The organism is Aggregatibacter sp. oral taxon 458 str. W10330 (genome assembly GCF_000466335.1).
Classification (GTDB): Bacteria; Pseudomonadota; Gammaproteobacteria; order Enterobacterales; family Pasteurellaceae; genus Aggregatibacter.
Genome location: NZ_KE952604.1, coordinates 75,071 through 122,695, shown reverse-complemented (window position 1 = coordinate 122,695; position 47,625 = coordinate 75,071). Strand labels below are relative to the sequence as shown.

Sequence of the window (47,625 nt, the reverse complement as noted above, 5' to 3'; positions counted from 1 at the left end):
TCTGCCGTTATCGTTTTTCACTTTATCTGCGGACGAAAATCCGCCCAACGTAATTATGTTCCAAGACAACCCATTACTCGCACAGCTCAAACAACAAATTCATGACAGCAAAGAACGTGTGGAAGGCACGGTGAAAGGTACGGACAAGGCTTACGGCTTTTTGGAATGCGACAAGAAAAGCTATTTCATTTCTCCTATTGCCATGAAAAAAGTCATGCACGGCGACAAAATTAGTGCCACTATCGAAAAACAAGGCGATAAAGAACAAGCCGAACCGGAGGCCTTAATCGAACCGATGCTTACCCGTTTTATCGCGAAAGTGCGGTTCAATAAAGACAAGAAATTGCAGGTGCTTGTTGATCATCCTAACATCAATCAGCCCATTGGCGCTGGGCAAAGCAAAGCCGTCAAAGAAGAATTACAGGAAGGCGATTGGGTTGTGGCAACCTTAAAAACCCACCCGTTGCGCGACGATCGTTTTTTCTATGCGCAAATCACTCAATTTATTTGCCACGCCAATGATGAACTGGCACCTTGGTGGGTGACCCTTGCGCGTCACGAACAACCGCGTGAACCGGTGCAAGGACAAGATCACTATGAAATGCAGGATCAAGAAACGCGCGAAAATCTGACCGCACTTCACTTCGTCACCATCGACTCTGAAACCACGCAAGATATGGATGACGCCTTGTATATTGAGCCTATTGCCTCAAACGGCGAACAAACCGGCTGGCAACTTGTGGTGGCTATTGCCGATCCAACGGCTTATATCGCCCCACATTCACAAATCGAAAAAGACGCTAAACAACGTTGTTTCACCAATTATTTGCCCGGTTTCAATATTCCAATGTTGCCACGGGAACTGTCTGACGAGCTATGCTCCCTCAAACCGAACGAAATCCGCCCGGCATTAGTGTGTTATATTCAAACAGATTTAGCCGGCAACATCACCGCGCCTTCACGATTTGTATTGGCAGAAGTGCAATCTAAAGCCAAATTAGCCTATAACAACGTTTCCGATTACTTAGAAGGCAAAGACAATGCTTGGCAGCCGGAAAATCCGGAAACAGCACAGCAAATTCACTGGCTGCACCAATTTACCCTAACCAGAACGCAATGGCGTAAAACCCACGCGCTGCTCTTTAAAGAAAAACCGGATTATTCTTTCGTGCTGGCAGAAAACGGCAAAGTGCAAGAAATTAAAGCGGAATACCGTCGTATTGCCAACCAAATTGTGGAAGAAGCCATGATTATTGCCAATATCTGCGCTGCCCAATTTTTACATGAAAACCTGCAATGCGGCATCTTCAATACGCACAGCGGATTCGATAAAAAGTTCTTGGAAAATGCCCACCATTTCTTGTTAGCCAATTTAGCCAATGAGGAAAACAAAGCGGAATTGCAAAGCCGTTATGCGCTTGAAAATCTGGCAACCTTAAACGGCTATTGCCAAATGCGCCATGATATTGAACCGATTGAAGGGGATTATTTGGAATTCCGTTTGCGCCGTTTTCTCACTTTCGCAGAATTTAAAGCGGAATTGGCACCGCACTTTGGCCTAGGCTTAAATGGCTACGCCACGTGGACGTCGCCAATCCGTAAATATTCCGATATGGTGAACCATCGTTTAATCAAAGCCCATTTAGCGGGCCGAGATTTTGCGAAACCGGAAGAAAGCGTACTCGCCCGTTTACAAGAAGCACGCCGCCAAAATCGCTTGGTGGAACGTGATATTGCCGATTGGTTATATTGTCGCTATTTGGCGGATAAAGTCGCTGAAAAACCGGAATTTGACGCGGAAGTGCAAGACGTCACCCGTGGCGGCTTACGAGTCATGCTGTTAGAAAATGGTGCTTCCATGTTTATTCCAGCCTCAACCTTACACGACAATAAAGAGGAGATCGTGATTAATCCTGATGAAATCGCTTTTTATGTGAAAGATCAGCGGTTATACAAAATCGGCGACCCAATTCGCGTACAACTCACTGAAGTGCGGGAAACGACCCGAAGTATTGTGGGAACCGTCGTCAAATAGGAATAAAAAAGCCACACGTCAATATTACGCGTGGCTTTTTTATGAAAGGGATAAATTAAAGAATCTCTAACAATTCCACTTCAAAGACTAATGGACTAAATGGCGGGATGGCTGCGCCTGCGCCACGTTCGCCATAGGCTAATTCGTGTGGGATTGCCAAACGCCATTTGGAACCGACCGGCATCATGGAAAGCGCTTCGATCCACCCTTTGATCACGCCATTAACCGGGAATTCTGCCGGTTGACCGCGAGCGACGGAACTGTCGAATACAGTACCGTCCGGTAATGTGCCGGTGTAGTGAACGCGTACTTTATCGGTTGTAGATGGCACGTTGCCGTTGCCTTCAACTAACACTTCATATTGCAAGCCGGAATCGGTGACTTTCACGCCGTCTTTTTGTTTGTTCGCCTCTAAGAAAGCTTTACCTGCGGCTTCAATTTCTTTGAATTGTGCTTGTTGGGCTTCTGCAGCTTGTTGTTGCAATTGTTGCAACGCTTGGCTGATTTCGTTGAAATCTAATGCCGGCGCATGTTGATTTAACACATCGTAAATCCCTTTTGCTACCGCTTCCACTTTCACCGCTAATTGGCTATCCAATAATTGTTGACCGATTTGCAAACCGATACCGTAACTGCCTTTGGCTTCGGTATCGTCTAATGTCACTTGATTGAAAAATTCTGCTGTCATGTTGTTTTCCTTTCTGTTGATAAAACTATTTCATCGTGGCTAAGATTTCGCCCATTCTTACCGAAACGTCCACCTCTAAATGTTCTGCTAAGGTCACGGAATTCACCGGGAATAAGTTAATGACGGTTGAGCCCAATTGGAATGCGCCCATCTCTTGGCCTTTGGTTAATTTGATGGCGCTGTCTCCTTGATATGTCCAGACTTTGACTTCACCGGTGCGTGGCGGATTAATGACGCCTGCCCAAACCGTGCTCATGCTGGCAGTAATGGTCGCCCCTACGAGGATTTGTACCATTGGGCCGAATGCTGTATCAAAAACACAAATAACGCGTTCATTGCGAGCGAATAAATTTGGCACGTGTTCCGCTAAGAACGGATTGACCGAGAATAAATCGCCCGGCACATAAATCATTTTGCGCAAGGTCGCATCACACGGCATGTGGACGCGGTGATAATCACGCGGAGATAAATAGATCGTCGCAAATTCGCCGTTTTTAAAGGTGTTAACTAATTCTTCATCGCCGGCTAATAAATCAGATAGGCTGAAAAAATGCCCTTTGGCTTGCAATAAACGTTCATCGTCAATATGCCCGATTTGGCTCACACGACCGTCGGCCGGTAAGCAAAGTGCGGTCGGATTTTCATTGATTTTTCGCGCGTCGTCTTTTAACTCACGAATAAAAAATTGGTTGAAACTCTCATAATCGCTAAAGTTCTCTTTTTTTGCTTCGCTCATGTCCACGTTGTATTTCTTCGCGAAAGCCTTGATCACGAAATGTGTTACCGCACCCCATTTTTGTTGGGCAAACCAACCGGCTAATTGAGTTAAATACAGTTGCGGCATAATGTATTGAAAAGCAACTTTCGCACGTTGCCAATAAGTGAATTTCGTCATAATGTCTATTTCTTGTACAATGTTAAATGAATAAGGGCGTGATTATATCAACTTTTCTTCGCCTTCCAACTTTAATTTATCCAAACGCACAAATAACGACAGTGCCATTCTCCAATGCGTTTAATCGCAATTCTACTTATTGAAACAAAAAAGTGCGGTGAAATATGAGAGGATTTTTGTTTGATAAACCGCCCTAAAATTTCACCGCACTTTGTCCATAAAAAAACCTGCTTAATTTCAATCAAGCAGGTTTTTCTTTAATTAATCGCGCAAATTAGTTTGCACAAGTTTGGCAAGCGGCTTGGAACATCCAAACTAATTTTTCTTGTGCTTTAATGTAATCACTCATTTGTGAAACGGTGCCTTCATCGCCGGCATCTGCCGCCAAAGCAAGAATTTCACGTTGTTGAGCCAGTAACACTTTAAAGCCTTCTAGTGTGCCTCTTAAGCAAGCAACTGCAGAGCTCACAGCAATATCTTCCTTAATACGAGAATGGCTTAAATATTGGCTAAACGCATTGTTTGGGGTGTAGCCCAAGGTTAAAATACGTTCTGCCACTTCGTCCACTTTTTCCACTAAATCGGTGTAAATTTCTTCAAATTTTGCGTGTAATTCAAAGAAATTCACATCTTTAATGTTCCAGTGATAACCACGCACATTGGTGTAGAAAACTTGATAAGTGGCTAATAATTCATTTAATTTTGCAGCTAATTCTTCAGATTTTGCGGTATCTAAACCAATAAATGTTTTTGACATAATATGTTCTCCTCTACTTTGTTAATTTATAAAAAATGAACGATGCAATGCTTAACCTCGTTCGTTTTTGTTGGCGTAAGTATAGAAAAAAGCACATAATGGCGCTAATTGTTACATCGAATAGAATTGATAGATAATAAAGATGGAATTATTAATAATCATTTCTAAAAACTATCAAAAAGGAACATAAATGACAGACGCAAGCAAGCCAACCGCACCCACGTCTAAAAAGACCCGCAAAAAAGCCGTAGGCATTTTCTTTTTTCTTCTTATTCTCATGACGATCCTCGCCGGATTATATTGGTTCTATTTTATTAAGAATTATCAAACCACTGAAGACGCTTATGTGAGCGGCAACCAAGTAATGATTTCCTCGCAAATTGCCGGAAACGTACGACAAATTAATGCAGAAAACATGGATTTTGTGCATGCGGGAGATGTGTTACTTGAATTGGATGACACGGATTACCAACTGAGTTTCAGCCAAGCACAAAATACCTTGGCAAGTGCAGTACGCCAAATTTCGCAACTCGGCTACACCGTGAAACAACTGGAAGCAACTGTTCAAGCCAACCAAACGGCGTTGACCAAAGCACAAGGTGATTTAGCGCGCCGTGAACAGTTAGGGAAAAGCGGAGCGATTGATAAAGAATCGCTACAACACGCCAGAGAAGCGGTAATGACAGCGGAGGCCAATTTAAAAGCGGTTAAAAACCAGCTTGCTGCCAATAAATCCTTATTAATGAATGTGCCGCTAAAAGAGCAGCCGGAAATTCAAAAAGCCATCAGTTCGGTCAAACAGGCGTGGCTCAATTTGCAACGTACCAAAATCACCAGCCCGGTCGATGGCTATGTAGCACGCCGAAGCATACAAGTGGGACAAAAAGTTGCCGTGGGTAGCGCGCTGATGGCAATTATTTCCAACGAACAAATGTGGGTTGATGCCAATTTCAAAGAAACACAATTAAAAGATATGCGAATCGGACAGCCGGTGAAATTATCCTTTGATTTATACGGTCATGATGTGAAATTTGATGGCAAAGTAGAAGGCATCGAAATGGGAACCGGCAGCGCATTTTCTTTGCTCCCCGCTCAAAATGCCACCGGTAACTGGATCAAAGTGGTGCAACGCGTGCCGGTTCGTATTAGCCTAGATGCACAACAAATCGCTAACTACCCGTTGCGTATGGGCTTATCTACCTTGGTTGAAGTGAATATTTCAGATACCCGTGGTGAAATGTTATCGCAACAAAAACGTACTGAGCCGCTCTATTCCACCAATACGTTGAATTATGATCAAAGTGCGGTGGAAAATCTCATCGAAAAAATTATTCGCGATAACACAAACTAAGGCTTGCCCATCATGCAAAAACCTATTGAAGGTGCTGCCCTTGGCATCATTACGTTAGCGCTGTCTCTTGCCACGTTCATGCAAGTATTGGATTCCACCATTGCAAACGTGGCGATCCCCACGATTTCGGGCGATCTCGGCGCATCGTTCAGCCAAGGCACTTGGGTGATTACCTCTTTCGGCGTCGCCAATGCGATTTCTATTCCGATTACCGGCTGGCTTGCCAAACGTTTTGGGGAAGTAAAATTATTCCTCATTTCCACCGCACTTTTTGTTTTAGCCTCTTGGTTATGCGGCATTTCCCATAGCTTGGAAATGTTGATTCTGTGCCGTATTTTCCAAGGATTAGCGGCAGGCCCGATTATTCCGCTGTCTCAGAGTTTGCTACTCAATAACTATCCTCCGGAAAAACGGGGCATGGCATTGGCATTTTGGGCAATGACCATAGTAGTTGCACCGATTTTCGGTCCCATTCTCGGCGGTTGGATCAGTGATAATTTACATTGGGGGTGGATCTTCTTTATTAATGTGCCGGTTGGACTGTTTATTATCAGTACCAGTTGGAAAATATTAATGCCACGAGAAAGTAAAATTCAGCACCAACCTATTGATACGGTGGGACTAGTCTTATTGGTGTTAGGCGTAGGCTGCTTGCAATTAATGCTGGATCAAGGGCGTGAGCAAGATTGGTTCAACTCCACTGAAATCATTATCCTTGCCGTCATTTCCGCCGTAACCTTAACCGCACTTGTCATTTGGGAACTGACGGACGACAACCCGGTAGTAGATATTTCCCTATTCAAGCAACGCAATTTCACTGTGGGCTGTTTATCCACCAGCTTGGCATTTTTAATTTACCTCGGCTCCGTCGTATTAATTCCCTTGTTGTTGCAACAGGTTTTTGGCTACACCGCCACTTGGGCTGGTTTAGCATCCGCCCCCGTAGGACTGTTCCCGATTTTGTTATCCCCTCTTATCGGTAAGTTTGGACATAAAATCGATATGCGTATTTTGGTCACCGTCAGCTTTGTGGTCTATGCCATTACCTTTTATTGGCGTGCCGTTACCTTTGAACCGGGTATGAGTTTTGCCGATGTAGCACTGCCGCAAATGGTACAAGGCTTAGCCGTCGCCTGTTTCTTCATGCCGCTCACCACCATTACGCTGTCTGATTTACCGGCGCACAAAATGGCATCTGCCTCAAGCTTGTTTAACTTTTTACGTACCCTTGCCGGCTCCATCGGTACTTCCCTTACGACATTCTTGTGGTATAACCGTGAAGCCGTTCACCACTCACAGCTGACCGAAGCCATTACGCCGTATAACCCTGCTGCACAACAGTATTACCAGATGATGGAGCGTTTCGGCATGGGCGAAGAACAAACTTCTTCCCTGCTTGCCCGCAACATCACATCGCAAGGTTTTATCCTCGGTGCCAACGAGATTTTCTGGTTATCCGCCATACTATTTTTGGCATTATTTATTTTGGTCTGGTTTGCCAAACCGCCTTTTGGAAGCCGACACTAAAGTGCGGTTATTTTTGAGACCAGTCTTTTGCCCAATTCACCGCTGTTTCAATGGCTTTTCGAGCTTGTGGGCTATTTCGCCAACAGGTTGACCCCGTGATTTCGGCACCTCTTTGAAGAATAAAATCAGGGCTCGTCACCGCCAGTATTTTGACATCATCTAATCCCATTTCTTCTAAACGCTTTAAGATCGTTGCGCCGATACCTTTTTCAGCTAAAAGGCTGCGCTTTTCTGATTCACTCAATGGCATACGATTTCCTCATAAGATAAAAAATGCGGTAAAAATCTACCGCACTTTGTTCAACTTTATGCTTCCGCCTTCGGTTTAATCACCGCATAAATTACACCGGTGACGACAGAACCTATGGCGATAGCCGCAAGATACATCAACGGCTCAGAAACAAACGGTACCACAAATAAACCACCGTGTGGCGCTTGCAAGGTAATGCCTAAACTCATGGAAATCGCCCCCGCAGTGGCACCACCAAGGATGCTACTGATAATCACGCGCAGCGGATCTGCCGCCACAAATGGCAATGCCCCTTCGGAGATAAAACAGAAGCCAAGTACGAAAGAGGCTTTACCCGCATCACGTTGATTGGAGGTGAATTTACTGCGCGCTAACCAAGTGGCGATAGCCATGCCGATTGGTGGCACCATGCCTGCTGCCATTGCCGCTGCCATTGGGGTGTAAACCTGAGAGGCGATCATGCCCACAGAGAAGGTATAAGCCGCTTTGTTTACCGGCCCCCCCATGTCGATACACATCATGGTGCCGATAATCACGCCAAGCACCATGGCATTCACATCGCCCATGGATTTTAGCCACTCACTCAACGCCGTCATGATTTTTGCGACAGGCGGGTTAATGAGATAAATCATGGCTAAGCCGACAATGAAAGACCCCAATAACGGCAAAATTAAGATCGGTTTAAGGGACATTAGGCTTGGTGGTAATTTAATCACATCATTAAGCCCTTTCACCACATAACCTGCAAGGAAGCCGGCGATAATTCCGCCTAAAATCCCCGCGCCTGCGGTCGTCGCCAACATCCCGCCGATTAACCCCACGGCAAGCCCCGGACGGTCGGCGATAGAGAACGCCACATAACCGGCGAACACCGCGATCATTAAGTGGAATGCCGCGCCGCCCCCAATATCCATTAAGGCTTTCGGCAAGCCACCTGCGATGTTTTCGTCTTTGAACGCTTCAATACCGAACATGAAGGAAATGGCGATAAGCAAACCGCCCGCCACTACCAACGGCAACATATGTGATACGCCAGTCATCAAGTGCTTATAGACGCCTTTCTTCTCGCCGCGCTCTTCGGCTTTCGCCGCGGACGTTGCGCCGCCTTCGTAAATTTTGGCTTCTTTAAAGGCTTTATCGAATTCTTGCGCGGTTTTCTTCAACGCAAGTCCGGTGGAGGTGCGATACATTAATTTACCTTTGAATTTGTCCAACGGCACGTCAATATCCGCTGCCACAAACACCAAATCCGCTGCCGCCACTTCTTCCGCCGTGATTTCATTACCCGCACCCACTTGTCCGCGGGTTTCCACTTTCACTTGCCAGCCTTGTTGTTTGGCGTAGGTTTCGATGGCTTCGGCAGACATGAACGTATGCGCTACGCCTGTCGGGCAAGCGGTCACCGCCACAATATTTTTCATTTTACTGTTAGAAACGACCGCACTTTCAGCAGGCGGAGCATAATCCTGCGCCTGTTGAATGGCCTGGTCTAACAGGTTTTCGGGTGCATTGAAATGCTCGTCAATTTTTGCCAAAAACACTTTTTTGCCATTGAATTGAGCATTATTGGGTAACACATTCCCCAAAACGATGATCAAATCCGCCGCCTCGGCACTGTCCACGATTTGATGTTGTGCTTGCGCGGCTTTGCTTAGCATTTCACGCAATAGAAAGGCTTTGGCGTTACCCAAATTCGCAGATGGGGTGAAATAAATATGCATAAGATTATCCCTCAATGACAGTAATGTTGACATTGTTTAAAATTGGTTCAAGCAAAGTGCGGTCAGAAATGCCAACATTACTTTGCGACACGGCAAAAGCGGACACCGCACTGGCAAAAGCAAGAGTGTCTTTTTGTGGAAGACCGTTAATTAAGCCATAAATCAAACCCGCCACCATAGAATCGCCTGCGCCCACGGTACTCACCACATGTTCACATCTCGGTGGTTGTGCCTGCATAATTGCCTCATCACTCAACCATAAAGAACCATTCGCACCCATGGAAATAATCACATGAGCAATGCCCTGTGCTTTTAATTTCTTGGTGGCAGACACAATTTCTTCCAGTGAATTTAAGGTATAACCCACCCAGGCCTCTAATTCGCGATGATTCGGTTTCACCAGCCAAGGTTTTGCGTTCAACCCCGCAGTTAGCGCTGCATTGCTGCTGTCTAAAACGACTTTTATTCCCGCCTGATGGAGTTGTTTTAGCCAATCGGCGAACAAGTCCGGCGTCACGCCACGCGGTAAACTGCCGCACACAGCGACGATGTCAAAAGATTGACAATAGGCGAGAGAATCCGCCACAAATTGTTGCCATGCGCTGTCACTGATTTCATAGCCTAAAAAGTTTAAATCGGTAACATCCGCGTCGGTTTCGGTAATTTTCACGTTGATTCGGGTTCTGCCTGGCACGCGCTGGAATTTGTCTTGTAATCCCAGTTTGTCGAAAAGCGTAACAAAGTCCCCTTGGTTATCTTCGCCAAGAAAACCGCCCACCGTGACATCAACGCCTAAATCTTTTAATACTTTCGCCACGTTAATGCCTTTGCCTGCAGGAAAAAGCCCGAGGGTTTCCACGGTGTTGACTTCGCCCAATTCGATACGTTTTAAACGCCCGACCAAGTCATAAGCGGCGTTTAAGGTGATAGTTGCAACATTTGCCATCATTATTCCCCTAATCCTGCGTTAATTGCAGCCCCGATACCCTCAATAGCTTGTTGTGCTTGCTCTCCGGTGGCCACAAAACGTAAACGATGGCCTTTCACTACACCTAACGCCACCACTTTCATTAAGCTTTTTGCGCTAACAAATGGCGTATTGCGATCGAGATTTTGTACGGCAACATTGGCGTTATATTTTTTCACTTCACTGACGAGAATCGCTGCTGGGCGCGCATGCAATCCATGTTCATTTTTGACTTCAAAAACCCCTTCTACAGATTCACTCAGATTTTCCACCGCACTTTCACCACTTGGCGCAGAAGTTGTTGGCTCAGAAGTGGTTAGTGCAACTTGGTCCATCACTTCGATGGTGTCCGGTTCACTTGGTGGCACGGAAGAAATCGCTTCGCCAAGTCCTGACGCAATCACTTTACCAATAGCTTCCACTGCAGCTTGTGCATCCTCGCCCTCTGCTACAAAACGTAAACGATGACCTTGCGTCACGCCCAAAGCGACAATTTTCATCAAGCTCTTAGCACTCACCGGCGCACTGCCGCGCGTGAGGTTTTCTACGGTTATTTGAGAAGTAAATTTTTTCACTTCGTTCACTAAAATGGCACTAGGACGGGCGTGTAAGCCGTGTTCGTTACGAATGGTAAAGGTGCCGACAACACGATTTCCCGTGACAGATGGCGTAACAGAAATGGTTGATGTTGTCTGTGTCGCGACTTGCGGAATCGCCTTGCCGTTTAATGCTACAGCAATCTGTGTGCTGTCGCCGTTTAACAAGATTTGCTGTACCTTGGCATCTAACAGACGAGCTAACGTGTCGTCAATTTGCTCGTTGACATAAGCCACAGTTACCACGCCATGCACCATTTTATTATTCACATTAAACGCCTGTTTTGCGCGACTGAACGCCAGCCCATTTTTTTGATTGCCGACTGCGGCATCGGTCACCCATAAACCCTGCGCCAACGGCAATGCCGGATTGGCAATGACTTCCGAAACGTACTGATGATTGACCGCACTTTGTTGTTCTAATTTGCCGGCATTAATGGCAATTAGAGTGAGCAAACTGCTGGTGTCCACATCCAAGCTGATGTTTTCGGCAGCCACATTCAATTCGTCTGCTTCGCCCATTAAAATGGCGCGGAATTTTTTCACATCGGTGAGCGTGGCTAATCTTGTAGCCGTGTCTTCATCGCCGAGAACGTGAGTCAGTTGACGCAATAATGCCAAATGCTCGTCAGAACGTGCCGCAATGCCGATCACCACATAGGCGATATTACCTTCGCCCCATTCAATCCCTTGTGGAAATTGGAAAATCTGTACGCCGGTGTTTTTTACCATACCACGGGTGTCTAACGTGCCGTGCGGAATGGCGATGCCATTGCCTAAAAAGGTCGATGTTTGTTGTTCGCGCCCTAACATGCCTTGTAAATAACCGCTTTCTACATAACCAGCCTGTTCAAGGGCATTGGCTGCCAGCGTAATGGCTTGTTGCTTATTGTCAGCTTGAGCCGCTAAATGAATGTTGCTTTCGGGTAAATTAAACATTCTGTCTCCTTGTTTCTACGAGGGTATCAATGGGGTGCTGAATCCTGCAAAAACCTTTCAGCTGGGTTTTAAAATACAAAAAACTGCCGGTAAAAACCGACAGTTTTTTGATTATTTGCCACCGCAAAGTTTGAGCAATTCTTCTGAACCTTGCACGATATATTCGTCATTTTCAGACCGTACTTTGCCACGCTGTAAATCTAACATGGCATCATAAATACCTTGGGTCACGCTTGGTGTATCAATATGGCTCCAACATGTTGCATTCAGCTTACCAAAATTGGTTTGTAACGCCGCCGCATGGATCACGCCACTGTAATACGCATAGATATTCGAGTCATGTCCGCCTTTATGTAATTTTTCTTTGATTTGTTCCACCGGCACAAGAATTCGACCTAAATACCAATCGTTCGCACCGCTGGCAAAAGAATTCACATAATAATCACGATCAACACGACCTTCATATGTTTCAACCGTTGCCGCATAGGCAGTCGCATAAGATTTTTTATCGATTTTTGATTGTTCTAAATTAATCACCGTTTTTTTATGCGCGGAAGAAAAAGGCAAATAAGAGGAAAACGAACACGCACTGAGCGTACCAATTAAAAAACAAACAGAAAGTTTTTTTAACATGAGAAACCTTTAAATTTCACTTAACCATAAATAAAAATAAGCTGTTATTCTATAACGCAGCTCCCCTATTTAGCAATAAACCCCGAAAAATCCTTCTGCTGATTAAAATACGTTAAATCCGCTAATGTATTGATGTTGGTGAATGCCTGTTTATTTTCGGAAAAGTCCACACTCACCGCCTCGTTTTGACGCATAAACTGCAACATTCTGCGCTCGCCGGAAGCTAAATAAGCCGCCAACTTGTCTTTTAGGCTGCGCGCCATTAAACAAAACGTAGGATGCTCACGTTCGCCATCATGCACATAAGCAATAGAAACGCCGTGAAAATCCACCGCACTTTTCAATTTTTCCAGTAAATTGTCCGGGAAGAATGGGCTATCACAAGGAACAAATAACACAAAATCCGTGTCAGCACGTTCCAACGCGGTCAAAATCCCACTTAACGGCCCGTGAAAGCCTTCGAGATTATCGCCAAACACCGGCAACCCGGCCGTCGCATAAATCGCCTGATTGCGATTGGCGTTAACAGAAATCTGTTCCACTTGCAAACGTAGGCGGTCGTAAATAAATTGAAACAGCGGCTTACCGTGCAATAATTGCAATCCCTTATCCGCGCCGCCCATTCGCTTAGCTTGTCCGCCGGCTAAAATGACGGCACTAATTGACATTGTCATATTTTCTTCCGAGGTTAATTACAGTATGATCTTGCTTAATTTTTTTTCAATAATAAGGAAATGCGTATGAAATGTCATCGCCTGAATGAAGTGTTGGAACTTTTACAACCTTATTGGTCTAAAGACGCCGATCTCTCATTAATGCAGATTTTACAAAAAATCGCTGATGAAGCCGGGTTTGACAAACCGCTTGCGGAACTGCCTGACGAAGTCGTTATTTATCACTTAAAAATGGCCGGCAAAGACAAATTCGAGCCGATTCCCGGCATTAAAAAAGATTATGAAGAAGACTTTAAAACTGCGTTATTAAAAGCACGCGGTATTATTAAATAAATCAATTAGTTGAGGATGACACATGAAAAAATGGTTCTTTTTAGCAATGGCCGCTGCCTTTTCACTTTCTACACACGCGTTGGATTTAACGGAAGGTAAACAATATCTTGTCATTGAAGGACAACAGCGCACCGCACAACCTGAAGTGATCGAATTTTTCTCTTTCTATTGCCCACATTGCTATGCTTTTGAAACTCAATATCATATTCCGCAAAAAATTGCCGAGGCATTACCTGAAGGCACATCATTCAAACAATACCACGTGGACTTCTTAGGTCGTCAATCAGAAAACCTCACTCGCGCATGGGCATTAGCCTTAGCCATTAATGCTGAAGAAAAAGTCAGAATGCCATTATTTAAAGCAGCACAGGCTAACGCATTAAAATCCATGGATGACATTCGTCAAATCTTCATTGATAACAGCATTTCTGCTGAACAATTCGATGGTGGCATTAATAGCTTTGCCGTCAATGGTTTAGTCAGCAAACAGCAAAACTTAGTGGCAAAATACCAAGTGCGCGGCGTACCGGATTTTTATGTTAACGGCAAATATCGCGTGAATATGGAAGGCTTAGCCCATAATGAAAACAGTTTTGTGGATGAATATGTGCAAACCGTAAAAGGTTTATTGCAAAAATAACGAAAAATTGGTTTAATGCCTGCCGATTTTATTTTTGATACGTATTTTAGAGGATTATATGGCTGAGAGTTTTAGCGTAACCCGTCGTTTTTTTGACGACAAAAATTATCCGCGCGGTTTTGCCCGCCACGGTGATTACACCATCAAAGAAGCACAAGCCTTAGAGCAACACGGTCAGGCTTTCCGTGCATTAGATGCCGGCGAACGCAAACCGGAAACGCAAGAAGAAAAAGACTTCGTGGCGTTCTGTCGTGGTGAACGTGCCGCAGAAACCTTCTTTGAAAAAACTTGGCAGAAATATCGCAGCCGTATCTCTACCAACAAACGCCTTTATACCTTATCCGGTGTGGTTGGCGTGGACAATCTGGACGACTACTCGGCAGACTAATCACTTAAACAACAATCAGAAGGCTTGGGATTCCGAGCCTTTTGTTTTTACGACCGCCAATCCCATGAATGCTATGCTTAATTTACCCGTTGATCGTTACGCCGAATTGCTCGCAGAAAAGCAACAAAAACTGACCGCACTTTTATCGCCATTTAATGCACCTGATTTGCAGGTGTTCGCCTCGCCAACGCAGCATTTCCGTATGCGTGCGGAATTTCGCATTTGGCACGACGGCGATGATTTCTATCACATCATGTTCGACCAACAGAGCAAACAACGTTATCGGGTAGATAATTTCCCTATCGCCAGCGAACTGATTAATCGCATGATGACGGCATTGTTACCGTTGTTAAAACAGCAAAAAGTCTTACACCACAGATTGTTCCAAATCGATTATTTAAGCACGCAAAGTCAACAGATTATCGTCAGTTTGTTGTATCACAAAACTTTGGATGACGAGTGGCAAACCGCGGCGCAAACCTTGCGTTCACAACTCCAACAGCAAGGTTTTAACGTGCAAATTGTCGGACGTGCCAGTAAGCAGAAAATTTGTCTGGAACAGGATTATGTAGATGAAATCCTAAACGTTCACGGCAAAGGCTACATTTATCGCCAAGTGGAAAACAGCTTCACGCAACCAAACGCGGCAGTAAACAGCAAAATGTTGGAATGGGCGGTGGATTGCACGCGTAATAGCCACGGGGACTTATTGGAGCTTTATTGCGGCAACGGCAATTTTTCTATCGCACTAGCGCAAAACTTCCGCAAAGTCTTGGCGACAGAAATTGCCAAGCCTTCGGTAGCCGCCGCGCAATTTAACATCGCAGCGAATCAGATAAACAATTTACAAATCATCCGAATGTCAGCGGAAGAATTCACGCAAGCCATGCAAGGCGTGCGCGAATTTAATCGCTTAAAAGGCATTGATTTGAAAGCCTATGAATGCAACACTATTTTCGTTGATCCGCCACGTGCCGGCTTAGATGCGGAGACCGTTAAACTGGTGCAACAATATGAGCGCATTTTGTATATTTCCTGCAACCCGCATACGTTGTGCGACAACCTGAAAGCCCTCAGCCAAACCCATCACATTGAAAAAGCCGCCTTGTTCGATCAGTTTCCTTACACGGAACATATGGAATCGGGCGTGTGGTTGGTGAGAAAGGGATAAACATGAACATCCAACTTCTCTGCGAAACCCAAACGCTGCAAAATTCTACCGCACTTTTTGCCGAAGCCGGCTTAACGCACGATCCCAACAGCCCGTTGGCATTGGTGTGGACGGAAGCGGAAGGCGTGACGCGCTTAGAATTACGCAAATTAGACGAGCCTAAATTAGGCGCAGTATTTGTGGATTTTGTCGGCGGTACCATGGCACATCGCCGCAAATTTGGTGGCGGTCGCGGTGAAGCGGTGGCAAAAGCGGTAGGTATTAAACAAGATAAGCTGCCGACAGTCATTGATGCGACGGCAGGCTTAGGGCGTGATGCCTTTGTATTGGCGGCACTCGGTTGCCAAGTGAAACTGGTTGAACGCCATCCGGTCGTACGTTTGTTGTTACAAGATGGCTTACAACGTGCTTATGCCGACGAAGAAATCGGTCCATGGATGCAACAAAATATGCAACTGTTGCCTTATCAACACATCAATCAACTGAATCCTGATACGGATTTCGCTGACGTGGTGTATCTCGACCCCATGTACCCGCACAAAGCCAAAAGTGCCTTGGTGAAAAAAGAAATGCGCGTGTTTCAACATTTGGTCGGTGCCGATTTAGATGCGGACGAACTGCTTGCGCCTGCGCTTCAACTCGCCCGTCAACGCGTCGTAGTGAAACGCCCCGACTACGCGGATTTTCTCGCGCAAAAAGCACCGCACTTTTCGCGCGAAACGAAGAATCATCGCTTTGACGTGTATGTGAACCATCACATTCATGATCGCTAAATACACAAAATAGCATCCAGATCATAACCCCGATAGGTCTTTGCGTTATAATTTACTTCTATTTATTTGCAATAACAGGAGTCTTCATAATGAACGCAAAGCACCTCGCTCACTACATTGATCACACCGCGCTAACTGCAGAAAAAACAGAAGCGGATATCTTAACATTATGCGATGAGGCCATTGAATATCAGTTTTTTTCAGTTTGCATTAACACTTGTCATATTCCTTTGGCCAAACAAAAATTGGCCGGTACACCGGTAAAAATTTGTACTGTTGTCGGCTTTCCATTAGGCGCGAATTTAACCTCAGTCAAAGTATTTGAAACACAAGCCGCCATTGCTGCCGGTGCAGATGAAATTGATATGGTCATCAATGTGGGCTGGATTAAATCAAATCAATGGGCCGCTGTAAAAGAAGATATTCAAGCCGTCTTAGCCGCCTGTCAGGGCAAACCGTTAAAAGTCATTTTAGAAACCTGCTTGCTCACAAAAGAGGAGATTGTAAAAGCCTGTGAAATCAGTAAAGCCTTAGGGGTCGCCTTTGTTAAAACATCAACCGGCTTTAATCGGGGCGGTGCGACCGTCGAAGATGTGGCACTAATGAAACAGGTAGTTGGAGACATGGGTGTAAAAGCCTCCGGAGGGATTCGAGATACGCAAACAGCGCTTGCGATGATTGAAGCCGGCGCAACACGCATTGGTGCCAGTGCCGGTATTGCTATTGTGAAAGGGATTAAAGACAATAATAGCGATTATTAATCCGCCTCATTTAAGATGGGAAATCAGCGTCTGTTGATGTTCCCATCTGGTGGGCTTATCTATTCGTCCAAAATCACTTTGCCAATGTAGCCGAGATTACGATGGCGTTGTGCATAATCAATACCATAGCCGACAACAAACTCATCAGGAATAGTGAATCCTACCCAATCAACCGGCACATCCACTTCACGGCGTGAAGGTTTATCCAATAACGTGCAAATGGTCAACGAACTCGGCTCGCGTAGATTTAAAATATCACGCACTTTTTGTAAGGTGTAGCCGGTATCGATAATATCTTCCACGATCAGCACATGTTTGCCTTTAATGTCGCCATCAAGATCCTTGCTGATACGCACATCATGATTAGAATTCATGGCATTACCGTAACTGGATGTGGTCATAAAATCGATTTCCACAGGCAAGTGAATTTCGCGCACCAAATCTGCCATAAACATGAAAGAACCACGTAACAAGCCGACAACAACCAATGGCGTATGGATATTTTTATGTTGATAAAAATTGGTAATTTCTTGGCCTAATTCCGCAATGCGACTGCGCACATCCTGTTCGGAAATCAGAATATCAACATGGTGTTTTTTCATAGAACAACTGCCTTTAACTGGGGATAACGTGCGAGTATTTTAGCAAAAAAAAGACTGAAGTCTAAACTTCAGTCTTTTGAATACCCTAACGAATTTACTTTTTACTCTACCTGTTATGGAGCATGATGCAAACTTTAAAATGAAACCAATCACCTTAACTGCAATACTTAACAGATGGAACGCATTGTATCAGAGATCTCATTCTTGTCAATAAGAATTATTATCATTTAATAAAATAGAATCTAATTTCCGGAAATTTTCAGATTTTCCAACAGGATCGAACCGGTCTGGATATTCGAACGATGTTCAATATCATCCCCAACTGCCACAATATTACGTAACATATCCTGCAATCTGCCAGCAATGGTGATTTCAGCCACCGGATATTGAATTTCACCGTTTTCCACCCAGAACCCGGCGGCGCCACGTGAGTAGTCACCGGTAACCAAATTTACCCCTTGCCCCATCACTTCTGTTACCAATAACCCGCGTCCCATTTCACGTAAAAGTGCGGTCAGTTTTCCAGATGAATTGGGCTGGACCAACCAGTTGTGAATGCCACCGGCGTGTCCCGTGCTTTGCATACCCAGCTTACGACCGCTATAACTGGTGAGCAAATAGGTTTGCAAAATCCCTTGACGAATAATCTCCAAATCCTGCGTTCTAACGCCTTCGCTATCAAATGGCGTTGAGGCAAGGCGGCCAATTAAATGTGGTTTTTCACTAATATGAAACCAATCCGGCAAAACTTGCTTGCCAAGATGATCTAGCAAGAAACTGGCTTTACGATATAAACTGCCACCACTAATAGCCGCAGCTAAATGGCTGATTAAGCCGGTCGCCACATCATTTAAGAAAATTACCGGTGCTTGCTGCGTGGCGATTTTTTGCGGTTGTAAACGAGCAAGGGTTTTTCGTGCGGCATTTTCCCCCACCCATTGTGCCTTTTCCAAGGCATTCATATCTCGAGAAACCGTGTATTCATAATCCCGTTCCAGTTGATCATCATGTGCAGCGATAACTGAGCAAGACAACGAATAGCGGCTAGACAAATAACTTTGCAACATACCATGGCTATTTCCATACACCCGCACGCCGGTATGAGCGTTGAAAGACGCGCCCTCGCTGTTGACAATGCGTTTGTCAAATTCTAGCGCCGCTTTTTCTGTCTCTAATGCCAACTGCGCAGCACGATCCACATCAATATCTGCCGCGTGATACAAATCTAGATCCGGTGCATCAAATGCCATTAATGCTTTGTCGGCTAAACCGGCACAATCATCGGGTGAGGTATATTTCGCAATCGCTAATGCGGCTTCTACGGTATTTTTAATGGCTTCAGGGCTTAAATCGGAAGTGGAGGCATTGCCTTTTTGTTGACCTAAATAAACTGAAATGCCTAATGCGCCATCATTATTAAATTCAACGTTTTCAATATCTTTTAAACGGGTAGAAACCGATAACCCTCCGGATTTCGTCACCCCCACTTCAGCCGCCGCACCGGCTTTTTGTGCAATTTCAAGGGCAAGACTGACCGCATCGCGTAATTGTTGTTCTTGTTGCTGTAAAAGTGCGGTCTGATTTTCAAGAGTTTTTACTGACATAAAGGAATTTCTCGTGGTTAAAAATGCCCTGATTTTAGCCTATTTTTCTTTTTAAGGCTAACCGCAAAAAAATACGCCTCAGGTTGTCACACAATCCCGAGGCATATTTTGTCAGTAAGAAAAACTAATCGATTTTAAAACTAATCGATTTTAAAACTAATCGGCACAGAAATCGATGCGCCCATACCTGCCGGTCGAGGCCCAATCGATCTGGCGCTATTTACCGCACTTAACGCTGCATTATCCAAATCTTCAACCCCTGAACTCTTCGCAATCGCTACGCCAGTGATAGAACCATCTGCACCAATAGTAAAGGAAACCGTCACCACGCCCTGCTTACGCATCATTTTCGCGCGAGCAGGATAGCGTTTGTGTCGCTCAATTTCACGGCGCAACGCAGAACGGTAAGCATCAAGCTCACTACCGCTAGCGCCATTCCCCATTAAGTTAGGATTCGTCGTCGTTGCTGGACCGGTTGTCGTTGCCTTTGAATTCACAGAAGCGTTAGATTCAACTGTTCTATCGCCTATCTGCGCATCAGGGCTTGGTTTGACTTTTGGTTTTTCTTTTGGCTTTTGTTTAGGTTTTTCTTTTGGCTTCTCTTTCGGCTCTTGCGGCTTTTCCGGTTCTTTTGGTTTTTCAACCTTTGGTGGTTCCGGTTTAACGGTTGGATCCTCAACGGTTTCCTGTTTTTCCGGTTCCGGGGCTTTTTCTTCCACCGGCGGCGGATCAGCCTCGACCATGGCCATCATCATTTCCATGGAAATACTGGTTGAAATTTCACCGGTCGCACTGTTAGCACTCGTATCCGTGGTATTCACATGGCTGCCAAAAAGCCAAACTATTATCGCAATATGAATCGCAGCAGATAAGAGAAAGCTCAAGAGTGAACGTTTTGCATTCTGCATTCACATTCTCCTACTTGCCGGCACCGACGGCTTGTTCTGCAGGTTTTATCCCTTGAGATTCCACTGATTTGAGCGCCTGCGGATTCGTGTTTTTGGGTTTCTCGCCACTTTTATCTTTCGTTGCCACAATGGCGACATCTTTAATGTCATTTTTCGCCAATAAATCCGTGACAGACACAAAATCTTGGAATGTGGCATCCGCATCAATCTTTAAGGTCACTTTTTGGGTTTTATCCCAACCGGCAATTTCAGTCTCCAGCGCTTCAAGCGTGGTCGGTTTGTCATTAAAAAACAACTCACCCTTTGCCGTAACAGTCAATAATTTTGCCAACTCGCTAGACTTAAACGCGACGGAAGCACTCGCTTTCGGCACATTCACTTGAATTTTCCCTTGTGAAATGAAAGAGGCGGTAATCAACACGATAGCCAACAATACCAACATAATATCAATAAAAGGGATAATGTTGATTTCATCAAACTTTTTCACAGACTATTCCTTATGTTCGCTATCGTCTTTATTTTTTTGAGAATTTAATACTTTCCACTTTAAACGGTTGACTTCAACCTTGCGTCCTAATGCGTTATAGAAAATCATGGACGGGATCGCCACCAAGATACCAAGTGCGGTCGCTTTTAACGCCAAAGATAAATGCATCATAATCTCGCCGGCATTGACTTCGCCACCGGCTTGACCGATTTGATAAAAGGTTAAAAGAATGCCGATAACGGTTCCTAGCAGACCAACATAAGGTGCATTCGCGCCGATGGTGGAAATTACAGTGAGATTGCGGTTTAAATCAATTTCAAGTGCATGAATGGTGGAATATTGACTGACTTTAACGCGGGCTAAGAAAATAAAACGCTCAATCACCATGGCGAGCATTAAGATGCTCATAAAAAGCAATAAACCGATAATAATGTAATCACTGTACTTTTGTAAAAAGTCAAAAATCTGCGGCATTTGTTTTTCCTTTGAATAGGCTCGAAAAAATAAGTAAAAGAAAACTATAAATAGGAATTTTCTTTAACTGATAATAAGTCGCATTTATTATAACCCTCTTCAATGATTTGTAAATCAAAACTTATCAATAGGTTAAAAGCATTAATGACGTGATTTAAGGAGAAAACAAGTAAGAGAATAGGAAGAAAAGAGAGAAAGAAAAAGGAAAAAATTGATAGAAAACCCTGTGGCTGAGGCGATAGTCGGACGCTAACAAATAAAAAAATCTGCACCTTCGTCCGTTACTTATGTTATCTAACGTTTCGCGTGCAGATTCTTCTAAATATACGAAATTATTCGCCTAAACGCTCTTTAATACGAGCTGCTTTACCGGAAAGTGCGCGTAAGTAGTAAAGTTTCGCTTTACGTACCGCACCTTTACGTTTCACTACGATGCTATCCACTGCCGGAGAGTGAGTTTGGAATACACGCTCAACACCAACACCGTTAGAGATTTTGCGTAGGGTGAATGCAGAATGCAAGCCACGGTTACGAATTGCAATAACCACGCCTTCGAATGCTTGCAAACGACGCTTACTACCTTCAACAACCCATACTTTCACTTCTAATGTGTCACCTGGACGGAAGCTTGGTACGTTTTGTTTTAATTGTTCTTGTTCAAGTTGTTTAATGATGTTAGACATTTTTGATCCTTTTTGATCCTAGAATTAACTGAGTTTACTGTTATATTCGGCTTTCACCTGTTTTAACAGCTTACGTTGTTCGTCAGTCAGAGCTAGGCCTTCCAGTAGCTCAGGGCGTCGTAACCATGTTCTCAATAACGATTGTTTTAATCGCCATTTACGAATTTCTTCATGGTGTCCCGACATCAGCACGGGGGGCACAGTTAATCCGTCAAGCACTTCAGGGCGCGTATAATGCGGGCAATCCAGTAATCCGTCGGCAAACGAATCTTCCTCGGCGGAAGCTTGTTTACCAAGCACACCTGGGATAAATCGGGCAACTGCATCAATTAACGTCATTGCCGGCAATTCACCACCAGTGAGGACATAATCACCTACCGACCATTCTTCATCAACAACCGTTTCAATCAAACGCTCGTCAATGCCTTCGTAGCGGCCGCATAACAAAATTAACTTCTGATTCTGCGCTAATTCCTCTACGCCTTGTTGATCGAGTTTACGACCTTGCGGCGAGAGATAAATCACTTTCACACCTTCACCTGCGACTTCTTTTGCCGAATCAATAGCATCCTTTAATGGTTGCACCATCATCAGCATTCCCGGGCCTCCGCCATAAGGACGGTCATCCACGGTTTTATGCTTATCGTGCGTAAAATCTCTTGGATTCCAGCACCGCACTTGTAACAGGTTTTGCTTAACAGCCCTGCCGGTTACCCCATATTCCGTAATTGCTTTAAACATTTCAGGGAACAGACTTATTACCCCAATCCACATAATTTAGCCTTAACTTTTGAGCCTTATGTTAATGTTACCGCAAAGCGCTACGGCATACCTGAGATTAGAAACCAGCGTCCCAATCCACTGTAATCGTCTTAGTGGCGGGATCGACTCTTTTAACTACTTGTTCATACAAGAACGGAATTAACCGCTCTTGTTTCCCGAAAGCATCTTTTACATTGGCTTTTACCACCAATACATCATTGGAACCGGTTTCCATCATTTCAGTCACGGTTCCCATGGCATAACCTTCTAGGTTCACCACCGCACAACCGATTAAATCGTGCCAGTAGTAATCCCCTTCTTCCAAGGTTGGAAATACCGATAAATCGACACCGATTTCCACATTGGCAAGAATTTGCGCCGCTTCACGATCATCCACGCCTTTTAATTTAACGATCAGTTCGTGATTATGATGACGCCAGTTTTCCAGTTCGATTGGCTGCCACTGCCCTTTGATTTTCAAAAACCAAGGTTGATAATTAAAGATACTTTCAGCTTGTTCTGTGGATGAGTAAATACGTAACCAACCGCGAATACCATAAGTCGAACCTAATTTGCCGACAGTTTCGATTCTTTGTTGTTGCATATTCATCACCTCAAAAAAGTAAAATTACGCAGCTTTTTGCGCTTCTTTTACTAAAGTCGCAACGCGATCAGACAATGAAGCACCTTGGCTAACCCAGTGGTTAACACGGTCTAAATTGATACGAACACGTTCTGCATTGCCTTGTGCGATTGGATTGAAGAAACCAACACGCTCAATGAAACGACCGTCACGTGGTGAACGGCTGTCAGCAACTACGATTTGGTAAAATGGGCGTTTTTTAGCTCCGCCACGAGATAAACGAATGGTTACCATAACCTTCCTCTAATAATTTAATTACAAAAAGAAAACTCTCAAATATCGAAAGTTAAATGAGAGTTAAACTTACTTTTTTCTCTGTATATATAGACAAAAAGCCTGTGGATTGTACTCTTTTCCCGGCAAAAAGCAAGCCGGAAATACGATGTCGGCTTTTCTTAAATAATCCGCGAAAATTGCTGTTGCTTGGCTTGTACGCGAGAGTAAGTGTCAAAACACAAACAAATATTACGAATCAACAAACGGCCTTTCGGAGAAACGACAATTTGTTCATCGCCAATCTCTAACAAACCGTCGGCTGCCAAAGGCGCTAGCAACGCCAAATCTTCTGCAAAGTGTTGTTTAAAGTTAATGTTGTACTGTTTTTCTAATGGCGCATACGCTAATTTAAAGTTACAAATTAATTGTTTAATCACATCACGACGTAGGCAATCTTCTTCTGTCATCGCCAAGCCTTTGTGTAAAGCAATGCCATTTTCCTCCACGTGGGCATAATAGGTTTTCAGATCTTTTTGGTTTTGTGCGTAGGTGTCGCCTAACAAGCTAATAGCCGACACTCCCAATCCCAGCAAATCGCATTCTTCCTGTGTGGTGTAACCTTGGAAATTACGATGCAAAATGCCTTTTTGCTGTGCAATGGCAAGTTCATCATCCGGTTTCGCAAAGTGATCCATACCGATAAATTTATAGCCGGCATTTCCCAAGGTTTCGATGGTTTTTTGCAAAATTTCCAGCTTGGTTTCCGGCTTAGGTAATTGCCATTCTTTAATTTTCGCCTGACCGGCAAAACGACTAGGCAGGTGGGCATAGTTAAACACACTGAGACGATCAGGATTGAGCTCAATCACTTTTTGCAATGTGAACATAAAACTTTCTACGGTTTGCAACGGAAGACCGTAAATTAAATCCAAATTAGTCGATTGGAAACCCAACTCACGGGCGCGCACCAATAAAGCATTGACAAATGCCTCATCTTGCTCGCGATTCACCGCTTTTTGCACGCCTTTATTGAAATCTTGCACGCCCATACTAATACGGTTAAAACCAATGTTGCGCAAATGATCCAGCATAGAAAGCTCAATTTCACGCGGATCCATTTCAATACTTATTTCTGCATTTTCGGCGATCTTGAAGTGTTCACGCAGCATATTCATTAAACGGGCAGATTGTTCTTCCGTTAAATAGGTCGGCGTGCCGCCGCCCCAATGCACTTGGGTCGCCACGCGATTTGTAAATAATTTCGACCGCGCTTTGATTTCTTTTTCAAGAAAATCTAAATAGATATCCGCTTTATGTTGATGACGGGTGATGACCTTATTACAACCACAGAAATAACAAAGTTTATGACAAAACGGAATGTGTACATATAACGACAGCGGGCGGTCAGGATAACGCTGTGTAGCCGCGATAAAATCCTCGTTCGTATAATGTTCATTAAATTCCAATGCTGTCGGATAAGACGTATAACGCGGACCGGATTGATTGTATTTCTGAATTAATGCCAAATCCCAAATAATCTCAGACATTAAATTTCTCCCAATATTTTTTATAATTTTTCAATATCAGCCAATAGCTGATGTAACTCCAACTTAATGTTTTTTTCAAGTGCCGCTTCAGCACTTTCACGTTGCAAATCTAAACGCATACGTTCGTTCTTTTTTAATGCTTTGCGCGCCTCATGTGTCGGCATCGTTTCAACCACTTCATATAACTGCAGCATGGTAACATGGTTTTTAATGCTCATTCCCACCGGTTCTAATAGCATTTTCAGACGCAACACGCCCTCGGAAAGATTGCAATCGCCATTCAGCATGGCTTTGGCAATGATCTCGATGCTTTCCTTAATACGATTGATTCGGTTTCGACGAGCTTGTTGCAACGCCTTTTTTTGCTTTTGCAAGGCAAGCAATAAATAGGTGGCATAGCCTATCATCCCCACAATGATACAAACTGCCACAAGCAATAACACTGTCTTCCACATAATAAATAACGGGTTTATTTGAATTGGTTAATGTTGATTGTCTCAAAAGTGCGGTATAAATCTTCGGCGTTTTCCTCGTCTTCCACAATACCCAATTCTTCCATTAATTGTGCGACTCGCGCCAAGCACTCATCCACAAATTGCTGATCTTTGAGAGACAATTGCTTGCCTTCTTCCAGTTGATCCAACAAGTGATTTAAGCATTCATTATTTTCCAATTGCGTCAATTCTATCATTGGATCCAATGGCGCTTTTGATTCGGTTTGTGGTATTGGAATACGTTGCCCTTTTTCTGGTTTATTGACGAATTCCACGATTAACGGTACTTTTTTACGACTGCCAATGCGCGGATCTTTCATCTCCAACGCTTGATTTTCGGCTTTCGCATTCACCGCACTATGGCGGGAACCTGAGGCTAATCCTTTGTGTTTACGTTTTTTCTTCTCTTCACGCGCCTTTGCATCAAGTTCATAACGCGTTGCCTGACGACCTGAACGTGGTGCGGTCGGTTTTTTATCGGTTTTGCGGGTCGGCATAATATCCGTCACGCGACGGGTCTTTTTCTGACGGGACATAACGTATCTCTTAGCGAATAAAATTAAGCGGCGATTGTACCACCGTGTAAGAAATTTAACGAGAGGAACGCCAAATCCTCTACCGATTTTATCATGCCATTCATTGAAATTTTCTTAAAAAGCAGTAAACTAGCGCACAATTTTTTGGCCTTGTTTTCTGCAAGCTAAAAAATCACATCTTTATAAACTTTAAATGTTACCTGTGAGTAACAGAAGGACAATTCAACATGACTACAAAAGTAAATAGCTATGGCTGGAAAGCCTTGCTAGGTTCTGCCGTTGGCTATGCGATGGACGGTTTCGATCTTCTTATCCTCGGTTTTATGTTAAGTGCCATCTCTGCCGATTTGGGGTTAACCCCAGCGCAAGGCGGTTCTTTAGTCACTTGGACATTGGTTGGTGCTGTTTTCGGTGGCATCGTTTTCGGTGCATTAAGTGATAAATATGGCCGTGTGCGCGTGTTAACGTGGACGATCATTCTTTTTGCGGTATTTACCGGTTTATGCGCATTGGCACAAGGTTATTGGGATTTACTGGTTTATCGTACGATCGCCGGTATCGGTTTAGGCGGTGAGTTCGGGATTGGTATGGCGTTGGCGGCGGAAGCTTGGCCGGCACGTCATCGTGCAAAAGCGGCTTCTTATGTGGCGCTTGGTTGGCAGGTCGGGGTGTTAGGCGCGGCATTGTTAACCCCATTATTATTGCCACAAATCGGTTGGCGTGGCATGTTTGTGGTGGGCATTTTCCCTGCATTTGTCGCGTGGTATTTACGTGCCCGTTTGCATGAGCCTGAAATTTTTGTGCAAAAACAGACCGCACTTCCAAAATCAACAACAAACCGTTGGGCATCTAAATTGGAGTCATTCAAGTTATTAGTGAAAGATAAAGCCACCGCCAAAATCAGTTTAGGCGTGGTCATTCTGACTTCCGTGCAAAACTTCGGTTATTACGGCATTATGATTTGGATGCCAAACTTTCTCTCCAAACAACTTGGTTTCAGCTTAACGAAATCCGGCGTATGGACGGCAGTAACGGTTTGCGGCATGATGGCGGGCATTTGGATTTTCGGGCGTTTGGCCGATCATATTGGGCGTAAACCAAGTTTTCTATTATTCCAAGCTGGGGCTGTCGTCAGTATCATCGCCTATTCTCAATTAACGGATCCGAATACCATGTTAATTGCCGGAGCATTCTTAGGGATGTTTGTTAACGGCATGATGGGCGGTTACGGTGCTTTAATGGCAGAAGCTTATCCAACTCAAGCACGCGCTACCGCACAAAACGTGTTGTTTAACTTAGGACGTGCGGTGGGCGGGTTTGGCCCGGTAGCGGTGGGCGCAGTGGTTTCTGCGTATTCCTTCCAAACCGCCATTGCCTTTTTGGCGGTGATTTATGTCATTGATATGTTAGCCACAGTGTGTTTAGTGCCGGAATTAAAAGGCAAAGAGTTACATTAATGCGATAAAAGTGCGGTTGAAAAATGAGGTATTTTCTCACCGCACTTTACTTCTCGTCCTATCCAAAAAGTAAAACAAAAAACCGCTCAAATGAGCGGTTTTTCTTTAATCATAAAAAGGCAAAAATTAAGCTAATTTTTTGATTTGTGCAGCTAATTTAGATTTGTGGTTTGCTGCTTTATTAGCGTGAATTAAGCCTTTAGAAGCCATGCGGTCAACAACTTTTTGCATTTCAACGAATGCTGCTTCAGCTGCTGCTTTCTCACCCGCTGCTACTTGAGCATAAACTTTTTTGATGTAAGTACGCATCATAGAGCGTTGGCTTGCGTTGTGTTGACGGCGTTTTTCAGATTGAACCGCGCGTTTTTTTGCTGACTTGATATTAGCCAAGGTCAAACTCCTAAAAATTTCTGTTAGTTAATAGTGACAAAATAGGGGCGTAAATATGCCGATTTCTTATACTTTTGTCAACGGGAATTTTGTGTTGATTTCGGTGAGACACAACCGAAAGTTGGCATCGTTATACTTAACAAGCTCTTCCTAAATGGGCTCACCAAACGATGTGCGCGGGATTTTAACAGTTTTTTCCCTTAGAATATAGCGTAAAAACGAAATTTCTATACAATTAGGCAAATTTTATCATTCAGAGTAATTCGTTTTGAGTAAAAGATTATTAAAATCCGGCATGATCGTGAGCGGAATGACGCTTGTTTCGCGTGTATTAGGCTTGGTTCGCGATGTTGTGATCGCCAATTTAATTGGTGCGGGTGCGGCGGCAGACGTATTTTTGTTCGCCAACCGTATTCCTAATTTCCTCCGCCGATTATTCGCCGAAGGGGCCTTTTCACAAGCGTTTGTGCCGGTATTGGCGGAATATCAAAAATCCGGTGATTTATCCAAAACCCGTGAATTTATCGGCAAAGTGTCGGGCACGTTGGGCGGTTTGGTCACGGTCGTGACGTTATTAGCGATGATCGGCTCGCCGGTGGTCGCGGCCATTTTCGGCACAGGTTGGTTTGTGGATTGGCTGAATGACGGGCCGAATGCGGAAAAATTCACGCAAGCCTCCTTGTTGCTCAAAATCACCTTTCCTTATTTATGGTTTGTGACCTTCGTTGCGCTGTCCGGTGCGATTCTTAATACCATCGGCAAATTCGGTGTGATGTCGTTCTCGCCTGTGTTGCTCAATATTGCCATGATTGCCACCGCACTTTGGCTGGCACCGCAGTTGGAAAATCCGGATTTAGGCTTGGCTATCGGGATCTTTCTCGGTGGGTTATTACAATTTCTGTTTCAACTGCCTTTCTTATATCAAGCCAAATTATTGGTGAAGCCAAAATGGGCATGGCATGACGAAGGCGTGAAGAAAATCCGCACGCTGATGATCCCCGCCTTATTCGGTGTTTCCGTGAGCCAAATCAACTTGCTACTTGATACCTTTATTGCCAGTTTTTTAATGACGGGCTCCATCAGCTGGCTGTATTATTCCGACCGCTTGTTAGAGTTTCCTCTTGGGTTGTTCGGTATCGCCATTTCTACGGTGATTTTGCCGACCCTTGCCCGCCACCATGTGAATCGTGACGATAATGCCAAAAGTGCGGTAGATTTTCGCAACACAATGGACTGGGGCGTTCGCATGATTTTATTGCTCGGCGTGCCTGCCATGATTGGTATTGCTGTGTTAGCGCAACCGATGTTGCTCGTGCTGTTTATGCGGGGTAGCTTTACCTTTAGTGATGTGCAATCAGCCTCTTATTCCCTGTGGGGCTTTAATGCAGGGCTTCTAAGCTTCATGTTAATCAAGATTTTGGCAAACGGTTATTACGCCCGCCAAGACACCAAAACACCAGTGAAAATCGGCATCATTGCCATGGTGAGCAACATGGCGTTCAATTTATTAGCGATTCCTTTCAGTTACGTAGGCTTGGCGATGGCGTCTGCCATGTCGGCAACGTTAAACGCCTATCTGCTTTATCGCGGTTTGGCGAAAGCAGACGTCTATCATTTCAGCCGTCAAAGTGCGGTGTTTTTTCTGAAAGTTTTTTGTGCTGCTGCCATGATGGGACTGTTAGTTTGGTATAACAGCCCAACACTCATTGAATGGAATACCATGAGTTTTCTTACCCGTGTGCATTGGCTCGCCTGGCTGATTGTTTTAGCCGCAATTGTTTATGGTGGCATGTTGCTGGTCTTGGGGCTGCGTAAACAACACCTCTTAGTAAAAGAGCTAAATCAGTGAGAAAACACCGCTAAATCCAATGAAAAGAGGAGAAAATGACATCTCATCTTCTCCCCTTTAACCACATCAAACAGACATGAGTTTTTTCCAACGGAGACCGCAAAGTGCGGTCATTTTTTCATGCGTTTTACTCAAACAAAGAGCGATGTAAGACTCGAACAATATCATCGGCCTTATCGCTGTCAGCTAATAAGCAAATGTTATTGGTGCTGGCACCATAGCTGATCATGCGGATATTATACGCATCTAAGGTTTCAAAAATCCGTTTGGCAACACCGGAGGCTGTATGTAACTCATTACCAATTAACGCAATTAAAGATAAACCCACATCCACTTTCACGGTGCAAAATTCACTTAATTCACGGAGTAATTCTTCTGATAACAAGCTTGCACCGGAAGATGCCGATCCGGTTTTATCCAAGGTTAACGCAACACTGACTTCCGATGTGGTAATGGTATCTACGGAGATTTTGTGTTTGGCTAAAATGGTAAAGATATTCGCTAAGAAACCTTGGGCGTGCAACATATTTAAGCTGGAGAGTGTGAGCAGGGTTTGGTCACGACGTAGGGCAATTGCACGGAATGTCGGACGAGGTTGCGGATTGCGGGTCACCCAAGTACCGCCCTCTTGTGGCGCTTTGCTGGAACCGACATAGACCGGGATATTGCTACGCACTGCCGGTAGTAAGGTTGCCGGGTGCAACACTTTCGCACCGAAGGTTGCCATTTCTGCCGCTTCGGAAAAACTCATGGTATCAATGCGTTGTGCGTTTGACACGATGCGAGGATCGGTGGTGTAAATGCCGGCAACATCGGTCCAAATCAACACATCTTGTGCGTTTAAGACTTCCGCTAATAGGGCAGCAGAATAGTCGCTACCGCCACGTCCTAAGGTGGTCGTTTTACCTTGTTCATCACGCCCGATAAAACCTTGGGTAATGACTAACTCACCGCGTTCGATTAACGGTTTCAAGAGGTTATCGCAGTTTTGACGCGTTTGTTCATCGTTTGGTGCGGCTTTGCCGAAATGGCTGTTGGTGGCAACAATAGTACGCACATCCAACCAAGTGGCTTCAATTTGTAATTCACGCAACACTTCCACAAAAATCAAGGAAGACATCATTTCACCATGACTGATTAATTCATCGGTTAATGCCAAGGAGGTGGCTAAATTCGCGGCTTCCGCCAATGAGGTGATATTGGCTAATAAGGCTTCGATTTTTGGACGCACGCGACTGTCGTCTTTTAATTCTGTCAAAATGTTTTCTTGAATTTGACGGACTTCATTCAGCAATTTATTGCGTTCCGGTTCTTCACAACCGTTTGCTAAGGCGACCAATAAATTGGTGACACCGGCGGAAGCAGATAGGACAACAACGCGAGTATTAGGATCGGCAATCACGATGTTGGCACAAGATTGCATGGCAGGGTAGTTGGCGACGCTGGTGCCACCGAATTTAGCGACTGAAAGATGAGACATAAAAAAAACTCCGATAAATAAGTATGATTTGTGTGTTTACCCTACAAATACTGATTTACCGGAGTTTTGTCAAACAATTAATTTTAATTTTTAAATAATATCTAAAAAATGCCCTCTTTTTTAAGAACGGATCGAATAATCGCCTACGCACACCCATTTATAGGTGGTGAGTGCCTCTAATCCCATTGGGCCGCGTGCGTGTAATTTTTGTGTGCTTACCGCCACTTCTGCTCCTAGACCAAATTGTCCGCCGTCAGTAAAACGGGTGCTGGCATTGACATAAACTGCCGCTGAATCCACTTGCGCGATAAATTGCTGTGCCTGCTTTTGCGAAGAGGTCAAAATACTGTCGGAGTGTTGACTGCCATATTGACGAATATGTGCGACGGCTTGTGCTAAATCTTCGACGACAACGACATTTAAATCCAATGACAGCCATTCTTGTTTCAGTTCGGCTTCCACTAATGGCACCACATTGGCACCGGCTTTTTGCAATAAGAAAAGTGCGGTCGGATCTGCGTGTAATTTTACGTTTTTCTCTTTCAACGTTTCTGCCAGTTTAGGTAAAAAGTCATTTGCAATTCTGCGTTGCACCAACAGCGTTTCCAAGGTGTTACAGGTACTTGGGCGTTGTGTTTTTGCATTGAAAATCACCGGCAGTGCTTTTTCCAAATCGGCGGTTTCTTCAATGAACATATGACAAACGCCGATGCCGCCGACAATCACCGGAATGGTTGAATGTTCTTTTGCCAATTGATGCAACGCAGCTCCGCCACGAGGGATGATCATGTCGACATATTGGTCTAATTTCAGTAATTCCATGACCAGCGCACGATCAGGATCGGTAATGGCTTGAACCGCCGCTTTGGGCAAACCTGCACGCGCTAAGGCAGTTTGCACCACGTCCACCAAAATTTTATTGGAATGTTGTGTTTCTTTGCCGCCGCGTAGAATGACAGCGTTGCCGGTTTTTAAACAAAGACTTGCCACATCAATCGTCACATTTGGACGCGCTTCGTAGATCGTGCCGATAACCCCTAAAGGCACGCGAACTCGTTCAATTTTGACCCCACTATCCAACACGCCTCCGTCAATAATCCGTCCAACGGGATCAGCAAGGGAAATCACATGACGCACGTCATTAGCTATGCCCTGTAAACGCTCAGGTGTTAACAATAAACGATCAATAATGGCGTCGGATAAACCGTTTTGTTTGGCACTTTCGATGTCTTGCGCATTGGCGGCTAAGATACGAGCTTGTTCTTGTTCTAATTGCTCGGCGATTAATGCTAAGGCTTGATTTTTTTCGCGTTGGGAAAGCTGGGAAAGTACGAAAGCAGCCTCTTTCGCCTGTTTTCCCATTTCAATTAAATTGACGGACATCTTTTCTCCTATTTCGTTTTTTGCGGTAATTTGTCGTCTTTATGATGCGTTGAAATATCTTGTTCCTGATAATCAAAAATCGGCAGGCCCCATTCAAAGTAAATTGCCAGTAAGCGGGTAATAAAGCCGACAATCAAGGTAATGACAATCAAGGTAATGATAATCACGATGTTTTGATCTACCTGTAGATGTTGTAGACCGATGTAAATAGCCGTCGCTAATAATGCCACACTGGCGTATAGCTCTTTCTGGAACACGAGTGGAATACGATTACACAATAAATCACGCAACACGCCGCCGAATGCGCCGGTAATAATGGCGGCAATTACGGCTATTGTCGTGCCGTGCCCCATATCTAACGCGATTTGAGCACCAATAATGGAAAAAACGATAAGCCCAACGGCATCCAGTACCAAGAAAATGGTGTGAAAATAACGCATGAAATGGCGAATAAAAGGCGCGATAAATACGGTTAACACCGCAGCCGAGGCGACGATAATAAAATATTCGGGATGTTTTACCCACCCAAGCGGATAATGCCCTAAGAGCACATCGCGCACGGAACCGCCACCGATAGCGGTCATGCTGGCAATAATAACGACGCCGAAAATATCCATTTTCTCTCGACCTGCAGCAAGGGCGCCGGTAATGGCTTCTGCGGTGATACCAATGATATAGAGAATGCTGAGCAGCATAAGGTTCCTTAAAGTGCGGTGAATTTTTGCGTTATTTTAGAGAGAGAAAGGGCAAAATACCATGTTTTAGATCATAACTTTATTTTGTGTTGCGAGGATTGAAAAAACGTTGCTTTTTTTAACCGCACTTTTGCCCTAACTTTTGACCGTTTTTGGGAATTCTTGCATAATGCACGGCAATTTTTGTCTTTGTTTATTACAAGGAAATCATATGTCCGAAGAACAACCTAAATTTTTAACCGCACTTTCGTCTTTCTTCCCCATTTTTTTGTTACTCGTTATTGATTTTTTTGCTTTCGGGTTGCAGCCACAGCCTAACGCGATGTCACATTTGGCGCTTGGTGTGTTAACGGCACAACTGCTTTGTCTGCTCGCCTTTATTAAAGGTGAGATTTGTAATGGCCAACGTTCCCGTTTAGGGCGAGCAAACCTTTATTTTGGTCTGTTTTGGATGGTGTGGATCTTGTTCAGTTTAGGGACAAGTTATCACAATGTATTCATGGACTTGGTTTGCCTTTGTGGCTTAGCAATGACTATCATCACATGGAAGCAACCGTTTGAAGTTAAATTACGTCATCTCTTATTAAAAATAGCCGGTTTCATAGGTATGTTAGGTGTCATTGGCTATTGCTTGATGCTGGTTGGCGAAGAAAACTTCATTCAATTTAATCCTGTGGCACAAATTCTGGTGGGGATTATTTTGGCGAATTTAGCTTTAGTGATTTCTCGCAATCGTTTGAAAGGATTTATTGCGTTGTTGATGTTGGCGGCAATTGCGTTCTTGGCACTGAATGCGCTGTTTGTATTAGCGAATTTATTCATGCTTTCTCAACAAAGTGCGGTGGTTTTTACCAACGAATTTGCTTTGTTACTTTATCTCTTGTTGCATTTCTTGATGGCGGCCATGTTGGCAATCCATGTTTTCAAAAAATGGGCGTTGTCTTATAACAGTCTTCTTATTCTCTTACTCATGACGGCCAGTTTGCCGTTGTGGGCGAGTTTTGCGTATTTGGTGTAATGCATTATTAGGTAAGAAAAAACCTCCTCAATATTGAGGAGGTTTTTTTATGAACGTTTTTTTAAATGAAATGCGTCATTTTCTGACCGCACTTAATGGATTACTCTTTAAAATCACGCATTAATTGTTCGGCTTTTTTCACCATTTCTCTAGAACCGATGAAAAGCGGAACGCGTTGATGTAATGCAGTCGGTTGAATATCCAAAATGCGGTTATAACCGTCACTTGCCACGCCGCCGGCTTGTTCTGCTAAGAATGCCATTGGGTTGCCTTCATAAAGTAAACGCAATTTGCCGTTCGGGTAGTTTGTCGCGCTTGGATAAATATAAATACCGCCTTTAAGCATATTGCGGTGGAAGTCGGACACCAAAGAGCCGATATAACGAGAAGTGTAAGGACGTTGGGTTTCTTTATCTTCTTCTTGGCAATATTTTAGGTATTTTTTCACGCCCACCGGGAATTTGAGGTATTGCCCTTCGTTAATGGAATAAATTTTACCGGTTTTTGGAATTTGAATGTTTTCATGAGATAGGCAGAACACACCGAGTGATGGGTCATAAGTAAAGCCGTTTACACCATTCCCCGTGGTATAAACCAACATGGTGGAGGAGCCATACACGATATAACCAGCTGCCACTTGGCGATTGCCCGGTTGCATGAAGTCTTCTAAGGTGACTGGCGTACCAATCGGTGAAACGCGGCGATAAATAGAGAAAATCGTACCGACCGAAACGTTAACATCAATGTTGGAGGATCCATCTAATGGATCGGTTAAAATGACGTATTTTGCGTTGCGACCACGTTCCGTATCAAAGGCAATGAAATTTTCTTCTTCTTCGGAAGCAAAACCGGCTACTTCTTCACGGCTCATGAGGGCTTGTTTCATCGTGTTGTGAGCGAACAAGTCTAATTTCATTTGCGCTTCGCCTTGTACGTTTTGCACACCGGAATTCCCGATAATGTTGTTAGTTAAGCCGGCTTTGTTGATATCACGGTGAATCACTTTTGCCACTAAGCGAATGGAGGACAAAATGCCACTTAATTCCCCTTTAGCACTCGGATATTCCGCTTGTTTTTCTACAATAAATTCGCCTAACGTTTTCATACTTTTTCCTTATTTGATGAATAAATTTACTCAAATCGTAACTTGTCTTATTATAACAGCTCCGTTTTCAGATGATTAAAAAGATTCCTATTTCTGTGATTCACAACACATTTTTCGCCTTTACATCAGAAATTGGAATGCATAAGGACTCCAAATGACAACCAAACATCTTCATATTTTAGGTATTTGCGGCACGTTTATGGGCGGTATTGCCATGATTGCCAAACAAATGGGCTACCACGTCACCGGCTCTGACACCAACGTTTATCCGCCGATGAGCACATTCCTTGCAGAAAACAACATTGAAATCATACCGCACTTTGACCCAAGCCAACTGCAACCGGCGCCGGATATGGTGATTGTGGGCAATGCGATGAAACGTGGGAATCCTTGTATTGAATATATGTTGGCAAACAACCTACCTTATACCTCAGGACCACAATGGTTGCATGATCATCTATTGCGTGATCGTTGGGTTTTGGCGGTGTCAGGCACGCATGGGAAAACCACCACCACCGGGATGCTGACGTGGATTTTGGAACAAAACGGTTTGCAACCGGGCTTTTTAATCGGTGGCATTGCAGGCAATTTCGGGATTTCCGCCCGTTTAGGTAAGAGTCCGTATTTCGTGATTGAAGCGGATGAATATGACACGGCATTTTTTGATAAACGTTCTAAATTTGTCCATTACAACCCGCGCACATTGATTATTAATAATATTGGTTTTGATCATGCGGATATTTTTGATGATTTGAAAGCCATTCAACGTCAGTTCCACCACATGATTCGTACCATTCCAAACAATGGGCGAATTCTCTCTTTTGCTCATGAAGAAAGCGTACAACAAACTTTATCAATGGGCTGTTGGTCTGAATGCCAATATGTCGGTCGCGATCAGGAATGGTATGCGGAGCGCATTAAACACGATTGCACTGAATTTGCCGTGTTCCATAACGGTGAAAAAGTGGCAGAGGTGCATTGGAATATTGTAGGCGAGCACAATATGCGTAACGGCTTGATGGCGATTGCGGCGGCGCATCATGCGGGCGTGAGTATTGAAAATGCCTGTGCTGCACTGGGGACATTTATTAACGCAAAACGCCGCTTAGAAGTGAAGGGCAATGTTCAGGGCGTGACGGTTTACGATGATTTCGCCCATCATCCAACAGAAATACAAGCTACATTGACTGCACTTCGCGATAAAGTAGGGCAAAATGAACGTATTTTGGCAGTGTTGGAACCGCGTTCTAACACTATGAAAATGGGCATACATAAAGAGGAAATCGCGCCAGCCTTAGAAAAAGCGGATGCGGTATTTTTATTCCAACCGGACACCATTCCGTGGAAAGTGGCGGAAATCGCGGCGCATTTAACTCAGCCGGCGTATGACAGCGATAATTTGGATGACTTTGTTCATCTCATTGCAGCTGAAGCCAAACCAACGGATCATATTTTGGTGATGTCCAACGGCAGCTTTGGTGGCATTCATCAGAAGCTGTTAGACGCATTGGAAAAGAAAACGGCGTAATCGTTAACACAACGTTGGAGGTGTGTATGCAAACGCAGGATCAAATCACCCAAGCCATCATGGCGGATCCGGAAAATCGTTCTTTTACCGACAGAGGTATTGCACCCTTGTTCGCGGCGCCTGTTACCGCTCGCATTAACATTGTGGGGCAGGCGCCGGGATTAAAAGCACAAAATAGTCGCTTGTATTGGAACGATCAAAGTGGTGATCGACTTCGTCATTGGCTCGGTGTAGATCGCGATCTGTTCTATCATTCTGGCTTATTTGCCGTGATTCCTATGGATTTTTATTATCCGGGCAAAGGCAAATCCGGTGATTTACCACCACGTAAAGGTTTTGCCGCAAAATGGCATCCTCAAATTTTGGCACAACTCCCCCAACTTGAATTGACCATTCTCATCGGGCAATATGCGCAACGCTATTACCTGCCTGAAAATCGCCTAAATGTCACAGATACCGTTAAAAACTACCGCGAATTTCTACCGCACTTTTTGCCCTTAGTGCACCCCTCCCCGCGAAATCAACTCTGGCAGGCGAAAAATCCTTGGTTTGCACAGGAAGTTATTCCAACATTACAAGCCTTGGTGAAGCAGATTATTGAAAAATAATCTCTCGTATTCTGCGGCTGATGACATGCCATATTGATTTAAAAAAACAAAAATCCGTACCTTGTCTTCTCTGTTAAGATAGTTTTAGGTGCGGATTTTTCTTCATCAAGGCGCGCTATAATTTCACGACTTTTGCCTGTTTAATCATATTTTCACCCACTTCTAAAATGGTAATGCGTAAGCCATTAATTTCACAGACGGTGCCTTCTTCAGGGATTTCTTCTAAATGTTCCAAAATCAAACCGTTAAATGTGCGGGCATCTTCGGTATCCAAATTCCAATGGAACATTTTATTTAAATCACGTAAATTGGCAGAACCTTCAATAATCATTGAACCATCAGATTGTGTCATCACTTCTTCATCAATGGTCGGCGTGTTAGAGGTGGTGAAATCGCCCACGATTTCTTCCAAAATGTCTTCCAACGTCACCAAACCTTTAATATCGCCATATTCATCCACCACCAAGCCGATACGCTCTTTTTTATTACGGAAATTAGCTAATTGCGTCTTTAAAGCCGTGCCTTCAGGAATGAAATACACTTCATCGGCAGCACGAATCAACGTTTCTTTAGTAAATTCATTTTTTTCCAGCAACAAACGGAACGCTTCACGAACACGCAAAATACCGAGCACGTTTTCATCCATACTGCCTTTATACAATACCACACGGTTATGTGCCGCATGATTGAGCTGGCGCATGATAGATTTCCAGTCATCATCAATATCAATGCCGCCGATTTCATTGCGCGGCACCATGATGTCATCCACGGTAACCGTTTCCATATCTAAAATAGACAGCAACATTTGCGGATGTTGCTCATCCGGTGTCGCTTCTCCCGCTTCAGAAACGATGCTGCGCAATTCTTCGCGACTAATGACTTGTTTCTTCAGATCCGGTTTTAAGCCCACTAAACGCATTAAAAATTTGGTGAACACATTCATCACCCAAACTAAAGGAGCAAAAACCTTGAGTAATGGGGTTAATAGATGGCTCGAGGTCAATCCCACTTTTTCCGGGTGCATCGCTGCCACAGTTTTGGGGAAAATTTCAGAGAAAATCAACATCACGAACGTTAATGCACCGGTAGCAATCGCCACACCGGCATCGCCATATAATCGCATCCCAATCACGGTCGCAATCGCCGATGCACTAATATTCACAAGGTTATTAAAGATAAGAATAAAACTCAGTAGTTTGTCCGGTTTAGCAAGCAACATCTCCGCTTTTTTGGCGCCTTTATTGCCCTGCTCTGCTAAAAAACGCAGGCGATATTTATTTAAAGAAAGCAAACCTGTTTCGGAGCCGGAAAAATAGGCAGAAAGGACTAAACAGGCAATTAAAATGATAAATAACGTACTAAGGGGAATACTGTCCAAAGCGAAATCCTTGCATTAATTTAAAAATAAAAAAGGCGGGAAAAACTCACCGCACTTTTCTCTCATTTACTGATATTACACAATCAGACGGCTACCAAAATAAGCAACCGTAAGCAAAATCATACCTGAAATTGTGTAAATAATCATCTTTTTTCCACGCCAACGATAGCGCTGATACCCTAAAATCGCAATGCCAAAGACTATCCACCCAAACAAGGAAAACACGCCTTTGTGAAGATTATCCGGCGTCATGGCGTTAATCAAATGAAAGGTACCGGAAATCAGCGTGAGCGTCATCAACACTTCACCACTGACCAATAAACGGAAAAAATGCCGTTCTACTGTCATAAGCGGCGGTACCATTGGCGAAAAAGTCATTTTCTTGCTTTTCAAACGACGATCAATCCAGACCAACTGGATCGCATACAGGGTTGCGATACAGCACACGGCATAGGCAAAAATCGACAAGCCGATGTGAAAAAGCATTGATGTATTTTGATTCAACAACTGAATGATGTGGCTTGGTAGAAAAGTCGCATAAATCAAGTTAATAATAGAAAAGCAATAAACAATCGGTAACACAAACCACATGGTATTGACGCGCAACATGGCGATCGTGGCGAGTATAGCGATCATAACGCTCATCAACGAAGCCACTTCCATAATGCTGAAATTCTGTCCTTCCGCCAAGTCTCCCAATAGTGGGAAAGTGCTAATCAGGTGAAAAACCACCGCCAAAAGTGCGGTCAAAAAAAACGGTGTTTTTTGACGTTTCACATCCGCGCCCGCCACTTGCGAGGTTAATAAAATCGGGGCAATGCGTAATACACTAATGAGGTAAAAAAGAATTGATAAAACAGCAAACCACATAATTATTCTTCCTTTGTTTTGTTGGCGTTTTATTCTAACGAGATCAAGCTAAAATCGCCACGACTTTATTTGACGTGAAAATGCGCGGAATTTCAGTATAATGAACGGCATTTTACCGATGATACCTTTCCGATTTAATCACAGGAAATATTATGTTTGAGAATTTATCCGATCGTCTTTCCAAAACCTTACGCAATATCAGCGGTCGAGGTCGTTTAACCGAAGATAACATTAAAGAAACCTTGCGCGAAGTTCGCATGGCATTGTTAGAAGCCGATGTGGCATTGCCGGTCGTGCGCGATTTTATTAACAAGGTAAAAGAACGTGCCATCGGGGTGGAAGTCAATAAAAGCCTCACACCGGGACAAGAATTCGTCAAAATCGTCCAAGCCGAATTAGAAGCGGCAATGGGTGAAGCCAACGAAAGTTTAAATCTGGCTACCCAACCGCCTGCCGTGATTTTAATGGCAGGCCTGCAAGGGGCAGGGAAAACCACCAGCGTGGGTAAACTGGCCAAATTTCTGCGTGAACGTCATAAGAAAAAAGTGCTTGTGGTGTCTGCCGACGTCTATCGTCCTGCAGCGATCAAACAATTAGAAACCCTCGCACAAGGGGTTAATGTCGATTTCTTCCCATCCGATGTAAAACAAAAGCCGGTAGATATTGCGAAAGCCGCCTTGGCAGATGCGAAATTAAAATTCTACGATGTGCTGATCGTGGATACCGCCGGTCGTTTGCACGTTGATAGTGAAATGATGGATGAAATCAAGCAGGTTCACGCGGCGTTAAATCCAATTGAAACCCTCTTCACCGTGGATGCCATGACCGGTCAAGATGCGGCAAATACGGCAAAAGCCTTTAATGAGGCTTTGCCGCTTACCGGTGTCATCCTCACCAAAGTGGACGGCGATGCACGCGGTGGTGCAGCATTATCGATTCGTCAAATTACCGGTAAGCCGATTAAATTCCTCGGGGTGGGGGAAAAAACCGATGCATTAGAACCCTTCCACCCGGATCGTGTGGCGTCGCGCATTCTTGGTATGGGTGATGTACTTTCTTTGATTGAAGATTTAGAGCGTTCCGTTGACCGTGAAAAAGCGGAAAAAATGGCGCAAAAATTCAAAAAAGGCGACGATTTCACCTTAGAAGATTTCCGCGAACAATTACGCGAAATGAAAAAAATGGGTGGTATGATGTCCATGTTAGAAAAATTGCCTGGCGCTAAAAACCTGCCGGATCATGTGAAAAATCAGGTGGATGACAAAATGTTCAATAAACTAGAAGCCATCATCAATTCCATGACCTTAAAAGAACGCGCGAATCCGGATATCATCAAAGGTTCTCGCCGTCGTCGCATTGCTCTTGGTTCCGGCACGCAAGTGCAAGACGTAAACAAGTTGCTCAAACAATTTGATGAAATGCAACGCATGATGAAGAAAATGCGTAAAGGCGGCATGGCAAAAATGATGCGCGGCATGCAAGGCTTAATGGGCGGCGGGCTCGGCGGATTAGGCGGTATGTTTAGACGCTAAACGCACGCCTCTCCCCACATAAAAAGTGCGGTGGTTTTTAAAAACGTTTTTAAAATTCACCGCACAATGACACGCCCAACGCTTATTCACTTTCGTTATAACTAAAACGCCGTATATATATTTAACAATTCTTTCGTTTTTTTCTTTTGCTTTGCTAGATTTTTACCATCTTATTTCATTAGAGGAAAAACTATGCAACACCGTGATCTTTACCCCCATGAAATCTTACAAGATGTCATTGAAAAAAGTTATGCGAAATCAGAAGGACGCTTAAAAACGCTGGCGATTTTAAGCTTTTTAGGCGGTGGCTATGTCAGTTTTGGTTATATGGCCTATTTAAAAGTGGTGAGCGGCATTCCACCAGAATGGAGTGGATTAGCCACCCTGCTAGGCGCGGCAGTATTCCCAATTTGTTTAATTTGTATTTTAATCGGCGGCGGTGAATTGGCCACCGGCAACATGATGATGATGGCATTAGGCCGTTTAACCAGAAGAGTGAGCTTTAAGAAACTCTTTCGTAACTGGATTGTCGTCAGCTTAGGAAATTTAGCCGGTGCGCTTTTTATGGCCTATTTCTTAGGGCACTATGTCGGACTTTCAGAAGGTGCAGCTGCCACAAAAACTATCGCCATTGCCGAAGCCAAAGTGCAAATGGATTTTGGTCGAGCCTTTCTTTCCGCCATCGCCTGTAACTGGATGGTCTGTATGGGCATTTGGTTCTATTTCGGCGCGAAACAAACCTCCGGCCGAATCCTTGCCATGTGGTTTCCGGTGATGATTTTCGTTCTTATTGGATTACAACACTTTGTCGCCAATATGTTTATTATTCCGGCAGGCATTTTTGCCGGCGCCAATGTCACTTGGCACCAATTTTTCTTTAACATGATTCCGGTCTTTCTAGGCAATGTTACCGGCGGTGCAGCATTTGTCGGCGCCTCTTACCTTTATGCCTATCGTCATCTGTTAAAAGAAGATTATTGCATTTAGCCATAAAAAATCTGCACCTCAATGGTTGGATGTTGAGTCCAACGTTTGGGGTGCAGATCATTTTTATTTACATAATTAAATAAGAAATGTATAAAAATAGGGCGGAAATTCCGCCCTGTTTTACATTTAAAAATGACCGCACTTTTTTAGCGTCTAGCTTCAAATTCAGCTAAAGCGGCATCGAATTGTTCCATCACTTTCGGATGTACCGGTGCGAACACGGAAGAGGTAATGGTGATGAAAGAACACACCAAGAAGCCAGGGACGATTTCATAGAGGTGAGATAAATCTTCCCAGCCCAAGTATTTCATTAATGGACTCCAGACCACCACGGTGATAGCGCCGGATAACATTCCCCATAATGCCGCTTTGGAGCTAATATTGCGGTTGAACAGGGAAAGAATCACCACCGGACCGAATGCGGCACCAAAACCTGCCCATGCATAGGAAACTAAGCTCATTACTTTAGAGTTTGGATCTTGTGCGATAGCGATGGCAACCACCGAGATTAACAATACCATTAAACGACCGACCCAGACCAATTCAAGGCTGGAAGCTCCTTTACGGAAGAAACCTTTATAGAAATCCTCCGTAATTGCGGCAGAGCACATTAATAATTGGGCGGACAGGGTACTCATGACCGCCGCTAAGATCGCGGATAATACGATGCCGACAATCCACGGGTTAAACATTGCTTTACTTAACTCAATGAAAACCGCTTCTGCATTGTATAGTTCAATATTTTGGGTGGTGAAATAGGCCAATCCGAAATAGCCCACTGCAACGGCGCCGCCAAGACAGAGGAACATCCAAGAAATTCCGATTCGACGGGCTTTTTCGAGAGAGGCGACAGAGTCTGCTGCCATGAAACGGGCAAGAATGTGTGGTTGTCCGAAATAACCCAAGCCCCAAGCCAATGCAGAGATAACACCGATACCGGAAACATTGTGCAGCCAGTTGCTATAAGGAATACCTGTGACGGCAGATTTCGCTTCCAAAGACATCGTGATTTCATCCCAGCTGATGTTGAGCAATACCATAACCGGTGCAAGAATCAGGGCGAAAATCATTAATGAGGCTTGAATAGTATCACTCCATGAAACGGCTAAATAGCCACCGATAAAGGTGTAAGTAATAGTCGCTAATGCCCCTAACCAAAGTGCGGTGGAGTATTCCAAACCCAATAAGCTTTGGAATAACTTCGCTCCCGCAACCACGCCGGAAGCGCAGTAAATGGTAAAGAAGAAGAGAATAATGCCTGAAGAAATAATTTTTAATGCTTTTTTCTGACGAGGAAAACGCTGTGCAAAAAATTCCGGTAAGGTCAGCGCATTGCTATATTTCTCAGTGAAAATCCGCAAACGACCCGCTACAACGCGATAGTTCAAATAGGCACCAACGGTTAAGCCGACAGCAATCCATGCTTCGGAAAGACCTGATAAGAAAATTGCGCCGGGTAACCCCATTAATAGCCAGCCGGACATGTCGGAAGCACCGGCAGACATGGCGGTCACGAAACTTCCCATTTTTCGTCCACCCAAAATGTAATCATCAAAATTTTTGGTGGAACGATAGGCGTATAACCCAATGCCTAAAATAATTGCCAAATAGAGGCCAAAGGTGATGTAGATTTGCATAAAACACTCCTTTATTCTTCTTGAGAGGACATTAATGAGGTGTTTCCACCTGCCGCAGTGGTGTTATAACTGCGGGAAAACTCATCATACAATGGCAGTAAATCTTGGGTATCTTGCCAGTCGTAACATTTGAAAATAGCTTTACTGTTTTCAGCCAACCATTGACGTTTGGCTTTATCAAGTGCGGTCAAATAAATGCCTTTTTGACAATGACCTAACTTCGTATCAACACGAATGCCCGGTTTGGCTTTGGCGGCTAATGGATGCTGCGGTTCCACCAAAATGCTAAAACCTTTGGCGAGCAATTTTTCTGCCGCTTTTTCTGCTGCCGCTAAGTCGCCGTTGAGAATGGCCACTTCACAAGGCAGATAAGCTAAGGAGTTGTGTTCACCGGTGATACTTTCTAATACCGGTTTGGTTGTGCCTAGCGTATTTTCATCGCCAAATTGGCTGTAATAGCGAGGTGTACGAGTTAAGCGTTGCAAATAGAACTCACCGCCGGCTTTCGGGCCTGTGCCGGATAATCCGTGTCCACCGAATGGTTGAACACCAACCACTGCACCTACAATATTACGGTTGATATAGAAGTTGCCGCAGTTTAAGTGGCGTTCCACAATATCCATGTGTTTACGAATGCGGGTATGGCAACCACCGGTCAGCGCATAACCTTTTTCATTTACCGCTTTGAGGACATTGAGTAAGTTATCTTTTTTATAACGTACGATGTGTAAAATCGGGCCGAAGACTTCACGCTGTACTTGATCGAGGTTATCCAACAAATACACACTTGGTGCCACAAAATGCCCTTGGGTTGGCGTATCGATTTCTGCATAAGCACGGGCAACTTTTCTCATGGTTGCTTTGTGGTTTTCAAGATTTTGTTTGGCTTCTTCATCAATTACCGGACCGATATCGGTAGCCAATAGACGTGGGTCGCCTAAACTTAATTCTTTAATGGCTTCCGTGATCATTTTGTAATAATGATCTGCCACATCTTCTTGTAATAATAAGATGCGCAATGCGGAACAACGTTGACCTGCCGAGTCAAAGGCTGAGCTGAGAACATCAGCAACGACTTGTTCCGGTAAGGCTGAAGAATCAACAACAAGGACGTTTTGACCACCGGTTTCCGCAATCAAAACAGGATCGTTATCTGCTAATGTCAGACGTTGCTCAATGAGTTTGGCCACTTCTGTTGAACCGGTAAATACGACCCCATCAAAAGCTTGTTGGACTAACGCAGCCCCTAAATCCCCCGCCCCTAACACCAGTTGTAGGGTTTCTTTCGGGATGCCGGCTTGGTGTAAGAGTTTCACGGCGGCATACGCAATTAATGAGGTTTGTTCAGCCGGTTTTGCAATCACTGCATTGCCAGCCGCTAAAGAGGCGGCAATTTGACCGGTAAAGATGGCTAATGGGAAGTTCCATGGAGAAATACAAAGCACTTTTCCACGAGGCTCGGCAAGGTGATTTTGTGTTGCGAGCTGCTCTAATTGAACGGCGTAATAACGTAAGAAATCCACGGCTTCACGCAATTCGGCAATGGCGTTTGGCAAGGTTTTACCCGCTTCAACCACGGCGAGTTTCATCAATAAGCCGAAATGTTCTTCATATAAGTCGGCGGCATTGCGTAAAATGTTGGCTTTTTCCACCGCACTTTTAGCTTTCCATTGTGTATTGTCAGCAGCGGTAAACGCTTTTTCCGCCTGATTCACGGCTAAAAAGGCGACTTCTGCGACAGTTTCATTGAGATTTGCCGGATTAGTGACTTGATGGGCAGGGGCATTTTCGACATTTTCAAATGCGACTAAAGAGGTAGCGTTTTCAATGGTTGCCGCATTCAGCGCTTGTTCTAATCTTGCTAATTCCAATTCATTACTCAGATCGAAACCGGCGGAGTTTTTACGGTTTTTAAATAATTCTAGCGGTTTGAGAACAGATTTATTCGGCTCACCATGAGATTTGGCATAAAGTTTCCATGGCGGCGTAACAAGTTGTTCGACCGGAATGTTTTCATCAACCAGCTGGTGAACGAAAGAGGAGTTTGCACCGTTTTCTAAGAGACGGCGGACTAAATAGGCTAACAAGGTGGCGTGTGTCCCTACCGGTGCATAGACACGAACTTGTCGGTTCAGATTTTCTTTTCCCACAATATTGTCATAAAGGGATTCTCCCATGCCGTGTAAACATTGGAATTCAAAGTTTTTACCTTGTCCTAATTCGTGAATCGTGCACATGGTTTGCACGTTATGGGTGGCAAATTGCGGATAAATGACATCTTGTGCAGCAAATAATTTTTTTGCACAAGCAATATAAGAAATATCGGTGTGATTTTTACGTGTGTAAAGTGGGAAACCGTCCAAACCGTCTGCTTGTGCCCATTTAATTTCGCTGTCCCAATAAGCGCCTTTAACAAGACGAATCATCAAATAGCCTTGTTTTTCTCGAGCTAAATTAATCAAGTAATCCAACACAAATGGACAACGTTTGGAGTAAGCCTGTACTACGAAACCAATGCCTTTGTAGCCTTGTAATTCCGGTTCATCTAATAATTTTTCCACAAGATCGAGGGAAAGCTCTAAACGATTGGCCTCTTCCGCATCAATATTGATACTGATGCTGTATTTTTTCGCTAATAAGAAGAGTTCTTTTAAGCGAGGGTAAAGCTCATTGATGGTACGATCATATTTGGAACGGCTATATTTCGGGTGAATCGCAGAAAGTTTAACGGAAACACTGTTGCCGTTATAAATGGTACGGCCGGCTGCGTCTTTGCCCACTTCTTCAATGGCGTGTAAATAGTCATTGAAATAGCGTTGTGCATCGGCTTCTGTCATGGCTGCTTCGCCCAACATATCAAAAGAGAACGTAAAACCTTTTTCGTAACGTGGTTTGATGTTTTGCAACGCCTCTTGCATGGTCACGCCGGTAACGAACTGTTTACCCAAAATCTGCATAGATTTGATAATTGCCATACGCATAATGGGCGCAGACAAACGGGAGAAACTACGGGTGAGTGCATTCGATAAACTATTTTCATCAAGCGTTTCGCTGATTTTTTTACCAAAGAGTAGGCCATAACTTGCGGCGTTGATGAAGAACGAATTGGAATTGCCGATGTGAGATTTCCAGTTCCCTTCTTGTAATTTCTCATAAATTAAGTCATCGCGGGTTTGTGTATCAGGAATGCGTAACAAGGCTTCAGCTAAGCACATTAACGCGACCCCTTCTTCACTGCTTAATGAAAACTCTTGCATTAAGGCATCTGCGCCATATTGTTTTTGTTTCAGTTGGCGTAATTTTTTAATTAACTTAATAGCATTGTCTGTGATGCGTTGTTCTTGTTCCGGAGAAAAATCTAATGTTTTCACTAAAGAATCGACCGCACTTTTCTCATCTAAACGATAGTTTGCAGTGATCGCTTGGCGAATAGGGCTATATTGTTTTGATAGTGTGAATTGCATGAGAAAACCTCCTTTTGTTATATAATTGTTAACAAAATATAGGTGGCGTATTTATTAGTAAATGACTTTTTTGGTGATCTGTGATTGAAGTCACATAAAAAATGAGGTTTTTAGGCTCCCCTATAAGAGCCTAGACTTCACAAGCCCATCAAGGAGCTTGTGAAAACTGGTAACCGTGTTTATTTTCAT

At 44.1% G+C, this 47,625-nt stretch carries 46 protein-coding genes; 16 read left to right on the top strand and 30 right to left on the bottom strand.

Annotated features, from left to right (window positions below):
* Positions 1 to 55: 55 nt before the first annotated feature.
* On the top strand, positions 56 to 2,035 hold the full coding sequence (gene rnb / locus HMPREF9065_RS05570; RefSeq protein WP_021615921.1) for an exoribonuclease II: 1,980 nt from the start codon (positions 56 to 58) through the stop codon (positions 2,033 to 2,035).
* Between the two features lie 55 nt (positions 2,036 to 2,090).
* Here the strand turns inward: rnb and HMPREF9065_RS05575 are convergent, their stop codons facing one another.
* From HMPREF9065_RS05575 to HMPREF9065_RS05585, 3 genes are all read right to left on the bottom strand, one after another.
* Entirely contained in the window at positions 2,091 to 2,723 is a 633-nt protein-coding gene (locus HMPREF9065_RS05575; RefSeq protein WP_021615920.1) for an FKBP-type peptidyl-prolyl cis-trans isomerase, read from the bottom strand.
* Positions 2,724 to 2,748: 25 nt separating this feature from the next.
* Positions 2,749 to 3,618 carry an archaetidylserine decarboxylase gene (asd, locus tag HMPREF9065_RS05580; RefSeq protein WP_021615919.1) on the bottom strand — a complete coding sequence of 290 codons (870 nt, stop codon included), beginning with the start codon at positions 3,616 to 3,618 and terminating at the stop codon, positions 2,749 to 2,751.
* 274 nt (positions 3,619 to 3,892) lie between these two features.
* Entirely contained in the window at positions 3,893 to 4,375 is a 483-nt protein-coding gene (locus tag HMPREF9065_RS05585) for a Dps family protein (protein ID WP_021615917.1), read from the bottom strand.
* 190 nt (positions 4,376 to 4,565) lie between these two features.
* On the opposite strand from HMPREF9065_RS05585, the gene HMPREF9065_RS05590 reads away from it, so the two are divergent.
* A complete protein-coding gene (locus HMPREF9065_RS05590) occupies positions 4,566 to 5,726 on the top strand; it encodes an EmrA/EmrK family multidrug efflux transporter periplasmic adaptor subunit (RefSeq protein WP_021615916.1) in 1,161 nt (386 codons plus the stop codon).
* 9 nt (positions 5,727 to 5,735) lie between these two features.
* Positions 5,736 to 7,253 (top strand): DHA2 family efflux MFS transporter permease subunit, encoded by a 1,518-nt coding sequence (locus HMPREF9065_RS05595; RefSeq protein ID WP_033002513.1) that lies wholly within the window; start codon positions 5,736 to 5,738, stop codon positions 7,251 to 7,253.
* Positions 7,254 to 7,260: 7 nt separating this feature from the next.
* Here the strand turns inward: HMPREF9065_RS05595 and HMPREF9065_RS05600 are convergent, their stop codons facing one another.
* From HMPREF9065_RS05600 to mobA, 6 genes are all read right to left on the bottom strand, one after another.
* Complete coding sequence (locus HMPREF9065_RS05600; RefSeq protein ID WP_021615914.1) at positions 7,261 to 7,503, bottom strand: hypothetical protein; 243 nt, start codon at positions 7,501 to 7,503, stop codon at positions 7,261 to 7,263.
* Positions 7,504 to 7,559: 56 nt separating this feature from the next.
* A complete protein-coding gene (locus HMPREF9065_RS05605) occupies positions 7,560 to 9,224 on the bottom strand; it encodes a fructose-specific PTS transporter subunit EIIC (RefSeq protein WP_021615913.1) in 1,665 nt (554 codons plus the stop codon).
* Positions 9,225 to 9,228: 4 nt separating this feature from the next.
* Entirely contained in the window at positions 9,229 to 10,170 is a 942-nt protein-coding gene (fruK, locus tag HMPREF9065_RS05610) for a 1-phosphofructokinase (RefSeq protein WP_033002490.1), read from the bottom strand.
* 2 nt (positions 10,171 to 10,172) lie between these two features.
* Positions 10,173 to 11,726: a fused PTS fructose transporter subunit IIA/HPr protein gene (gene fruB, locus HMPREF9065_RS05615; protein ID WP_021615911.1), complete on the bottom strand. Its 1,554-nt coding sequence runs from the start codon at positions 11,724 to 11,726 to the stop codon at positions 10,173 to 10,175.
* A gap of 111 nt (positions 11,727 to 11,837) precedes the next feature.
* The gene (locus HMPREF9065_RS05620; protein ID WP_033002489.1) at positions 11,838 to 12,359 is read right to left on the bottom strand and encodes a hypothetical protein; all 522 of its coding nucleotides are present in this window, start codon (positions 12,357 to 12,359) and stop codon (positions 11,838 to 11,840) included.
* A 65-nt stretch (positions 12,360 to 12,424) separates the two neighbouring features.
* Complete coding sequence (mobA, locus tag HMPREF9065_RS05625; RefSeq protein ID WP_021615909.1) at positions 12,425 to 13,033, bottom strand: molybdenum cofactor guanylyltransferase MobA; 609 nt, start codon at positions 13,031 to 13,033, stop codon at positions 12,425 to 12,427.
* A gap of 66 nt (positions 13,034 to 13,099) precedes the next feature.
* Here mobA and HMPREF9065_RS05630 point away from each other — a divergent pair, with 66 nt between their 5' ends.
* The 6 genes from HMPREF9065_RS05630 to deoC all read left to right on the top strand — a co-directional run bounded on the left by HMPREF9065_RS05630 (position 13,100) and on the right by deoC (position 17,099).
* A complete protein-coding gene (locus HMPREF9065_RS05630; protein ID WP_033002488.1) occupies positions 13,100 to 13,366 on the top strand; it encodes a YihD family protein in 267 nt (88 codons plus the stop codon).
* A gap of 22 nt (positions 13,367 to 13,388) precedes the next feature.
* Complete coding sequence (locus HMPREF9065_RS05635) at positions 13,389 to 14,006, top strand: thiol:disulfide interchange protein DsbA (RefSeq protein WP_021615907.1); 618 nt, start codon at positions 13,389 to 13,391, stop codon at positions 14,004 to 14,006.
* A gap of 58 nt (positions 14,007 to 14,064) precedes the next feature.
* Entirely contained in the window at positions 14,065 to 14,394 is a 330-nt protein-coding gene (locus tag HMPREF9065_RS05640; RefSeq protein ID WP_021615906.1) for a DUF413 domain-containing protein, read from the top strand.
* 73 nt (positions 14,395 to 14,467) lie between these two features.
* Positions 14,468 to 15,565 (top strand): tRNA (uridine(54)-C5)-methyltransferase TrmA, encoded by a 1,098-nt coding sequence (gene trmA / locus HMPREF9065_RS05645; protein ID WP_033002512.1) that lies wholly within the window; start codon positions 14,468 to 14,470, stop codon positions 15,563 to 15,565.
* Between the two features lie 2 nt (positions 15,566 to 15,567).
* A complete protein-coding gene (locus HMPREF9065_RS05650; protein WP_033002487.1) occupies positions 15,568 to 16,338 on the top strand; it encodes a class I SAM-dependent methyltransferase in 771 nt (256 codons plus the stop codon).
* Between the two features lie 89 nt (positions 16,339 to 16,427).
* Positions 16,428 to 17,099, top strand: a complete 672-nt coding sequence (gene deoC / locus HMPREF9065_RS05655) for a deoxyribose-phosphate aldolase (RefSeq protein ID WP_021615903.1) — start codon at positions 16,428 to 16,430, stop codon at positions 17,097 to 17,099.
* 59 nt (positions 17,100 to 17,158) lie between these two features.
* Here the strand turns inward: deoC and hpt are convergent, their stop codons facing one another.
* The 12 genes from hpt to yihI all read right to left on the bottom strand — a co-directional run bounded on the left by hpt (position 17,159) and on the right by yihI (position 26,055).
* Complete coding sequence (gene hpt, locus HMPREF9065_RS05660) at positions 17,159 to 17,701, bottom strand: hypoxanthine phosphoribosyltransferase (RefSeq protein WP_021615902.1); 543 nt, start codon at positions 17,699 to 17,701, stop codon at positions 17,159 to 17,161.
* Positions 17,702 to 17,943: 242 nt separating this feature from the next.
* Positions 17,944 to 19,305: a metalloprotease PmbA gene (gene pmbA / locus HMPREF9065_RS05665; protein ID WP_021615901.1), complete on the bottom strand. Its 1,362-nt coding sequence runs from the start codon at positions 19,303 to 19,305 to the stop codon at positions 17,944 to 17,946.
* Positions 19,306 to 19,445: 140 nt separating this feature from the next.
* Positions 19,446 to 20,213 (bottom strand): energy transducer TonB, encoded by a 768-nt coding sequence (locus HMPREF9065_RS05670; RefSeq protein WP_021615900.1) that lies wholly within the window; start codon positions 20,211 to 20,213, stop codon positions 19,446 to 19,448.
* Positions 20,214 to 20,223: 10 nt separating this feature from the next.
* Positions 20,224 to 20,700 carry a TonB system transport protein ExbD gene (exbD, locus tag HMPREF9065_RS05675; RefSeq protein ID WP_021615899.1) on the bottom strand — a complete coding sequence of 159 codons (477 nt, stop codon included), beginning with the start codon at positions 20,698 to 20,700 and terminating at the stop codon, positions 20,224 to 20,226.
* A gap of 3 nt (positions 20,701 to 20,703) precedes the next feature.
* The gene (gene exbB, locus HMPREF9065_RS05680; protein WP_021615898.1) at positions 20,704 to 21,174 is read right to left on the bottom strand and encodes a TonB-system energizer ExbB; all 471 of its coding nucleotides are present in this window, start codon (positions 21,172 to 21,174) and stop codon (positions 20,704 to 20,706) included.
* A 332-nt stretch (positions 21,175 to 21,506) separates the two neighbouring features.
* Entirely contained in the window at positions 21,507 to 21,857 is a 351-nt protein-coding gene (gene rplS / locus HMPREF9065_RS05685) for a 50S ribosomal protein L19 (protein ID WP_021615897.1), read from the bottom strand.
* Positions 21,858 to 21,881: 24 nt separating this feature from the next.
* Positions 21,882 to 22,631: a tRNA (guanosine(37)-N1)-methyltransferase TrmD gene (gene trmD / locus HMPREF9065_RS05690; RefSeq protein WP_021615896.1), complete on the bottom strand. Its 750-nt coding sequence runs from the start codon at positions 22,629 to 22,631 to the stop codon at positions 21,882 to 21,884.
* Between the two features lie 64 nt (positions 22,632 to 22,695).
* Positions 22,696 to 23,223: a ribosome maturation factor RimM gene (gene rimM / locus HMPREF9065_RS05695; protein WP_033002486.1), complete on the bottom strand. Its 528-nt coding sequence runs from the start codon at positions 23,221 to 23,223 to the stop codon at positions 22,696 to 22,698.
* Between the two features lie 24 nt (positions 23,224 to 23,247).
* A complete protein-coding gene (gene rpsP / locus HMPREF9065_RS05700) occupies positions 23,248 to 23,496 on the bottom strand; it encodes a 30S ribosomal protein S16 (RefSeq protein ID WP_006719370.1) in 249 nt (82 codons plus the stop codon).
* Positions 23,497 to 23,657: 161 nt separating this feature from the next.
* Entirely contained in the window at positions 23,658 to 25,025 is a 1,368-nt protein-coding gene (gene hemN / locus HMPREF9065_RS05705) for an oxygen-independent coproporphyrinogen III oxidase (protein ID WP_021615894.1), read from the bottom strand.
* 20 nt (positions 25,026 to 25,045) lie between these two features.
* A complete protein-coding gene (locus HMPREF9065_RS05710) occupies positions 25,046 to 25,480 on the bottom strand; it encodes a DUF2489 domain-containing protein (RefSeq protein ID WP_021615893.1) in 435 nt (144 codons plus the stop codon).
* A 14-nt stretch (positions 25,481 to 25,494) separates the two neighbouring features.
* Positions 25,495 to 26,055: a Der GTPase-activating protein YihI gene (gene yihI / locus HMPREF9065_RS05715; RefSeq protein ID WP_021615892.1), complete on the bottom strand. Its 561-nt coding sequence runs from the start codon at positions 26,053 to 26,055 to the stop codon at positions 25,495 to 25,497.
* A 227-nt stretch (positions 26,056 to 26,282) separates the two neighbouring features.
* Between yihI and HMPREF9065_RS05720 the strand changes: the two genes are divergently transcribed.
* Positions 26,283 to 27,512 (top strand): MFS transporter, encoded by a 1,230-nt coding sequence (locus HMPREF9065_RS05720; protein WP_021615891.1) that lies wholly within the window; start codon positions 26,283 to 26,285, stop codon positions 27,510 to 27,512.
* A 126-nt stretch (positions 27,513 to 27,638) separates the two neighbouring features.
* Here the strand turns inward: HMPREF9065_RS05720 and rpsT are convergent, their stop codons facing one another.
* Positions 27,639 to 27,902, bottom strand: coding sequence for a 30S ribosomal protein S20 (gene rpsT, locus HMPREF9065_RS0109455; RefSeq protein WP_005548279.1), 264 nt, complete (start codon positions 27,900 to 27,902; stop codon positions 27,639 to 27,641).
* A 268-nt stretch (positions 27,903 to 28,170) separates the two neighbouring features.
* On the opposite strand from rpsT, the gene murJ reads away from it, so the two are divergent.
* On the top strand, positions 28,171 to 29,751 hold the full coding sequence (gene murJ, locus HMPREF9065_RS05725; RefSeq protein WP_033002485.1) for a murein biosynthesis integral membrane protein MurJ: 1,581 nt from the start codon (positions 28,171 to 28,173) through the stop codon (positions 29,749 to 29,751).
* A 127-nt stretch (positions 29,752 to 29,878) separates the two neighbouring features.
* Here murJ and lysC read toward each other — a convergent pair whose 3' ends face one another.
* The 3 genes from lysC to HMPREF9065_RS05740 all read right to left on the bottom strand — a co-directional run bounded on the left by lysC (position 29,879) and on the right by HMPREF9065_RS05740 (position 33,309).
* Entirely contained in the window at positions 29,879 to 31,231 is a 1,353-nt protein-coding gene (gene lysC / locus HMPREF9065_RS05730; RefSeq protein WP_021615888.1) for a lysine-sensitive aspartokinase 3, read from the bottom strand.
* A 120-nt stretch (positions 31,232 to 31,351) separates the two neighbouring features.
* Positions 31,352 to 32,614, bottom strand: coding sequence for a glutamate-5-semialdehyde dehydrogenase (gene proA / locus HMPREF9065_RS05735; protein WP_021615887.1), 1,263 nt, complete (start codon positions 32,612 to 32,614; stop codon positions 31,352 to 31,354).
* Positions 32,615 to 32,622: 8 nt separating this feature from the next.
* The gene (locus HMPREF9065_RS05740) at positions 32,623 to 33,309 is read right to left on the bottom strand and encodes a trimeric intracellular cation channel family protein (protein WP_021615886.1); all 687 of its coding nucleotides are present in this window, start codon (positions 33,307 to 33,309) and stop codon (positions 32,623 to 32,625) included.
* A gap of 211 nt (positions 33,310 to 33,520) precedes the next feature.
* Between HMPREF9065_RS05740 and HMPREF9065_RS05745 the strand changes: the two genes are divergently transcribed.
* Complete coding sequence (locus HMPREF9065_RS05745; RefSeq protein WP_021615885.1) at positions 33,521 to 34,327, top strand: hypothetical protein; 807 nt, start codon at positions 33,521 to 33,523, stop codon at positions 34,325 to 34,327.
* A gap of 100 nt (positions 34,328 to 34,427) precedes the next feature.
* Here HMPREF9065_RS05745 and fbp read toward each other — a convergent pair whose 3' ends face one another.
* On the bottom strand, positions 34,428 to 35,432 hold the full coding sequence (gene fbp / locus HMPREF9065_RS05750; RefSeq protein WP_021615884.1) for a class 1 fructose-bisphosphatase: 1,005 nt from the start codon (positions 35,430 to 35,432) through the stop codon (positions 34,428 to 34,430).
* A 154-nt stretch (positions 35,433 to 35,586) separates the two neighbouring features.
* Here fbp and mpl point away from each other — a divergent pair, with 154 nt between their 5' ends.
* Positions 35,587 to 36,960: a UDP-N-acetylmuramate:L-alanyl-gamma-D-glutamyl-meso-diaminopimelate ligase gene (gene mpl / locus HMPREF9065_RS05755; protein ID WP_021615883.1), complete on the top strand. Its 1,374-nt coding sequence runs from the start codon at positions 35,587 to 35,589 to the stop codon at positions 36,958 to 36,960.
* 26 nt (positions 36,961 to 36,986) lie between these two features.
* On the top strand, positions 36,987 to 37,568 hold the full coding sequence (locus HMPREF9065_RS05760) for a uracil-DNA glycosylase family protein (RefSeq protein WP_021615882.1): 582 nt from the start codon (positions 36,987 to 36,989) through the stop codon (positions 37,566 to 37,568).
* A gap of 115 nt (positions 37,569 to 37,683) precedes the next feature.
* Here HMPREF9065_RS05760 and HMPREF9065_RS05765 read toward each other — a convergent pair whose 3' ends face one another.
* Together HMPREF9065_RS05765 and HMPREF9065_RS05770 are read right to left on the bottom strand one after the other, a co-directional pair.
* Positions 37,684 to 38,946 (bottom strand): HlyC/CorC family transporter, encoded by a 1,263-nt coding sequence (locus HMPREF9065_RS05765; protein ID WP_033002484.1) that lies wholly within the window; start codon positions 38,944 to 38,946, stop codon positions 37,684 to 37,686.
* Between the two features lie 75 nt (positions 38,947 to 39,021).
* A complete protein-coding gene (locus HMPREF9065_RS05770; RefSeq protein WP_021615880.1) occupies positions 39,022 to 39,816 on the bottom strand; it encodes a cytochrome C assembly family protein in 795 nt (264 codons plus the stop codon).
* 152 nt (positions 39,817 to 39,968) lie between these two features.
* Here HMPREF9065_RS05770 and ffh point away from each other — a divergent pair, with 152 nt between their 5' ends.
* Positions 39,969 to 41,348, top strand: coding sequence for a signal recognition particle protein (gene ffh / locus HMPREF9065_RS05775; protein ID WP_021615879.1), 1,380 nt, complete (start codon positions 39,969 to 39,971; stop codon positions 41,346 to 41,348).
* A 192-nt stretch (positions 41,349 to 41,540) separates the two neighbouring features.
* Positions 41,541 to 42,335 (top strand): formate/nitrite transporter family protein, encoded by a 795-nt coding sequence (locus HMPREF9065_RS05780; RefSeq protein ID WP_021615878.1) that lies wholly within the window; start codon positions 41,541 to 41,543, stop codon positions 42,333 to 42,335.
* Between the two features lie 146 nt (positions 42,336 to 42,481).
* On the opposite strand, the gene putP is transcribed toward HMPREF9065_RS05780, so the two are convergent.
* Together putP and putA are read right to left on the bottom strand one after the other, a co-directional pair.
* Positions 42,482 to 43,972, bottom strand: coding sequence for a sodium/proline symporter PutP (putP, locus tag HMPREF9065_RS05785; protein ID WP_021615877.1), 1,491 nt, complete (start codon positions 43,970 to 43,972; stop codon positions 42,482 to 42,484).
* Positions 43,973 to 43,983: 11 nt separating this feature from the next.
* Positions 43,984 to 47,436 carry a bifunctional proline dehydrogenase/L-glutamate gamma-semialdehyde dehydrogenase PutA gene (gene putA, locus HMPREF9065_RS05790; RefSeq protein ID WP_021615876.1) on the bottom strand — a complete coding sequence of 1,151 codons (3,453 nt, stop codon included), beginning with the start codon at positions 47,434 to 47,436 and terminating at the stop codon, positions 43,984 to 43,986.
* Between the last annotated feature and the right edge of the window lie 189 nt (positions 47,437 to 47,625).

Coding starts and splice junctions, on each gene's coding strand:
- rnb (WP_021615921.1), top strand. CDS start 56: ATGTTCCAAGACAACCCATTACTCGCACAGCTCAAACAACAAATTCAT.
- HMPREF9065_RS05575 (WP_021615920.1), bottom strand. CDS start 2,723: ATGACAGCAGAATTTTTCAATCAAGTGACATTAGACGATACCGAAGCC.
- asd (WP_021615919.1), bottom strand. CDS start 3,618: ATGACGAAATTCACTTATTGGCAACGTGCGAAAGTTGCTTTTCAATAC.
- HMPREF9065_RS05585 (WP_021615917.1), bottom strand. CDS start 4,375: ATGTCAAAAACATTTATTGGTTTAGATACCGCAAAATCTGAAGAATTA.
- HMPREF9065_RS05590 (WP_021615916.1), top strand. CDS start 4,566: ATGACAGACGCAAGCAAGCCAACCGCACCCACGTCTAAAAAGACCCGC.
- HMPREF9065_RS05600 (WP_021615914.1), bottom strand. CDS start 7,503: ATGCCATTGAGTGAATCAGAAAAGCGCAGCCTTTTAGCTGAAAAAGGT.
- HMPREF9065_RS05605 (WP_021615913.1), bottom strand. CDS start 9,224: ATGCATATTTATTTCACCCCATCTGCGAATTTGGGTAACGCCAAAGCC.
- fruK (WP_033002490.1), bottom strand. CDS start 10,170: ATGGCAAATGTTGCAACTATCACCTTAAACGCCGCTTATGACTTGGTC.
- fruB (WP_021615911.1), bottom strand. CDS start 11,726: ATGTTTAATTTACCCGAAAGCAACATTCATTTAGCGGCTCAAGCTGAC.
- HMPREF9065_RS05620 (WP_033002489.1), bottom strand. CDS start 12,359: ATGTTAAAAAAACTTTCTGTTTGTTTTTTAATTGGTACGCTCAGTGCG.
- mobA (WP_021615909.1), bottom strand. CDS start 13,033: ATGACAATGTCAATTAGTGCCGTCATTTTAGCCGGCGGACAAGCTAAG.
- HMPREF9065_RS05630 (WP_033002488.1), top strand. CDS start 13,100: ATGAAATGTCATCGCCTGAATGAAGTGTTGGAACTTTTACAACCTTAT.
- HMPREF9065_RS05635 (WP_021615907.1), top strand. CDS start 13,389: ATGAAAAAATGGTTCTTTTTAGCAATGGCCGCTGCCTTTTCACTTTCT.
- HMPREF9065_RS05640 (WP_021615906.1), top strand. CDS start 14,065: ATGGCTGAGAGTTTTAGCGTAACCCGTCGTTTTTTTGACGACAAAAAT.
- trmA (WP_033002512.1), top strand. CDS start 14,468: ATGCTTAATTTACCCGTTGATCGTTACGCCGAATTGCTCGCAGAAAAG.
- HMPREF9065_RS05650 (WP_033002487.1), top strand. CDS start 15,568: ATGAACATCCAACTTCTCTGCGAAACCCAAACGCTGCAAAATTCTACC.
- deoC (WP_021615903.1), top strand. CDS start 16,428: ATGAACGCAAAGCACCTCGCTCACTACATTGATCACACCGCGCTAACT.
- hpt (WP_021615902.1), bottom strand. CDS start 17,701: ATGAAAAAACACCATGTTGATATTCTGATTTCCGAACAGGATGTGCGC.
- pmbA (WP_021615901.1), bottom strand. CDS start 19,305: ATGTCAGTAAAAACTCTTGAAAATCAGACCGCACTTTTACAGCAACAA.
- HMPREF9065_RS05670 (WP_021615900.1), bottom strand. CDS start 20,213: ATGCAGAATGCAAAACGTTCACTCTTGAGCTTTCTCTTATCTGCTGCG.
- exbB (WP_021615898.1), bottom strand. CDS start 21,174: ATGCCGCAGATTTTTGACTTTTTACAAAAGTACAGTGATTACATTATT.
- rplS (WP_021615897.1), bottom strand. CDS start 21,857: ATGTCTAACATCATTAAACAACTTGAACAAGAACAATTAAAACAAAAC.
- trmD (WP_021615896.1), bottom strand. CDS start 22,631: ATGTGGATTGGGGTAATAAGTCTGTTCCCTGAAATGTTTAAAGCAATT.
- rimM (WP_033002486.1), bottom strand. CDS start 23,223: ATGCAACAACAAAGAATCGAAACTGTCGGCAAATTAGGTTCGACTTAT.
- rpsP (WP_006719370.1), bottom strand. CDS start 23,496: ATGGTAACCATTCGTTTATCTCGTGGCGGAGCTAAAAAACGCCCATTT.
- hemN (WP_021615894.1), bottom strand. CDS start 25,025: ATGTCTGAGATTATTTGGGATTTGGCATTAATTCAGAAATACAATCAA.
- HMPREF9065_RS05710 (WP_021615893.1), bottom strand. CDS start 25,480: ATGTGGAAGACAGTGTTATTGCTTGTGGCAGTTTGTATCATTGTGGGG.
- yihI (WP_021615892.1), bottom strand. CDS start 26,055: ATGTCCCGTCAGAAAAAGACCCGTCGCGTGACGGATATTATGCCGACC.
- HMPREF9065_RS05720 (WP_021615891.1), top strand. CDS start 26,283: ATGACTACAAAAGTAAATAGCTATGGCTGGAAAGCCTTGCTAGGTTCT.
- lysC (WP_021615888.1), bottom strand. CDS start 31,231: ATGTCTCATCTTTCAGTCGCTAAATTCGGTGGCACCAGCGTCGCCAAC.
- proA (WP_021615887.1), bottom strand. CDS start 32,614: ATGTCCGTCAATTTAATTGAAATGGGAAAACAGGCGAAAGAGGCTGCT.
- HMPREF9065_RS05740 (WP_021615886.1), bottom strand. CDS start 33,309: ATGCTGCTCAGCATTCTCTATATCATTGGTATCACCGCAGAAGCCATT.
- HMPREF9065_RS05745 (WP_021615885.1), top strand. CDS start 33,521: ATGTCCGAAGAACAACCTAAATTTTTAACCGCACTTTCGTCTTTCTTC.
- fbp (WP_021615884.1), bottom strand. CDS start 35,432: ATGAAAACGTTAGGCGAATTTATTGTAGAAAAACAAGCGGAATATCCG.
- mpl (WP_021615883.1), top strand. CDS start 35,587: ATGACAACCAAACATCTTCATATTTTAGGTATTTGCGGCACGTTTATG.
- HMPREF9065_RS05760 (WP_021615882.1), top strand. CDS start 36,987: ATGCAAACGCAGGATCAAATCACCCAAGCCATCATGGCGGATCCGGAA.
- HMPREF9065_RS05770 (WP_021615880.1), bottom strand. CDS start 39,816: ATGTGGTTTGCTGTTTTATCAATTCTTTTTTACCTCATTAGTGTATTA.
- ffh (WP_021615879.1), top strand. CDS start 39,969: ATGTTTGAGAATTTATCCGATCGTCTTTCCAAAACCTTACGCAATATC.
- HMPREF9065_RS05780 (WP_021615878.1), top strand. CDS start 41,541: ATGCAACACCGTGATCTTTACCCCCATGAAATCTTACAAGATGTCATT.
- putP (WP_021615877.1), bottom strand. CDS start 43,972: ATGCAAATCTACATCACCTTTGGCCTCTATTTGGCAATTATTTTAGGC.
- putA (WP_021615876.1), bottom strand. CDS start 47,436: ATGCAATTCACACTATCAAAACAATATAGCCCTATTCGCCAAGCGATC.